Below are 54,441 nucleotides of genomic sequence, written 5' to 3'. Positions count from 1 at the left end.
CCTCCACCGGTCAGGTAGTACAAAGCGTTGGGGTCGGCGCGGAAATTGTTTTCCAGCAGATAGCCCGGTCGGGTGCGCAAAACAGTCGTGACCCCTGTGGCACTGTCGGCGTTCGCCACTTGCGACTGCGTGGTGATGGCCGCTAGGATCTGGTCCGTGCGATCCCCTCCGACTGCCCAGTTGTTGCCGTCGGCCAGACCTGACGCAGCACGTACCGGCGAGGTTGAGGCCTGCAAGTCAGCAGGGGAGACGCCGAGCATGCCGCCCAGTAAGGTCGAGGAGTTCAGGCCGTAGACTTCGCCGCTGCCGTTCAGATAGGTCGGGCCGGTGCGGTTGGTGAAGCGCAGCGTTGCACCGGTCGGGCCCCCAGCATCGGGAAACTGGCCGGCATCGGCAAGGCTGTCGCCGAAGACGATCATGGTCGAGTAGGGAGCGGCCGCCGCAGCCGTTGAGCAGACGAAAGAGAGCAGGCCAACCGCGAACGGCCAGCACAGAGTTGCTTTGCGCATGGAGAGATCCTTTCTTGTTTTGTATTGCCGTAGCAGAAGGTAGCAGCCTCGATACAGGTCGGCATGTCACGGATCAATTGACTGCGCCATTCTGTACCGGTCTGGCGCAGTCGATCTGCACCTTGTCACCCACCCAATGCCGCGAAATACCCTTGGACAGCGGTCACCCAGGCACTACGATATTGCGCCACATGCGGCGGTACGCTACTGTGCGGCAACGTATGAACGAGACCTTCCCTGTGTCGATTGTCAGCAGCTTCTTGATGCGTGTTATCAAGGCTCACGCCCGTTGGCGTTGGCGCGCCTGACTATTTCCCTGCCGGCCATGCCGGACCTGTATTGATATGCCTTCTCAAGCCTCGGTTTAGCGCCGTCTCGCCGGACTCCCTCCTGCGACACATCGGCGCAACCGTGGGCATGAAACGGAAGGCCACCTTAGAAGCGGTAATTCAAAAGGTTAAGCACAAAATGCTGCTGATGATCGATAACTACGATCATTGTCCGGCATCGTCTCCGTCTGTCCGATTGGCCCTGTAAATACTGACTTAGACAGTTACATACGTCCGCCATTGTCCTTCGTCGAGCGAAGACAGCCGAGAAAAATGCGGGTATGGTTGCGGGTATCGATCCCCTCATCCCCGTATACCCTCATGCCGTTAACCGATGTCAAAATCCGCCAATCGAAACCTGGTCCCGTTACTGTCAAGCTTACCGATGGTGGCGGTCTTTACTTGGAGATCACGCCTGGTGGCAACAAGTTGTGGCGCTATCGCTTCCGCCTCGGCGGCAAGGAGAACACATATGCGGTCGGTGCCTATCCTAACCTGTCTCTGAGCGCGGCGCGTTCCGAACGGGATGCAGCACGGGAACTGGTTAAAGCCGGGCGCAATCCTGCCCATGTTCGTCAGACCGTTAAAGCTCAGCAGCTCACCGAGAACACAAATACATTCAAGGTGGTGGCCGAGGAATGGATTGAGAAGCGCCTAGCAAAGCGCACGGAGAAATACCGAGATCAGATCAGGCGGGCTTTCACGAATGACGTCTACCCCAAGATTGGGCGTCTACCGCTCAGGGAGATCACCGCTGCGCAAGTTTTGTCGATCATGACGCAGATGGACAAACGAGATGCGAGAACGCTGGCATTGATGGTGCGACAGTGGATCTCGTCTGTTTTTTGCTATGGCGTCGTGACGCTGCGGGCTGATGCGGACCCCGCTGCCGCGGTTCGTGGTGCAGTCGTCCGGGGAGATATTAACCACAGTCGGCCTATGAGCTTTGAAGAGCTTTCTGTATATTTGGCCGCGGTTGCTAAGTACGGTGGGCATCGGGTAACCGTAATCGCGCTCTACCTGCTACCCATTTTATTTGTCCGTACAGTCGAATTGCGGCTAGCGAGATGGTCAGAGTTCGATTTGGACGAGGGCTTGTGGCTGGTACCTGCAGAGAGGATGAAAAAACGGCGTCCTCACTTGGTGCCTCTACCTTCGCAAGCGCTCGTCCTGCTGCGCGAGCTGCGACGGATAACACCTGGTGATTTGCTGTTCCCCGGACTCAAGCGGCCTGATCAGCCCCTATCGCCGACAACGCTTAATCGAGCGCTTGAATACATGGACCTAAAGGGCTGGCACTGTCACGACTTTCGCGCAACAGCGTCGACGCACCTGTATGAGGCTCAGCGTTGGTCAGAGGAGGTTATAGAATTTCAGCTTGCGCACGTCGAGAAGAAGAAGAGTAAAGCAGCATATAATCATGCCCAATATCTAGATTGTCGCCGTACATTAATGCAATGGTGGGCAGATAAAATTTCAGGAAATGGATCTTATGTCTAAGGTTGTTTTGGGGCTTATTGAATATTCAGGAAAAGTTGCAGCAGCCTCTTTGGTCTTTGCTGCAATGGCATGTTGTGCTGGTTATTTTCAGGTGAAATCTTATCTGATTGAGCTTGGTGCTTTTTGGTTTTCGTCGAGTTACCCGCTGGTGGAACTTGGGATTCGTGGTACGGTTTATGCTGCTGCAGTATTGCTGGTGGCGGTAATTATTATGACAGTTAATCATTACCGGATGATAAAGGTTGGTCATATAAGGTACGTTGGATTATCGATTATGCTTGTCATGGCAATATATTTCTCTTGGAAATTATGGAAGGGGGAACTTTATCAGGACGGAGAGCTGAAAATTATGTCGAATGGCTGGGAGGTTACCCTATCTATAGTTCTTTATACTACCATGGCTCTACGTATTTTTCAGTCAGTCAACATAGATAACGTCGATAGAATTTCTGTACTTAGCATCGTGCCAATTTTGGTGTGCATTGGTCTGATAGTCGTTCCAGTAAACGTTGGAAAACAGCGTGCGGTGGCAGATAGGGCTGATGGTTTTCCCCACCAGCCACTGGTTCGCAAAAATGAAGGTAACCAGTCTTATCATCTGATTGCCTCTGCTGGTGGGAAGTTTTTGCTGTTGCAGAATGTCGTTAAGGGTGCGGCATTTTTGACCGTTGAACTAGATGAGAATTGGTTGGTAGAACCATCCTTTTGATGGTGAAAGTTGTTATGCAGCCTGTCGCGTCGATTTCTGCAAAGTAATCCATGCCTGAACCTCTAGCTGTGACCACCTTGAATACCGACCCAGCTTCGCTGGCATTGGAAAGTTTCCGGCAGCGATCATTTCGTACACGGTTGATTTGCTAAATCCTACCTGGCGACAAACCTCTGGCAGCTTTATAAGGATATCGATTTGCTCGCTCATGCTGCCTCCTGCAAGCGTTCAGCTTGGCGCCATGGATCGTTAGCTCGTGCCAGCGCAGCCATGGGCGGCGGGCTGACGCTATTGCCGCACATGTGGACTTGCTCAGTCTTCGTAAATAGCTTGCCGTCAGCACCGTGCGTTATGATGTAGTCCAACGGGAAGCCCTGAGCCCTGTACAGCTCTGCCGGTTGCAGCATCCGCAGGCGGATATCGACGATCACATAAGGCGTGCCCTTGACCATGACCGTTACCAAGCCCAGCCGATCTTTCGTGGTAATCGTTGGCGCTGGTTGATCGCAACTGCTCATGTTCTCCGTGCCGTAGTAGCTGATCATGAACGCTGCGACGCGCAGGGCGCCTTCTTCATGTTCTGGCGAAAGTTCGAAACTAACCAACGAGCTCTTGCCGCCGCCACCCGCTGTGATGGTTGGCGCCGGGCCAGTCAGTTCCTGGCCCACGCTGGCGCCGAACTGCCGCTCCATGAATGCCGTCATCAAACCGTGATGTGTGCCACCCGCACTCACAGTGTGCAGCGGATCATCCACCGCTCGGGCGTCACAGTTGCTACGCAAATGAAGCAGGCTTGCGGTCACCAGTTGTTGCTGACTGCCGGTGTTTGTCACCGTGGTCATCGGAGCATTGAGGCTCTTGGCGTCCGTGGTGTTGAATCCGCCATTCATCTGCGCCATGAACGCTGTAGCGATGCCCAAGGCGTGCGCGGCACCTGCCGGACGCTGGTAGTTGCCGCCGCTGGTGATGGTGGGCAGCGGCTCGTCGAGCGCCTTGCCTTCATCATCGAAACGAAACTTGACCAAATGCGCCGCGGCGAGTGCGTGCTTAACGCCGCCGGCGACCACTGTACCGAGTGGCTGATCAATGCCGGGCACTCTTGGTTGTTGACCTGTTCGCTCGCCGTAGCCGGACTGGACAAGCGTAGGGCTGACAACCGAGAACGACCCGCCTTTCGGATACGACGTCACGGTACGCAGCGGCTCGTTCATCGACTGTACCGTTTCGGTGGACCAGTTCGCGATCGGCACAATGAAAGGCGCCGGGTTGTTGATAACGAACTTCTTCATGCCCTTGGCGATACGGCGCTTGGTGGCGTCGGCCAGTTCATCCTTCCGCCCGAAGATGCTGTTGCCCAAGTCGCTGAAGTCGATGCACTCGGCTGCGGTGCGGTATTTCTGCTGGCCCTTGCCGGGCTTTTTGGCGTGGGTAGGCTCCGGCCACACAATCGGCTGACCGTCACAGCGAGCAATCATGAACAGGCGCTCGCGGCTGGTCGGTGCCCCGAAGTCGCACGCCTTGATGACGCGCCATTCAACCGCATAGCCCATACCTTCCAGCAGCTGTACGAACCGCCGCCAGGTGGTGCCCCGGCGTTTCGGGTCTGGTACCAGAAACTGCTCCCCGACCGGCACGATTTCACCAGGTGCGGCGACCACCTTCTCGATGACTTCCTTCCCTTTGGCGTTCAGCACGGCAACCAGCTTGATGGCGCGCCCGGTGTCCTTGTCGCGTTTGGCGATCAGCGGGCCCCACTGCAGAATCTGCTTCACGTTCTCCAGGCTGATGACGCGAGGCTTCTTCTTGCCTGCCCACTTCAAGCCGATCCATGACAGGTTGCGGATCTCGCGCTTGCGTGGCTGACCGCCTGCTGCCTGGCTGTGGTGCGTACAGTCTGGCGACATATGAAACCAGCCGACCGGTTTGCCGCCGCACTCCGTATCTGGATCACCGTCGAACACGTCGGTTGTGAAGTGCTTGGCGCCCGGGTGATTGATGGTGTGCATGCTGATCGCCTTGGCGCTGTGGTTCTTCGCCACGTTCACCTTGCGGCCGAGGCCCATTTCCAACCCGGTACCCGCGCCGCCACCGCCGCAGAAGAAGTCCACGACGATCTCATCGTCTTGCGGATCGAAGCCAAGGCCGTACTGCGTTTTGAAGTCGAAGGGAGGTTTTTTCAGAGAGGTCATGCCGCTCTCTCCTGTTCTGCCATTGCATCGGATCTTCCTTTGTCCTGCTGCTGTATGCGAGTAGCTATCCGGTTCAACGCCTGCAGATGCTCAACCACACGGCGGCGATATGGTTCGGTGCCAGTGATAGGCGACCAGAACTTGTGCGCCACATGCAACGTGGTCGAGACGTCGATGAGTGTCTGCAGGTCGGCTTGCTGCAGCGCGTTGTGTTCGCTCAACTTCTCTGACTGGCCTTCAATGCGCCCAGCAGCTTTGCCTTGGGCGAATTGAAAGCGACGGTTCTTGGCGAGAGCTTTGGTCGCGATGCGGAACAGGCCGAATGCGAGTGCGACGCCGAGTGCCAGAATCAAAAGGTGTATAGGTTGCATGTGCTGTGCGTCCTGTATGGGGGCCACCGCCGTGTTTGTATGGTGAGAGGACGGCGGTGGGCTTATGAATGGTCAGATGCGGCAGATAAGCGTTGCGGTGTACGTTGCTTTCATGTGCTGTGCTCTTCTGTTGCTGTGGTGAGAATCAGGCTGCTTTGCTTCTCTGCGTGTCGAGGTAGGTGGCCAGGTCATGCAGATAAACGACTGGCTGACCTTTGCTGGACCCACCCAGGCGCGTCACCTTGAGCTGAATTGCACCGGCGTTGATTTTGCGCAGCAGGTAGCGGTCGCTCGCGATGTGCGAGAAATAGCGCTCGCGTACTGCGGCCAGCGTTGGGCAAGGCGTTGCAAACTCGGCACGCAGTTGGATCAAGGTGTCAGTCACGCAACATGCTCCCCGGCCCCTCCGATGGGGGCAGCAGCTGCAGGCGGATCAACTCTGCGAGCCCCCGAGGTGTGCTGCCTGTCGCGGTCGCGAGCAGCCTGCCTTCGCTGTTAGCCACCACCGCACCGAAAGGCCGCTCGGGGCTATTGGTCGGGGTCACATAGGCCACCTGGCCCTCATGCACCTCCGCATCGACGAGGCGAAAGACTTCGGCCAGTTCGCTAGTTACCGGTGATAGGCCTTCCAACATGTCGAGTGCTTCCGAAGTTGCGCCGATCAGGGTGGCCCGACTGATGATCGTCTGGTGATTCAAAAACATCGGCACCAATTTCAGTGCGCCAACCGCATGGGAAATCGCTGTTTGGTTCATGCTGCTGAGTCCTTCTGCTGACGGGTGATGGTGATATTCAACTGCTTGGCAAGCCACTCGACACCTGCTTCCTTAACCATCACCACGGCGTAGTGACGGTACTGCTGGATTCTCGGGTTCCAGTGGCTGCGCGGGTCGGAGAACAGGTAGCCACGGTCGCGGTGCGGGCTTGCGAGGTCGCCGTCTCGAGTCAGGACGCGCAGGTCTCGCAAACGAGCGCGGAATGCGCGTGGCTTGAGCCCCAAAATCGCTGCTGTTTCGTCGAGGGTTCTGTTCATGGGCAGTTGCTCAGGCCGCTGACCTGGCTCGGTTTGCCCGAACAGAATCCAGCAGGCCCTCGATCTGGCCGAACAAGCTCGGTAAGTCCCCGTTATTCACGAGAACCAGGTCGTGCTTGTGCAGGCTTACACCCGTTTCGCTTGCGTGCGCATTGACCTTCGGAGCGTCGAAGCGCTGCAGGTGAACAATCACGCCGCCTCGTTTGCGGATGAAGTCCGCTTCGTTTTCAAAGCGCACATCGCTGATAACGAAAGGAGGGGTAGCCCACGACGCATTAGCGATAGCGTCGAGGTGCTGCTCTGCGAGGTCGACCCAAAGATTCGCGCTGATCATGTGGCGGCCCCACTCAGTTCCAAGGAGCTGCATCAGTTGCCGAGGCGAGCGACCAAGCCAGCCGATGGGCTCTTCCTTTGCAGCGCCTTCGAAGTCTTCCGGCTCAAGCTGAAAGAGGGCCATGAGGGCATCACGCATAGGATCCGCGAAAGCGTAGGACTGAAAGCCATGCTCAAGCATCAGGTGATGAGCAGTGGTGCTTTTGCCGGTGCGCGCTGGGCCGGTGAGGCCGATCAGAAGCTGACTCATGCTGCGTCACCTCCCCACGGACTTTCATCAGGCCACGTGACGTCACTCAGCGTGCCGATGGGCTCACGCTTGGTATTGAGAATGACCAGCAGGCCGGTCTTGCGTTGGATGGCTTCGACTGAAGCTTGGGACTTGGCCGCTGTCGGGTGCAGGTACACCCGGCAGCGGTTGCTGTGCTGTGTGTTTGGCATCGTACATACCCAGTGGTGAGAGACTTACGATGCAAAAATTAGCAACAGCTAAATAATTATGCAATAGCAATTGCTAATTTATTTGGTTTTAGCCTGCCCTGGAACCTCCCATGACAAGCGCAAAGCTGAATTTTCATGGTGCACGATGTGTACTCCGTCCGTTTCTGCAATCGCTTCAACAATGCTTTCCCAGTCCTCTTGCCGCTCGTCCGGAGCTTTGCAAATGAACGCGGATTGAGCTTTCTGTGAGGCTGGTGAGTTGATGATTTTCTGAAGGCGAGCACTAAGTGTTTCGAGTGAAGTTGGCAGGGCGGGAAATTTTGGTTGCTTTAATGCCATGGGTTTTCCTCCTTTTTTGCTGTATGCGCATACAGTAAATGGAGTGAAATTATCTAGCAACAAAAGAGTACATATGTACTCTTTTGGTCTGTGGGCATGAAAAAACCCGCGCTCGGCGGGCTTGACTCGTGGAGCTGCTTCAAAGCTTGCGTGCGTTCCAGACCATTAAGACTCGGGCGTGGATGTGAATTTTTTCGAGGTCCGTACCTTCTATTACGATTGCGGGATAAACAGGGTTGTCCGAGATCATCCTCAGAGATCCACCCGTCATTCGCTGTAAACGCTTTATGAAAAGATCACCATCAAGCGTAAACACATAGATGGCATCTGTGCGAATTACCGTGATCCCCTTGTCTACTAACAACGCGTCGCCATCGCGGAAGGTGGGGTCCATGCTGTCCCCGTCGCCGGTGATAACGGCAAGGTTCTCCAGGGCCGAATATCCTAGACCTTGAGTTTTGAGCCAATCGGAGTGAACGGTCAGATCGCGAATCACCTCGACTTGATGAGCCGGTGTATAGCCGGAGCCCATCGAGGCTGCCACGTTGAGATGGGGGATTGTGACAAAGCCGAGAGCTGCCATTACCCGCTTTTTGGGAATAGGTACTGCGTGTGCGGTGAGCGTTTCTGCTACCGCGTCATGCGCCGGGCTTACTAACGTGCTAGGGGGCAGACCGATTTTTGCCTCTAGATTCGCCGCCGCCTTTTCACCGAGTTTGCGATGCCCGTTCAAAAGTTGAGACAAATAGGAAGCATCCAGCCCGTGAAGGTCGGAAAAATCCTTCTGACTAACGTCTCCCATGACTCTACGCAGAGCCGCAATTCGTTGTGTGCTTATGTCCATCACGCAATCATCCCTGCGCGTTAGCAAACAGTAAATTACGGGTTGCTATTGCTTTGCTAATTAGCAGTTGCTAATCTCGGCTTTCGATAGGAGGTGCACATGACTCTGCACGAATATTTAAAGGGTTTGGATAAGGCTGCTCTTGAGGCTTTTGCACATCGGTGTGAGACGAGTGTGGGGCAACTGAAACAAGTGTCCTACAACAACCGCCGCGCCGGTGCCGCACTGGCTGTCAGCATTGAGCGGGAATCAAAAGGCTCAGTGATTTGCGAACAGCTTCGCCCCGATATTGACTGGGCTTTTCTCAGACGCTCACTTGCCGCGTAGAACTACCGGGTCGGGGATCCTCTCACCACAAGTATCACCCCGACCCAGCAAGGCCAGCGCATAGCGCTGGAGATCCGCCGACCAGGTCCTCTCACCACAAGATTCGCCTGGTCGGCTCGAACGACATGCGTGCCGCACAGCACGTTTAGCACAGCACATCGGTCGTGGTCGTAGGATAGGGCGTGCCCGTTTCTATGGCTACACCGTAAAAGAGGTTTTTACGGTTATGAGTCGCTCTGATCTTTTACCGGACGCTGGTCCGGTTCTTTCTTTGCGCCAAGCGCTTTACCGCGCCGGGCGTGACTACAAGGGCGGTGTCACTGCCCTGGCCTTCGAAATGGTGATCGAGAACGACGCCCTGCAGAAGAAACTCAAACTGGATGAAGAGCGCCGCTGGCTGACGCCCGATGAACTTGAAGAGGTCATCAGGTTGACGGCGGATCCACGGTTGCTCGACGCACTGGTTCGACCAGCGGGTGCAGTGTGGTATCGGCCAGTGCCTGTGGACGCGACGAAGGAAGCGCTCCTGGCGGTGGGCAAGCTGCTGGGGGAGACCGGCGAGTTCGTTGAGAAGATGCACGACGGTGCGGCGGACAACATCTGGGAGTTGCATGAGGTAATTGACCTCGAAAAACACGGGGCTGATGTTATCCGCGAGGTGCTGGGCATCATGGCCGGTGCGCGCAAAGCGATGGAGGATCGGCACAATGGCTGACGTCGCTGATATCGCAAACGATCAGGCGCAATACCTGTTAGATGTCGCGCTACAACGTCGGGCAGCGGTGGTAGTACGTGCCAGTGCTGAGTTCTGTGAAGACTGCGATGACCCCATCCCGCTCCTGCGGCAGCAAAAGGTGCCGGGTTGCCAGACGTGTGTCAGCTGCCAGACGGTGCGGGAGCGCCGGAGATGACCGAGCGTTCGAACCCAAGCAGTACCGCAACATGGGCTCGTCGTTACATCGAAACCTTCAACCTTGCTTTGGTTTCTATCGAACCGGGAGAAAAGGCGCCCAAGGGGCTTGGCTGGAACAAGCCGGGTGGGTACATCACCGACCCGGCGCAAGCCGAGGCGTTCTGGAGTTCTCACCCCGAGCACAATATGGGGGTCGTGCTCGGGCCGAGTCGTGTCTGCTCGTTGGACGTCGATGATGTCGAGTATTCGCGTCAAATCTTCGCTGACTTGCTTGGCATGGACCTGGACGCAATCGCCGAGGCGTATCCGACTGTGGTCGGTAACCCTGCACGTTTCCGGGTTCTGTTCGCGGTCCCTGACGGCCTCGACCTGACACGTCATTCGCTGGCTTGGCCTAACCCGAACGACCCCGATGGGTCGAAGCACAAGTCGCTCATTATGAAAGCGAACACTGCCAAGGATGCCGGTGATACTGCGCGGGAGAAGCTGTACCGCGTCGAAGCCCAGCAGTATGCGCGTGTCACTGTGTTCGAATTGCGCGCAGGCTTGGTGCAGGATGTGCTGCCGCCTTCGATTCATCCCGGTACTGGCAAGCCCTATACCTGGCGCACGCCGCCTTCTGCCGAAGGTCTCCCGGTGTTGACGGATGACCTGCTGAATATCTGGCGTGGTTGGGACATCTTCAAGCGCGATGCAGAGGCCGCATGTCCATGGGCGCCTAAAGCCCCAACGCCGAAAGCAAAGGCTCCCGCACGCTCGCCATCCGTTTCCGGTAAACAGCCATCGGTGATCGACGAGTTCAACCGCTGCCATGACGTCGAGGAACTGCTGGGCGCTCATGGGTATATCAAGCGCGGTAGCAAATGGCTGTATGCACAAAGCAGCACCGGGCTTCCAGGTATCACCCTTACCGATGGAAAGGTGTACTCGCACCACGGCGCTGACCCTCTCGCAAACGGTCATCAGAACGATGCGTTCGAGGTTTACTGCCTGCTTGAGCATGGCGGCGATCAGTCGCGCGCGGTCAAAGAAGCTGCCCGCATGTTGGGCATGCAGACTGCGCGTTCGGTTACGCCAGATCTTCCCCCGGCCCCATCCTCCGCCCAGGCCGAGCCAACGCCGGTGCCAGAGGCGGCTCCTACTCCAGACGGGGGGCCGGGGGAGGGGCTTACTCTTGATCAGATGCACCGGCGGTTTGCGCTGGTTGAAGGGACCACCCACGTTTGGGATACGGACAAGTCGCGGGCGATGAAAAAGTCCGCTTTCGAGGCGCTGGTAGGTAAGGCGTTGGCAAAGGAATGGCTCGACTTCACCGGCAAGAAGCTGATTGCGGATGATCAGGTTCGGGAAATCGAGCAAGCTCGAAAGATGGCGGGTAAGAAGGGCGGTGTGATGGGGATGCCCCCCGTCGAACGTTACGTCTACATCGATGGCACCAAAGACGTTTGGGATCGGGAGAAGAAACGCCGAGTTCCGGAAGGCGCGGTCAAGATGGCTTTAGGCGATGCATACGCGCTCTGGCTGAACAGCGCAGATCGTCGGGTGGTCGACGTGGACCACATCGTGTTCGATCCGACCATGACCAAAGACCCGAGTGTTTACATCAACACGTTCGAGGGGTTACCGCTTGAACCTGTCAGCGACGATTCCGCCTGCGCAAACCTGCGTTGGCTGATCTCGTTTCTTTGCAACCATGACGAAGGCGCAACCGAATGGCTAACGCGCTGGCTGGCTTACCCACTCCAGCATTTGGGTGCGAAGATGGATACCGCCGTGCTGATGCACTCAACCATGGAGGGCTCGGGCAAGAGTCTGCTTTTTGCCGATACCTTCGGCGCTCTGTACGGCCAGTACGCTGCAACGGTCGGGCAGACCCAGCTGGAAAGCAACTTCAACGCCTGGCAAAGCCGCAAGCTGTGGGCTGTGTTCGAAGAGGTGGTCAGCCGTGATCAGCGGTACAACCAGGTCGGGAAGATCAAGCATCTGGTTACCGGCAAGACGGTGCGTATGGAGTCGAAGTTCATCAATGGCTGGGAAGAATCCAACCACATGAATGCCGTGTTCCTGAGTAACGAAATCCTGCCTTGGCCGATCAGTGAAAGCGACCGGCGGATGTTGGTCATGTGGCCCATGGATACGCTGCCGGTCGCCAGACAGAAAGCCATAGGCCTTGAGCTGGAAAACGGTGGGGTCGCAGCGTTGTACGCGTGGCTGCTACGCGTTGACCTCGGTGACTTCAACCAGCGCACTCGACCTCCGAGCACAACGGCACGTGAGCGATTGGTCGCTCTCAGTCGGGCCGGATGGCAAACGTTCCTGCAGCTGTGGAAGCTGAACGAACTGGGGCGGGGTCTGTGGGGTGTGTGCCTCACCAGCGACCTGTACGCGCTGTTCATCGAATGGTGTCAGCGCAACAAGGAGCATGCGATGAGCCAGACGAAGTTTTCGCTGTTCCTGAGTTCCGAAGTTGAAAAGTCCCGATCTTTGCCCTGGACAGAGCGCAATGACCGCAAGTTCGGCGCCTTCTTCTTTCCTGATGACCCGGATGCTTCCCTCGCCCCATCGCTCAAAGCAGCCGACCTGGGCAAGACCGTCGACGCCTGGCGGGCCAGTGCGAGGCTCGCAGGGTGGAACGTGGATGCGTGGGACCACGTCAAGGCGGTGGCCGCATGAGAACCCTCGAAAGTGTGTTGGGTGTGTCAGGTGTGTGTTGGGTCGGTTTTCGTAACTCGACACAGGTTGGACGCCCTGAAACCGTGGCCTGTAGACAAGTGTGTTGGGTGTGTTGGGTTTACGCGCGCGCGGGCGTGTGTGCGCAGATTATTTTCAGCAATTCACGGGAGCTAAATTTTTCCCATGCGAGACCTGAAAAAGCCGACAAACCCAACACACTCAACACAACATCGTTCAATAGACTGAATTTAAAAGACTTTTTGTGTGTTGGGTTTGTGTTGGGTTGCTTGTTTTCTGTGTTGGGTTTGGTTTGCAGGGGGATTTGGGGATGATTAAGGAAATCGACGAGCTGATGGTGCATTGGGGAGAGCAGCATCGGCAGCACGGCCTCGGCGCCGGTATTGGCAGCCAGATGGGTTCGATTATGCAATGGAAGGGCTGCGCGCCGCGTGGCGTTCCAGGCTCCCGCATCATTTCCGGTGGGGCTGGGATGGACCACGCGTCCAGCGAAATCGACGCGGCTGTCGCCAAGCTGGATCGTGATGGTAAGAAAGGGCAAGCGTTGGCGAAGCTGGCTCGATACAGGTACGTGCATCAAGTGGCGGTTCGCGAACAGATGCGCGAGATCGGTATTGCTGAAGGTGCAGATCGAACCTACCGCAACTGGGTGGCGCGCCTTCATCAGCAGGTGCTGTTGATCCTCACCATGCGCAGCGGTAGCAATCGGGGCTATCCCCCCGCAAAACAGCAGAACACACACCTGCGCGTAGCAAGCACCCGGATAGGCGCTGAATGACCGTTCGTCCGGGCATGTTGTCGCATTGTGGTCGTATCGTGGTCGCATTCTGGTCACATTTGGTCGTACCGAAAAAAGGCTCTTTTCGGTCTTTCCGGAGCAGCGTAAAAAGTCACCACGATATGCGAGAACCGCTTAGGTTGATCGCCCATTGAGCACAGTGCTGTGCAGCGTTACCCGGCCAACCCCAGGCCGTCATCAACCCCGCTTCGGCGGGGTTTTCTTTTTCCGCCCGGTTGGGTAGCTGCATTGGAGTACGACTATGGCCGAGCCAGCGAGCACGACCGCTTCTGTCGTAGTGGCCGGTGCAGCTGGTGCCGGTTTGGCCGGTGTTGTGACGGGGGTCGATACCCTTGCTGCCGTTGGGGCGCTAGCGGGCGCTTTGGTGTTCTTTACGACCACCGAGGAGTTGCCTGTCTGGAAGCGCGGGGTCTTCTTTCTGGTGTCCTTCGTTATGGGCTATCTGTTCGCGCCTGCCCTGGTGGACTTCGAGATATGGGGCATTCGGCCTTTCAAGTATTCGGGGCCTGCAGCGTTCGGGGCGGCGGTGCTGGTGGTGACCGTTGCACTCGCTGCGATCAAGCGCCGGGGCAAGCTCGGCGCCGAACAGCCTGGAGGTCAGGATGGATAATCCGTTGATTCCCGCAATCCTCACTCAGGCCACGTTCTGGCTGTGCCTTGGTCTGTTCATGCGGCTGTTTACGTTTCGCCGCAAAGGCACGCGCTTTCGGCGCAATATTAGTTGCCTCGCGTGGTTGGTCATGGTGAATGCAGGCGCTGCAATGATGTTCATCACCAAAGGGCTGCTGGTGATGCCAGCCCAGTCCTGGCCGCTGGTGGCAATACTCGCCGTGTTCGTTGGCTCTGTTTACCAGAGCGGCGGCAACCTGGCTCGGGTCTGGAAGATCAGTTGATGACAAGTCCAGATCGAACCAGCAGTGCCGCGCGCGGTTATGGCTATCGCTGGCAGAAGTCCCGCGATGCGTTTCTTCGGGAACATCCCCTCTGCTGCATGTGCTCGACCGACCTACGTCCAGTTGCGGCAGTCATCGTTGACCACAAGGTTGCGCCCCGATTGAAAGACGCCAAGGCGAGCGGCGATGCCTTACGCATCAAGACAGCGTGGAAATTGTTCTGGAATGAGAGCAATTGGCAGCCGCTCTGCAAGCTGTGCCATGACTCTACCAAGCAGCGGCTGGAGAAATCCGGGCGAATGGTTGGCTGCAATGAGTCTGGGCGACCTCTGGACCCGAACCATCACTGGAATCGGGGCTGAGCTAGGAAATTCGCGCCTCCTGCACCGATTTGGTGCGATAGCAAACAGCTATGGGGAGGGGGGCAAAAAAGTTTCTACCTATCCAACACTAGACCGCCTCTCGCCCTTCGTTCGCAAAATGCGGGAAAAATGGGAGGGGGGGGGTATCGAATTTATGAGGTGAGACATGGCGGGAAATGGAAATTCCGGGCGCGCTGGCAAGCCCGCGTCAGTGCATATCTTGCAGGGCAACCGTAGCAAGAAGAGCTTCGATGAACTGATCAACGAAGTGAAGGCACCGGCTGTTCCAGTGGCGGCGCCGCCGATGCCCGATGTGCTCAGCGACGACGCGGTCGCGGAATGGGAACGTCTGGTTCCAGACCTCACGGCGCTGGGGTTGATTTCCACTCTGGACCAGATGGCACTGGCGACGTATTGCCAGGCTTACGCGGACTGGCTCCGTTATCAGCGGCTGATCGCAAAGCGCAACGCGGATTCCGCTGACGATCTCGGCGGCGATATCCAGACCTTCAAGACTGGCGCGCAGCAAATGCACGTCCTGCGGCAGTTGGCGAACGACGCCGAAAAACGCGCGAACGCCGCTGGCGCGCAGTTCGGGTTTTCGCCCATGGCCCGCCGCAATCTGAAAACGGCCCCGGCGCCACAAGGTGAGCTTTTCCCCAATGAGCAACGAGACGCCGCAGCTCGATACTTCAGTTGACCGGGTGGCGGCCTTCGCCCATGCCGTCCTGGCGGGTGAAATCGTTGCAGGCCCGGATGTTCGTAATGCATGCGCCCGACACCTGCGCGACATCGAGCACGGCCCGGAACGTGGGTTGATCTGGGTTCAGGAAGCCGCTGATCGGGCGATAGGATTTTTCGAGGAAGTGCTTTGCCTCAATGGCGGCGAATATGAGGGGATGCCGTTTTTCCTCGCGCCGTGGCAAGCCTTCGTTGTGGGCTGCCTCTTCGGCTGGATGACGGAAGACGGCTATCGCCGCTTCCGGCTGGCCTATATCGAAACAGGCAAAGGGTCGGGGAAAAGCCCACTTGTGGCTGGCATCGGTCTGTACGGTCTGGCGGCAGACGATGAAAACCGCGCCGAAATCTACGCTGCCGCGACGAAGCACGATCAGGCCATGATCCTGTTCCGCGATGCAGTCAGCATGGTGAACATGTCGCCTCACATGGCGAGCCGCGTCGTGCAGTCGGGTCGAAACGAGAAGGTCTGGAACCTCTACTACCCGAACACAAAATCGTTCTTCAAGCCGATCAGTGCTGACGAAGGCCAGTCCGGCCCACGTCCGCACATCGGTCTGCTGGACGAGCTGCACGAACACAAGAACGCGACCACCGTGAACATGATGCGGGCCGGTACCAAGAACCGGCGCAAGGCGATGGTGGTGATGATCACCAACAGCGGATCGGACAAGAAGACCGTCTGCGGTCAGTACCACGAATTGGGTGTTCGCATCTGCTCGGGCCAGGAGCATGATGACAGCTTTTTCGCGTTCATCTGCTCCCTGGATGAAGGCGACGATCCGCTCAAGGATGAAAGCTGCTGGCCCAAGGTGAACCCGTCGCTCGACTTCATTGCAGAAGGGCAAACCGACGGAATCCCTGGCCGCAAGTATCTGCGCGAACAGGTCCAGTCGGCACGCGGTCTGCCAGCGCAGGAGTCGGTGATTCGTCGCCTGAACTTTTGTCAGTGGACGCAGGCCGAGTCGCCTTGGATTTCGTGGGAGGTCTGGAGCCAGGCAGAAGATAAGGTGCGCATGCGACTGCTGCGTGACCGACCCTGTGTGGCGGGTCTCGACCTGTCCAGCACCACCGACCTGACGTCGTTCGTGCTGCTGTTCTACCCCACGGTAGCGGACCCGCACTGGCGCCTGCTGCCCTACTTTTGGATTCCTGACCACGACCTGGCAGAACGCGAAAAACGCGACAAGGTGCCGTATGCGCTGTGGATCAAGAACGGCGATCTGGAAACCACGCCCGGTCGGGCCATCAGCAAGCTGCACGTACTGCGACGGCTGCAGACCATCTGCGCGTACTTCGACGTACGCAAGATCGGGTACGACCGTTGGCGGATCGAAGACCTTAAGCAACTGATGATCGAGCATGACATTGAGTTGCCGGAGATGGTGCCGTTCGGTCAGGGCTTCAAGGAGATGGGGCCAGCGGTGGATGAGTTCGAACGCAGGCTGCTCGGGCTGCCAGCGCGGGCCGCTGAGCCGGACCAGGGCGAATTTACCGAACTGAGCTCTGACGACTTTGAGGTCATCAGCGAGATCCCGGATGTCGAGACACTGCGCCACGATGGCAACCCGGTGATGACCTGGTGCGCGGGCAACGCTGTGATCGTCTGCGACCCGGCCAACAACCGCAAAGCCGATAAGGCCAAGGCGACCGGACGCATTGACGGCATCGTTGCGGCGTTGATGGCGACCGGGATCAGCGGCACGGCCATCGAAGGCAGCAGCAAATCAATCTACGACGAAGGTGCAGGCATATGAAATTTCTCGAACTGTTAGCCTGGTTCGCCGGGCTGGCGGGCTTCGGCCTGCTTGTTACCGGCGTGGCGATGCTCAGCGTGCCAACGGCGTTCATTGTGGCCGGTGTCAGCTTGCTGCTGTGGTCCTACCTTGCGGACAAGGCAGCAGCCGGTCCAGCCCCTGCGCATGACGGGGGTGGTTGATGTTCTTCAGCAAACAACGCGGCTCAACCCAGACTGCCGTATCAAATCCCGGCGGCGGCGTCTGGCGCAGCATCATCGGATCCGGACGAAATAGCACCGGTTCGCCGGTCACGGCAGAATCAGCGTTAGCCGTGCCGATCATTCAGAACTGCGTCACGCTGCTGGCCGAGAGCATCGCGCAGTTGCCGCTTGAGCTGTACCGCCGTACCGGTAACGGTCAGCGGGACGCGGCGATCAACCATCCGCTGTATGACGTGCTGCGCTATCAGCCGAACGCTTTCCAGACGCCTTACGAGCATCGCGAAGGCAGCCAGATGGCGGCGGGTCTGCGGGGCAACAGCTACAGCTTTATTGATCGACGCGACGACGGCAACGTGGCTGCGCTCTGGCCGATCCATAACGACAAGGTAACGATCTACAAGGGCGGCGATATGCTGCCGTATTACCAGGTCGGCACATTCGAAGATCGCTTGCCCATGCGGCTGGTCCACCATGTGCGTTGGCAGTCCCACAATTTCTACGAAGGGCTGTCGCCGATCATGCTGCACGCTGAAGCGGTCGGCCTGGCCCAGGCAGTGCGGCAGTACACCGGCAAGTCGTTTGCCAACGGCGTGACCGTATCGGGTGTGATCGAGCGCCCGCGTGAAGCGCCGTCGATCAAGGACCAAGGATCGATTGATCGCGTCCTGGACCAGTGGGGTAACAAGTTCGGCGGCATGGACAACGCCAAGAAGGTCGCCATGCTGCAGGAGGGCATGACCTTCAAACCGGTATCAATGACCAACGTAGACGCCGAGATCGTCGACATCCTCAAGCTGTCGGGTGTCGACTGCGCGCGGATTTACAAGATCCCGCTGCCGATGGTCAACGACCTCGACAAGGCCAACTACAACACGATCGAACAGTTGCTGATTCAGTTCGTGGTGTTCGGCCTGCTGCCTTGGGTCAAGCGTCATGAGCAATCGATGATGCGCGACTTCCTGCTGGAGCAGGACCGGCGCGATTACTTCATCGAATTCAACATGGCCGGCCTGCTGCGCGGCGACCAGAAAAGCCGGTACGAGTCTTACGCCATTGGCCGGCAATGGGGCTGGCTGTCGGTCAACGACATCCGGCGGCTGGAGAACATGCCCCCGGTTGTCGCCGGCGATGTTTACCTGCAGCCGCTGAACATGGTCGGCGCGGGCAAGGGACAGCCCGACCTCAACGATCCAAAAGTGCGGGCGCAGCTGGAGCTGCAACAGCGCGATATCGAAAGGATGCTTGCACAATGAAACATCACCTCCGGGCGTCCGGGCTGCTGTTCAATCAACCATTGCTGCTGACCCCTGACATGCTCGATCTGGGCGTGCGCTGGGCGAACCAGGCAATGAACCTCAACATCATCAACCTGGCTCCTTCCGGCGCCGCGAACCTTGGGTTCTATGACGGCGAGGCGGATGATCGGGCCAACATGCAGGCCGAGCGCGAGCGCGCTGCACTCGAATCTACCGGCGTGCAAGTGCTGCCCGTGCACGGCTTTCTGGTCAGCCGCGGTGCTCACATCAATGCCTGCGAAACCATGACCAGTTACGAAGGCTTGCGGCAGCAGCTGCGCCAGGCGGTCGCTGACCCAATGGTCGAGCGCGTGGTACTGGACATTGATACGCCGGGCGGTTCTGCGGTGGGGGCTTTTGAACTCGCGGCAGACATTCGGGCCATGGCACAGATCAAGCCCATCACCGGCATCGTCAACTTCATGGCCTACAGCGGTGGCTACCTGATCGGCTCAGCCTGCAGCGAACTGGTGGTCAGTCAGACCAGCGGGGTGGGTTCCATCGGGGTGATTGCCAGCCACATGGACCGCTCCAAACAGCAGGAAAACGCCGGGGTGAAAGTCACCACGGTTTACGCCGGTGCGCATAAAAACGACCTCAGTCCTAACGAGCCACTGACGGAGCAGTCAATGCGCTTTCTTGAGGAGCTGGTGCAGGAAAGCTATCAGCTGTTTACCAGCGCAGTGGCCGACTATCGCGGGCTGAGCATCGAGGCCGTCCGGGCAACCGAGGCCGGGTTGTATCGCGGCAAGGCTGGCATTGCAGCGGGCCTGGCTGATCGCCTTCAAAGCCCGCAAGACGCGGTGGATGATCTGTCTCGCGCTGTGGCGCAGAGCCGGATGCAGCGACAGGGCAGCCGGATCGGCCTTCGGGCATCGGCCATGAACATTCAAGCACGACTCTGACCGCGTTCGCGGCAGTTACCAACAACCCGCTTCGGCGGGTTTTTTTATGCCCAGGAGGCAACATGTCCCTTGTAACTCAATTGCGAAGCGAACGCGCCGCGCTGAACGCCTCGATTCAGGCGCTGGCGAAGATCGAGACGGGCGGCGGCGCACTGACTGCCGAACAGCTAACCCAGTTCGCAGATCTGGAAGCCCAGTTCAACGCGCTGACAGATCGGCTCGCCCGTGCCGAAACCGCCGAACGTCTGGCAGCAGCGACAGCGGTCCCGCTCAATGAAAGTGCCCAGGGTATTACCAGCCCACCTGCCGGACGCATTGAAGGCCCATACAGCGCCAAGCCGGTTGCAGGCGCGAAGATGGCCCAGATGGTCCGGCTGCTGGCGGCTGCCCAAGGCAATCAGCACCAAGCCGCACAACTGGCAAAGTCCGGTGGCTATGGCGGCGATATCGAAATGGCGCTGTCCACCGTCACGCCAGGCGCGGGCGGCGTGCTGGTCCCGGAGAATTTCGCCTCCGAAGTGATCGAGGCGCTGCGTCCGACTTCGATCATGCGCAGCATGGGTGTGACCAGCCTACCACTGAACAACGGCAATCTCACGATGCCGCGTATCACCGGCAACACGGTGGTGACCTACATCGGTACCGAGCAAGACATCCCGCTGACCGGCATGACGTTCGGCGATACCAAGCTGTCGGCAAAAAAGGCCGCTGCTCTGGTGCCGGTGTCGAACGACCTGCTGCGGATGTCGGGCGTCAACCAGCGCGTGGATCAGTTGGTCGCCAATGATCTGACCGTCAGCATGGGTCTTTCCGAAGACCTGCATTTTATCCGCTCGGACGGTGATAACGGCTTGGCGCCCAAGGGCGCACGTTACTGGGCTCTGGCTCAGAATCTGGTCACTGCCCCTGATGTTGCCAACCTCACGCTGGAAAAGATCGATCTGTTCCTCGGCGGCATGATGCTGCGCGTCGAAACGGCCAACGTGCAGATGAAGTCCTGCGGCTGGCTGATGGCGCCGCGCACCATTCGCTGGTTGCAATCGCTGCGTGACGGCAACGGCAACAAGGCGTACCCGGAGATCGAGCAGGGCATGCTCAAAGGCTACAAGGTCGGCCTGAGTAACCAGATCCCGGTCAACCTGGGCGAAAACGGCGACGAGTCGGAAATCTATTTCGTCAACTTCGCTGACTGCATGATTGGCGAGGACATGGATCTGGTCATCGATTTCAGCAAAGAGGCCTCCTACAAGGATGCCAGCGGCAACATGATCAGCACCTTCCAGCGTGACCAGACACTCGTGCGGGTGATTGCCAAGCATGACTTTGGCCCGCGTCACGTCGAAAGCATCGTGGTCGGCATCAAGGTGAAGTGGGGCGCAGGCATGTAATTACCGGCCTCGAATCACGGGGCCGGTCTTTGAGGAAACAACCATGAGCAAACCAACTATCGTCACGTTCCTGAAGTCGTGGCGCGGCTACGGCGTGGGTGAAACGGCGGGATTTGAAGCTGAGCGAGCTGAAGACCTGATCAAGTCGGACGTTGCGGAGGCGTACAAGAAGGGCAAGAAATCCGGTACCGGCACCAAATCGGATACGTCGGCAACCGACAAGGGGCTTGGCACTTCGCCTGTCAAAGACGTGGACGAGAGCAAGAGCACCGACTCGGACACTGACACCAAAGACGAGAAGCCGTAAGCATGGCCCGGCGCATTGCGTACATCGGTGAGCCGGTACTGAAGCTGGAACAGGTGGCCTATCAGTGCCGCCTGGATCCGGAGGACACGGTACCGGAGCTGATCGAGGGTCTGATCATTCCCGGCGTCACCGCGCAGGCTGAAGAGCGCACCGGCGCCGGTATCCAACTGGCCGAATACGAAGAAGAGTGGCCCGCGCACTACGGTTCGGGACATGCGCTCGATGTCGGCCAGGCCACGGCCATCGTTTCCATCGGCCGCATTCGGGACGACGGTGCCGTCGACCCACTGGACGTTGCGCATCACCTGCGCAATCGGGGCCGGGAAAGCTTCCTGTACTTCCCCGACGGGCGTCCGGGCGGTGACTTGCTGATTCGCTACCAGGCCGGTACCGACCTCGGCGTCTACCCGTCGGTGCGCACTTGGTTGCTGATGCAGGCGGCCACGGCGCATGAAAACCGGGAGACGTTGGTGGTCGGCACCATCCTCGCTGAACTGCCGTCGTCGATGCTCGACACATTGTTGGCCCCGATCACCGTGCCACCGAGGTTCTGATATGCGAGTAGGTCCGCTGGATCGTCGTTGTTCGCTACTGAAGTCGGAAACGGTGAAGCGTCCAGGCGGTGGCTCTTCCGTCACCTGGACAGACGTCGGCAAGGTGTGGGCCGAAATCACCATCCCTACAGGGCGCATAGCAGCGGTGGCCGATCAGCTGACGGCGGTGGTCACCGCTGAAATCCGCGTGCGTTTCCGTAAAACCATCGTGGCCGGTATGCGCATAAGGTGCGGCGACACCACGTACCTGATCGAAGCAGCTCTGCCCGATGCCGGCCGCGTGATGCTCCGGCTGCTTTGCTCCAATGTTCCAAACCCATAACGAAGGAAACAACCCATGAAATTACGTGCATTGGCGAACCTCTCCGGGCCGAGCCTCAAGGTCGAAAAGGGCGAAGATTTCGAGGTGCCAGACGAAAAGGCTCAGGAGCTGATCGAGCGTAAGGTCGCTGAGCAAGTGGATGGCAAACCTGCAGCGAAGCGTAAGCCCGCTGAAGGTGAATAATCGTGGGCCGGCGCTCTCGTCTGTCCGGTGACTTCAAGTTGCGCAAGACCCTGCGCAACATCCATCAGAACATCGATAACGAGCTTCGTCCTGCGATGCAAAAGGCGGCTGACACAGTGCTGGCAACCATGCAGGAGCTGATTCCCAAAGACACAGGGGAGGGTGCTGCGGCGCTGACGGCCTTCGTCGCCAAAAGCGGTCTGGACGCTCAGATCGGCCTGCGCGGCAAGAAGGCGAACAAGCGTTACTTTTACCTGCGCTTTATCGAGTACGGCACCAAAGCGTACACCGAGGGCAAGCGCTCGGGCGGGCGTACGAAGCGGGTCACCAATAAATCGGATGGCTCGAACTTCTTCGGCAAATACCCCGACATCCCGGCACGTCCCGCACACCCTTGGTTGCGCCCCGCGTACGACGTCAACCGGGAGATCATCCTGGCGCACATTCGGGCGGCGGTCAGCAACACGCTCAGGCGCGCAAGCGAAGGGGTGACCGATGGCTGATCCCTCCTTCGCGCTGCAGGTTGCGCTGTTTGCCCGGCTTGAAGCTGAGTTGACCTGTCCTGTGTTTGACGGCGCGCCCATGGACCAGGCAAAGCCGTATGTGTCGCTTGATTCAGAGATTTCCATCCCGAGCGACATCCTGGCTAAACGCCGTGACACGCGGTTGTTTTACCTGACCGTCTGGAGCGACTTCAAAGGTCAGGAGCAGGTCAAGCGGATCTTGGGCGAGATCGACGCAGCGCTTCATCAGCGCGACCTTCCGCTTGAAATGGGCCGGGTGGTCTCCATCCGCGTCGAGCGCAAGCAAGCCCAGCGGGATTCTGATGGCGTGACGTATCAGGGCAGCGTCACGCTGCGCGTCCTGACCGAACATTAAACCCAATACCTTCGCCGCAGCGCGGCTTATTCACCTGTCCCCAGGAGGACTCCCCATGTCTATCAATACTGGCGCCGAGACGCGGATCTACATCGGTCCGCGCCTGACTGCCGACCTTCCAAAAGATCATGCCGCTGCGCTGACGCTGCTGGCCGGCCTGACGTATGTCGAAGTCGGCGAAGTCGATGGCATCGGCGATTACGGCGACACCATTGGCGATGTCAGCTTCTCGCCGCTCGCGTCGGGTCGAGCCAAGCACCTCAAAGGTCTCGCCGATGCAGGGTCGTGTGAGGTCAGCATCGGTTTCGACTCCGGCGACGCCGGTCAGCTAAAGCTCGTCGAGGCCTTCCTCGATCGCTCGCGTTATGACTACCCGATCAAGGTCGTGTATGTCGACGGCGAGACCGACTATTTCGCAGCCAAGGTCATGAGCAACAAGAAGTCCGGCATCACGGTCGCGGGTGTGCTGATGCGCAAGGTAACCCTGGGCATCAACTCGGATATCTACGAAGCCCTGCCTGGCGCGTAATCGTCACCCAACCCCGCTTATACGCCCCGCTTAAGGGGCGTTTTTGTATCCCTTGAATCGAGAGAGCATCCATGTCCAAGACCAATCACGGCACCATCGAAGTCACCACAGGTTCCACCACCTACACGCTGAAACCGTCGCTGCGTGCCGTGCGCGCAATCGAAAACCGTTTCGGCGGCTTGCTGCCCGCCATGAGCGCGGTCGGCTCCGCTCATCTGGGCGGCATCGCCTTCGTCATCGCTGCAGGTTCGAGCATCGATACCAACAAGCGCAAAGAACTCGAGGCGGTTGAAGAGGCCGTTTACGAAGGTGGGGTCGATGCAGTGGGCACTCAGGTGATCCCTTTCCTTAAGGCGCTGCTCAACCCAGCCGGCAAAACCGAAGCCGAACTGGAAGCCGAGGCTGAATCGGGAAACGTGTAGCCCGCGAAGGCAACGGCAGCTACGTCGACGACCTTTTCAAGATGGCGACCGGCTGGCTCGGCTGGACGGCGACTGAAGCCTGGAACACACCAGTCATTGAGATCCTGATCGCGTGGGAAACCAGGCGGCAGTTCCTGATCGACACCAACCCCTTTGGCAAACCTTCGGAAAAGCCAGAGGCTGGCCGCGTTGCCAAGGAAGTGAAGATGGGGTTTCGAGTCGCCGCAATGAGCCGCAAAGGCTCGTCTCTGTAGTTGCCTGTCACACCCGCTTCGGCGGGTTTTTTTACGCCTGGAGGAAGGGAAATGGCTGACGCCGACGTTCAGGGCATGCTGGTCCGAATCGAGGCCACCACTGCCCAGTTACGGCAGGAGATCGCGCGCGGGGAGTCTTCGGTGGCTCAGGCTGCTGACAAAATCGACTCCAGCCTGGGGCGGGTAGACAAGGCGTTTGACCGAACCGAAGCCAATGCCAGTGTGCTGCAGAAAGCCGTCAGTAGCGCTTTTACGGGCATTGGGATCGCGGCGGCGGCGTCGGTTGCGGGGTTGGTCGCGATCACGGTCAAGACCTCTGAGTATGCCCAGGAGATCAAGAACCTCGCGGCTTTGTCGAACACCTCCGTATCGACTTTTCAGCGCCTTGCAGCCGGCGCAAAGACAGTCGGCATTGAGCAAGACAAGCTGTCCGACATCTTCAAAGACACCAACGACCGGGTGGGTGAGTTCATCCAGCGCGGCGGCGGCGAGATGTCGGATTTCTTCAAAGAGATCGCGCCGCGCGTTGGAGTCACTGCCCAGCAGTTTGCCAAGCTCTCTGGTCCAGAGGCCTTGCAGCTGTATTACAACTCGCTTGAAAAAGCAGGTTTGACCCAGCAGCAGATGACCACCTACATGGAGGCCATGGCTGATGAGGCTACCGGCCTGATACCGCTGTTGAAAAATAACGGTGCCGGGTTTCAGCAGTTCGGTGATCAGGCAGAACGGACAGGACGGATCCTGAGTGACTTTCAGGTTGATCGCCTGGTGCAGTCCAATGTCGCGTTCAAGAATCTGGAAGGATCATTCGACGGTGCTGCTCGCCAGTTGGTCGTCGGCTTGCTGCCGAGCATTGAAAGCGTCACGCAGCGGCTGACGGCCATGTCTGATGACGGTGCCCTGGAAACCATCGGCTCTGCCGTGGGCTTTCTGGTCGAGCACTTCAATGTGCTGGCCGTGGTCATGGGCGGTAAAGTCGCCGCATCGTTCGCTGGCTATTTGAGCAGTCTCGCGAGCAGCACGGCGGCAAGCGTTACGGCGAGAACGGCCAACATCGCTCAAGCAGCGAGCGCAGTTGAAGTCGCGTTGGCGAACCAGCAAGCCGCGCAGACAGCGGTGGTCCTTGCGGAGAAGGAAGCCGTATCCGCACGCGGTACCGCAGTGCAGACCCAACTGTCGCTGCAATTGGCCGAGGCCCGGATGGCCGAGCGTAACGCAACCGCACAGGTGGCGGTTGCTCAGGCTGGGCTGAAGGCTGCGTCGGGTGAGGTTCTTGCGCTGCTGGGCGGTCCTGCCGGGCTTGCGGCGTTGGCTGTCGGCGCCGGTATCGCCTTTCTCACGATGGGCGGCAATGCCAAGGATGCCGGTGCCAGCCTTGAAGATCTCAAGCGTCCAATTGCCGAGCTGCGCAAAGAGTTCCAGGCGCTGACCAAGGATCAGCAGCAAGCGACGATCGTCACTGCGCTGCGGCAGCAGGAACAGGCGGCAGGCGAGGCGGGGGACGCTTACAGCGACTTCCTCAAAACTACCCGTCAGGTACTGGGCAGTACGGTGGGTACCCGGATCGCCGGCGAGTTCGAAACAGCTCGCAACTCGGGTAAGGGCTTCTCGGATACGCTGGATGACATCCAGAAGCGCTTTCATGTTCCTGAGGAGGGCATGCGCAGCCTGCGTGAGGCGGCGGGGCAAGTCAGCACGCTCGACGTCAAGACCGGGCAACTGAAGGATCGAGTGTCGGCCTACCGGCAGGAGATGGGCGCGACCGTAAAGCCAACGCAAGACAAGGCTGATGCTGACCAGGTTGCCAACGAGGCGGCGAACAAATACCTCGGTACGCTGGACCAGCAGCTTACAAAGCTTCAGGACAAAACGGCGGTAGAGCAAGCCAACACCTTTATCACCGAGAACAAAATCCCGGTAGAAAGCGCTCTTTCGGCGAAAATCCGCGACCGCGCCAAGGCCATCGACGCTCAGAAAGAAGCTGAGAAAAAGGCCACCGAGGCAACTAACGCCGCAACGGCCGCAACCAAAAAAGCAGCCTCGGAAGAGGATGCACGCAAGAAGGCACTGGCGGATCTCAAGGCGCAGGCTGATATCGCCATCCAGTCGGCGACTGGCTTGGCGGCAGCTTATCTGGCGGGCGTCGATAAGACCCGCGAATTCACCCTGCAGCAAAAGGTCGAAGAAGCGCTGCTCAAAACGGGCGCAGGCGCTCGGGCCGAAGTGACGTCGAAGATCAAGGCGCAGATGGACGCGCAGGATCAGTTGGCAGTCAGCAAGGCGGCGTACGACCTCGGCAAGGAAACCAGTGATCTGCTTGCCCAGGCCAAGGCGACGTTGGAAGGTACCGCTGCGCTCGAACAGTACAACGTGCAGAAGGCAATGCAGGTCGCGCTGGCTGGCCGGAATATCGAAGTCGGCAGCCAGGAGTATCAGCAGCTGCTGGATGCCACCCAGGCGCAGCAGGAAGCGATAAAGGTCGCCAAGCAGGCGTCTGATGCTGGCAGCATCATTGATCGCCTGTATCCCTCCAGCAAGCTGCTGCGGGACTACACGCAAGACCAGGACGCGCTTACCAAAGCCATGGAGCTGTACCCGGAACGTGCGGACGCCTACCGGGACGCACTGCAGCGTCTTGGATTGGAGTATCAGCACAATCAGGCATCTGCCACCGCATGGGGCCAGTTCACCGAAGGCGCTGTGGATCGCGTGGACAGTGCTTTCGCGGACATGTGGAAGTCGATTCTGAGCAAGTCCGGCAACTTCATGACCACGCTCAAGGACAGTTTCCGGCAGTTCCTGGCCGAGATGCTGCACATGGCAATTACCAAGCCCATCATCGTGCAGTTTGCGAGCGCACTTGGTATCGGTGGTGCCGCTGCGCAATCCACCGGCCTTTTTGGAGATGCGGGCTCGGCAGGAGGCGGTGGGATCAGTTCCCTGCTCAACAATGCCAGCAGCGTCGTTTCAGTTGCCGGCAGTAAATTCGGTCAGGCGGTCATGTCGGGCTGGTCGGGTAGCGACGGTATTCTTGGCGGCATCCAGGGTGCGTTCAGTAACGGCGCGGACTATCTGGGTGCGACCATTACCAGCGCGTTTACCACCGGATCGGCAACCGCAAGCAATGCGGCGGCAAGTCTCGCGGCGGGCGCGTCGCAGGCAGGGTACACCGGCGCCCAGTTTGGCAGTTGGGTGTCGTCTGCCAACGCGTCATCGAGCTTGTCTGCGCTCAGCAGTACGTTGAGCTATGTCGGGGCGGTTTATTCGGTCATCAGCTCCTTTCAGCAGTACGGCCTCAAAGGCGGCGCAACTACCGCAGGATTTGCTGCAGCGGGGGCTGCTATCGGCTCCGTTGTGCCCGTGATCGGCACTGCCATTGGCGCAGCAATCGGCGCCGTCGTTGGGTCGTTTGCGTCGAGCAAGCTGTTTGGCAGCGGCGAGAAATACCCGGACCTCAGCACGTCAGGGCAGGGCACCTATTCAAACGGGTCTTACAGCTCAGCCGGCATCGTCCAGGGGTGGCAGACCAAGGCGCCTAAATACGGTGCGAGTATCGATGCACAGATGGACGCAACCGTTGCGAAATTCACCAGCACGCTCGGAATGCTTTACGACGCGCTGGGCAACGGTGCAGATGTTTATGCATACGACATGATGCAGGTGCGCAAAACGTCCGGGAAGTACTCCACCACCTTCGGTGCAACCATCGACGGCGGCGGCCTGGACGATCTGAACATTCATCAGCAATTCAATGCGGCCGATGCCGCCGAGGCCCTGCAGCACAACTACGATGACATCATGGGCACCTTCCTCGCGAAGGCGATCGTGAGTTCGAAGTCACTGCCTGATTATTTCAAGGCCCAGTTCACCGACTTTGCGAACAGTTGGGACACGACCGCCGACGAAGTCATCAAAGCGATCGAAGGCGTGTTCACTCGCTTTAATGGGGTCAACGATGCGCTGTCGCTGATCGGCGTCAACACCCTGAAACTCGACAACACCGGGTTAATGGCATCTGACTCGATATTGAGCATGATCGCAGCCATGTCCGACCTGGACACCACCACGGCGACCGCGAAGGATAAAGTTGATGCACTCAATACGGCGGTAGGGAATTACTACTCGAAGTTCTATACCGCTGATGAGCAATTCGCTGATCTGACGAAGAGCCTGAAAAACGCGTTTGCTGGTTTGGGGCTAAACCTGCCTGATACCCGGACTGCGTACCGAGACATGGTCAAGGACATTGACGTCACGACTGCTGCGGGTCAGGCGATGTTTGCCACCTTGGTGGGTCTGGCAACCAATGCCGATTCGTACTATTCGACGCTGGATCAGAAGGCTCAGCAGGCGCAGCAGGCGCAGCAAGCTTCGCTCGATGCTCAACAGGCAGCGGCCGATGCCGCCCAGAAGATTACGGATGCGTTGATGCTGGGTGCTAACAACGCCTTCAGCGCCTTGCAGCGTTCCATATCTGCTCAGCAGAAACTGGTGACTGAGGCTTACAACGCTCGGGTTACGTCGCTGAACGACATGCTCAGCACTGCCAATACCAAAGTCACCGACCTGACTGGTATCAGCAATGACCTGGGTGCGGCGCTCAAGGCGTTGCGTGGGGATTCCGACGAAGCAGTGAAGATGCTGCGCAGTCAGGCGCAGGCCACGCTGCAAAGCGCTCTGGCAACAGCGCGCGCCGGTGGTTCGCTGGCAAATTTCAGCGGCTTGGCCGATGCGTTGGATACTGTCGGGAGCAACAGCACCGACTTGTATTCGTCGCTTGAGGATTTCAACCGCGATCAACGTCGCACAGCCAATGTAGTGGCCGAACTGAACTTGCTCAACGGCCGGCAGCTCACCAATGCCGAAAAAACGGTAAAGGCGCTGCAGGATCAGCTCGATCTGGCGAAGAAAAACTACGACGCCCAGACCGCCCAGTTCGACGCACAGCTTGCATTTGCTCAGTCGCAACTGGATGCGCTGGATGGCGTGGGCAACTCCATTCTAGGGGTTACGGCCGCGATCAACGCGATGAACGCCTCGGTGGTGGCTGCCCTCGCGGGTATAGGCGGGAAAGCGACCGCCGCCAGTCCTACAACCAACGGCGCGCTGGTCGAGAGTGTTTATAACGACGTGCTCGGCAGGGCGTCGGATGCGCCCGGCAAAGCCTACTGGGTGGGGCAACTGGCGAGCGGCGCAATCACCTATGACCAGTTGGCTCAGGCGATCGCCAATGCGGCCAAAGGGGCAGGGCAGGCCGTCAAGGCCGGCTATGCAACCGGCGGACTCATCAGCGGACCAGGAACGGGCACAAGCGACAGCATTCTGGCCCGCCTTTCCAATGGCGAGTACGTGATGACAGCCGCTGCGGTTCAGGCGTATGGCACCGGTCTGCTCGATCAGATGAATGCGCTGCAGATCCCGGCGTTCGCAACGGGGGGGCCGGTGCTGGACTTCAGCGCGCCGAGTCAGGCGTATCGGTCCAGGTCATCGCTATCTGATACGTCTGGAGGCGATGCCGCTACGGTCTCTGAGCTGCGGGGTCTGCGCGATGAGATGAAAACCAACTTCGAATACATCAGCAAGTACATAAAGCTGACAGCTGATCACACCGACGATCTGGCAAATCGCGGGGTGCAAGTCATCGGCACCGTGGATTCAAAGGCGGTCCTGGCATGAATGATGAAAAAATGAGGGTGGTGCCGGGGATTGAAATAACCCCGGCACGTTTCGTTCTGAGTAACTTGCCCGATGCGGACTACGCAAGTTACGACCCGCTGGCAAAATACAAAGTCGGTAATCGGGTGACGATTGATCGGATCAACTACGAAGCTGTGGTGGATAACGATAATCGTCATCCGGTAACCGATACTGCATCACCGTCAGCGTGGCTGAATCTCGGCTGGGTGAACAAATACCGAATGTTTAACAAAAACATCGGTAGCACCTGGAAGATTGGAACCTTTACCTCTTACCCTGAAGTCATTGACTTGACGCTACGTCCGGGGAAGCGGGTAAATTCATTGGGCATGGTAGGCGTACGAGCCACTTCCGTTCGCATCGTCATGACGGTGCCAGGCACTGCGGCGCCGGTATACGACAAGACAATTGTCATGTCGCGCAAAGCAGGTGGAAGTTACTACCAGTATTACTTTGGCCCCTTCAAGACGAAAGACAATCTCGCTGAATTCGATCTCCCGCCGTTCAACAATGCTGATATTCGGGTAATCGTCAACGCTCCTGGGGGAATTGCTCAGGTGGGGATGATGATCGTCGGCTGGGCCAAAACTATCGGTACCGCCGTTTACGGCACCTCATTCGGCCGCAAGAAGTATTCAACCTTAAAGGATGAGTTCGACGGGAGTATCACGCTCACCAAACGGGGACGTCGCCGATCCATCGACTACCAGGTGATCCTGATCGGTGACGACGAGATAACCAATATGCAGCGCGTGTTGGATGACGTCGAAGACATCCCCTCGCTGTACGTGGGGTCGAGCGACCTCAGTTACACCGTCATTGTCGGGATATTCGACGACTTTGATACCGGTCTGCCGACTTATGACATCGGCCAATACACACTTAAAGTCAGGAGCCTCAGCTGATGGCAGATCCTCTGGTTTTTCCAACAATCGATCTACTCCCGCCGCCGGCATTGCCTACAGATCCAGAAGACGTGTTTGACGGCAAAGTCGGCGCATCGCTTCAGGCCGAACAGGCCATGGTGCCTCAAGTCAATTACGCGCTCACGTGGATCGGGCGGCAGGTTAATGCGGCTGATGGCTACCGTCAGGACGCCGCCCAGAGCGCTATGGACGCGCAGAAGGCGGCGAGTGCTGCAAACGACTCAAAGGTCGCGGCGGCCAAGTCTGCGGTCGCCGCCACGGAAAGCGGCCAGGCGCAGGTCGATCTTGCAAAGGCGCAGGTCGATTTGGCGAAGGCTCAGGTGACATTGGCTGCCGAGCAGGCACGCCTCGCTACAGCCAACGGCCAGGCACAGGTTCAGTTTGCAGCGGAGCAAGCTCAACTCGCCACCACTAACGGGCAAGCGCAGGTCGCCGCCGCTGGTCAGGTAAAGGAGCAGACTGCCGCAATCAGGGATCAAGCCCAGATCATCGCAGACGCCGCACGGGCCGCGGTGGGCATTGCGTCTTACACAAACAAGAAGGGTTACGTGTTCACCGTGAGCGATGACGGCACGTCGATTCAGTGGCGACCTCGTCATCGCGTCGGTGAGGTTTTACAGGCAGCAGGCTCTGTTGATGGCACGTTTCTGCCACTCACCGGTGGGTTGTACTTGCAGGCCGCCTACCCTGAGCTTTTCGCCAGGGTTGGGTTGCTTGGTGCAACTGCAGGTGACACATGGGCGGCGTACTCATCGACGGCCGCAGGCTTTGTACTTACCAAAATCAAAGTCGGAAAGGACGGCGTCATGCTTGGCAAAGGTGCAGGGACAAGCACCCTGTACCGAAGCACTGATGGCGGTCTGACGTGGACGGCCATCAGCCTGGCGGCCGCGCTCGGATCGTCCAGCCATAGCATGTATTCCTTCGACACCGATAAGCGAGGTGTCTGGATTGCCACGGCTTACACCAGCTCAACGGCAGGCATGACCTACGCCGCTCGCAGCACGGACAATGGATTGACCTGGACGCTCATCAACGTCGCGAATTTACCCTCAGCCCTCTACACAAGCATGGCTGCAGATGGCAACGGTGTCTGGATTGTGGGCACTTCAACCCAGTACCTGCGCCGTAGCGCCGATAATGGGGTGACCTGGACACAGGTGTACGCGGGCAACAGCTCTTCCTTTGATATCTCGGCATTGAGCACGGACCGTCAAGGTAGCTGGGTTGGAACATTCGGTACCAACATCATTCGAAGCACCGACAACGGCGTTAATTGGAGCATAGGAGGTGTCACCAAGGGAGGCACAATCGCCGACTTGATCACCGATGAAAAAGGGTTGTGGGTGGCGGTAGGGCAGATGCCTTCTGGCACAAATGTTCCTGGCATCAGCAAAAGCTACGACAAGGGGTTGACCTGGTCGCTGGCGACGGTAACGGCCCCTACCTCGGCCGTAAACGGGGATGCGGCCTACAGTGCCGCAACCGACGGGGTCGGAGCGTGGTACGTAGGTTTAGCGTCGGGCAAGGTTGTCCGAAGCACCGATAACACTCTCAGTTGGCAACAGCTTGGTGCTTCTCAAACCGGCTTCGCTTCTAACGCGTCAATCACCGGGCTGCTGATGCAAAACTCAGACCTCTTGGCGTTAAGCGGCGGGTTGGCTCGAAAATCCTCCTCGGTCACCCCTTACGACAGCTCAACGCTATTCAAGGTACCGGACCTGCCTGTCACAAAAGGGCTAACTAACTACATCAAAGCTAAGGAGGTAGCATGATTGCCTACGTCTGGGACGAAGCTGGCATCTACGTGCTCAATCAAGAAGTCGATGAGGGTGGGCCGTTTCCATTGCGCAGTACGCCGACGAAGCCGCCAAAGTTGACGGGCACTCAAGTCGCGCACTGGACGGGTTCGGGCTGGGAGAAGCTGGCCTCGGCGCCTGTACCTAATGCTGTTCAGGAGCCGGTTGATGCCGTTATCGCCCGCTATGAGTCGGCGGTTCAAACGGTGCTGGATGCGGCGGCTAGGCAGCGAGGCTATGACAACCTGTTCACCGCGATTTCCTACGCCGACGAACCGGCCGTGCCACGGTTCCAGGCAGACGGCCAGGCCTTTCGGCGGTGGCGCAGCCTGGTATGGGATTACGCGCACACCGATCTGAATGCGGTGCTGGCCGGGGAGAAGCCGCAGCCGGATCTCGACGCTTTCCTCTCCGGTCTGCCGGCGCTGGAGTTGCCGACATGAGCCGCTTCACGACCACTCTGAAGACCGAGCAGATCGGCAAGTGGACGCATGTCCTGCTCGCCGATCTGATGCTGGCCGATGAGGATCTGCGCGTCATCACCGTGCCTACCGGATTCACCACCGACTTTGCCAGCATCAAGGTGCTGCACAACGTCTTCCTGTTCGTGCTGTTCGCCCTGGTCTCCGGCTACGGCAACTATGCGGCGACCGTGCATGACTGGCTCTACACAACCGGCGAAGTCACGCGCAAGGAGGCCGACGCGGTGCTGTACCGCGCCCTGCGAGCAGAAGGCGTTGCACGATGGCGGGCCTGGCTCTTCTGGGCCGGCGTCCGAATAGGCGGCGCCAAGCACTACACCTCAACCCCGACCCGTTCGGGGTTTTTTACGCCCGGAGAAAAATGAATGGCTCGAATTTCCGAGACGGCCGCTGGTGGTCGCAACGTGCTCGCTTTTTTGGACATGCTCGCCTGGTCAGAACTTGGCGCTGATTATCTGGCCCGTTCCGATGACGGCTACAACGTGATCGTCACCGGTACCGATGGGGTACTGGAGCTGTTCAGCGATTACACCACGCACCCGTTTGCGAACGGGCGCAAGTCGAAGGTCTTCAGTAAGTCGGGTCAGACTTCGAACGCCTCCGGCAGGTACCAGTTCATGCTTAAGGATTACGTGCATTACCGCGCTCAGCTGCGGTTGCCCGACTTCTCGCCCGTCAGCCAGGACCGCTGGGCAATCCAGTTGATCAAAGAGCGCAGGGCGCTGGAGGACATCAAGAACGGCGCGATCGAATCGGCGGTGCAGAAGTGCCGAAATATTTGGGCGAGTCTGCCAGGTGCCGGTTACGGCCAGCGCGAGCACAGGTTCGAGGACCTGATCGCGCATTACATTGCCGCCGGCGGGGAGGTTGCGTGATCGCCGGTCTGAAGCGTGTACCTGCGTCCATCTACGTGGCCGTAGGCATGCTGACCGTTCTGGCAGCGGCGCTCTATGGGGCATACCACCATGGGGAGTCCGTTGCTGATGAGCGGTGGCAGGCGAAACAAGCGGACCAGCAAACACTTCAGGCGAAAGGCTTAGCTGCGGCGATCACCGCAAATCGAACCGAGGAGCAACGCCGTCAAGCAGCAATCAACCAGGTAGGAAGCGATGCGAAAGAACAGACGAAATCGGCAGTTGTTGATGGCGGCGGTGCTGATGCTGCTGGGCAACGGGTGCGCGAAACAGCAGGAAAACTGGCTGCCCGAACAAGCTGTACCACCGGTGATACCGGAGCTTCCTTCCGAAGCGCTTCAGCCAGCCGCGCCGCCATGGTGCTCTCCGACCTGTTCCAAAGGGCTGACAAGCGAGCGGGAGAGCTGGCAAAAGCTTATGACGCCGCTCGAATAGCTGGGCAGGCTTGTCAGCGTGCCTATAACTCTGTCAGGGGTGAGCCGAAGTAAACCTGCGGGACGTTGAACTGCCGCATCACGGCTTCGCGCTGGCTGAGGATGCCCTTCAGCGCCCCAATTGTTCTGCCACGTTCATACGCTTCATTGTTCATCCTAGAGATATGAGCGTTTGCTGCTGCCAGCTCCGCACGAAGCTTGTCACGTTCAACGCTCGCCTCAGCGTGCATGTCGATCAGCTTCGCCATGTTCTTGCGATAACGGCTCAACTCCTCATTGAACATCCGGCATTCCTCCTCGAGCAGATGCGCATGCTGCTCCAGCATTTCCTCGCGGGTGAATTCGTCGGGCCAATCGTCAATACCGTAGTCAGCTTCCACAGGCTCCATACCTCGGAGTCAATCATCATAAAAGGAGCGATCAGCCAAGGTGCGTCAACACCCTGACCGATCACCGAACCCGCAGCCCTTTACTGCAAGTCCAGCCAAGACTCCTGCCTTGTGCACAAAGCGAGGCGAGTCTAACAACTGTTCATCCGTACAGTAAAGGTCGTAATTCATGTCTAGTCCAATCATTCCTTGGATGGGCGGCAAGCGCCGTCTTGCCGACCGTCTAATCCCTCTGTTTCCGCCTCACGAATGCTACGTCGAAGTATTCGCCGGAGGCGCGGCCCTCTTTTTCATGCGGCCCCAGGCGGCGCCCGTTGAGGTTTTGAACGACATCAACGGCGACCTGGTGACACTGTATCGCGTCGTTCAAAATCACCTTGAAGAATTCATCCGCCAGTTCAAATGGGCACTCAGCTCCCGCCAGATCTTCGAATGGCAAAAGATGACCCGCCCGGAGACACTGACCGACATCCAGCGCGCTGCGCGGTTTTTCTACCTGCAGCAGCATGCGTTCGGCGGGAAGGTATCGGGGCAGACATTCGGTACGGCCACCACGGGGCCGGCTATTAACCTGCTGCGGATCGAGGAGAATCTATCAGCGGCGTGGCAGCGGCTTGCCGGTACGTACGTCGAAAACCTTCCTTGGCTTGATTGCGCCGAGCGTTATGACAGGCCGCACACCTTCCATTACATGGACCCGCCGTACTGGCAAACCGCTGGTTACGGTGTGGGCTTCGAACTCGAAAATTACGAGCGAATGGCAGACTTCATGCGACGATGTAAAGGGAAAGTAATGGTAAGCCTCAATGACCACCCGGATATTCGTCGCGTATTTGAAGGCTTCCATGTTCAGCAGCTCAGCGTACAGTATACAAACTCAAACCAGCGGTTAAGGGGGAATGAACTCAGTGAGGAGCTGTTAATCATGAACTGGCAGACTGGGGTCTTCGACGGACTGTTTAGATAAATACTTGAATTTTGATAACTTTCCTAGGGGCGGTTAATTTGAGTGGTTTAGTCCATGCGTGCACATATATCTGATCTTGTTAGTGGCGGTATACAAAACTGATGCGGATTTAACAAAGTGTTGTCTGAGTTGTGAGACGTCGTTTGACAATGAATATAGCTCAGACCGACGCACTTGTTCGGAGCTTTACATACCAAGTTGTCAGCTTACCTTAAGCTCTAGCCCGTGCTTGGCCTGACTTCATCCCCAAAGCTAGCCAAACTCACCTATCCTACGCTAGCATGTCTCACAAGCTGCTGCGTAGGCCTTTCTCAGTACATTCGCAGCCAAATTAGCTGCTTCTGACTAACACTCAAGGATTGACATGGGCAACTGGAGCGATTTGGAAAACAGTGTGCGGCAGTATGCGCAATATATCTGGAATAGGCCTGCCAGCGCGGACCGTATCGCCGGAGTCAATTTCGATTGTGTGATAAGAATTTCTGAAATTGAACTTGTTATTATAGAGATTACTAAGAACAAATCCTTGGAGAAGGTGAGAGAGGATGTAGGTAAAATTCAAACTGTCCGAATGGGGCTGATGATCAAGAATGTCATGGTCAGGCCTTTTATAATTTGTGACTTTGCACCTACTCAAGGTATGAAAGATGCTGGAAAAGAAAATTACATCGAGGTGATATCTTTTGAAGATTTTAGGAAAATGTTTTTCGATTTTCCGACTTACAATAATGTAAGATCTAACCGGCAGTTTGGGAGTGCGGTAGATCCAACGACGGGTGAAGATGACAAAACGGCATATACGCCTGTAGGGTATATGCTTCAAGATAGCAGTGAAATTAGCGTTTTTGATATTGCGCAGAAATTGGTCAATGGAGAAAAAATTGTTCTTCTCGGTGACTACGGTGCGGGTAAAAGTAGATGCTTTAAAGAAGTATTTCACATCCTGGCTCAAAGGGTTGATGATACGCTTCTCTATCCTATCGCGATTGATCTTAAAGAAACTTGGGGGCTTGAGAGCGCTGTCGAGATAATGCGTAGACATTTCAGGCACCTCGGGATTGGGGAAAATGATACGAACAGTGTTATAAAAGCCTATAATGGCAAGCGGCTCTGTTTTCTATTGGATGGGTTTGACGAGATTGGTTCTCGGCCTTGGAGTGAAAACAAAACGACACTTGAGAATCTGAGAAGGCACGCGCTGCAGGGTGTGAAAGACCTCCTATCCAAAGTCGGTGCAGGATGTCTGGTTTCTGGCAGGGATCATTACTTTAATAGCGATCAGGAAATGTTTTCTGCGTTGGGTCTGGCGGCCGAGAAGACACTTGTCGCTAGATGTAAAGATGAGTTTAGTTTCGAAGAATTTACAAAATATCTGGCTATTAATGAAGTTGGAGTGAGTCTGCCAGATTGGCTACCGAAAAAACCACTCGTTTTGAAAACTATTGCGAGTCTTAGCAATGATCAACTTGCCTATTTATTTCAATCCTCCAGCGGAGATGAAATAGGGTTTTGGTACGAATTTATTGATGCTATGTGCAAACGTGACTCAAAAATTCATGCTATTCTAGACCCTGATACCGTAAAAAAGGTTTTGATCAGGTTAGCTAGTCTTACTCGAACTAAGTCGCAAAATTTCGGCCCGTTGACAGAAAACGAAGTTGTAAAAGCTTTCCACGAAATTACGGGTACCTATCCGAACGAGCAGTCAACCGTCATGCTTCAAAGGCTGCCTGGGCTTGGGCGTGTTAGTGCTGAGACTAGTGATCGAAATTTTGTCGATACCTTTATCTTGGACGGACTGCGGGCGTTAGATCTTTCTGATAAAATTCACGGGGCAGACCCTAAAATTTCTGACTTGAAATGGATAAATCCACTTCAATATCTTGGTAGCTCGATATTGGGCTACGATATTAAAAAAGGTAAATCGGCTGGCGCATTTATAAATTACGTAAAGAATGCAATTCATAGAGAAAAAGCCAATAAGATCTCTATCTCGGATTGCATATCTGCGCTTAGCAAATCCGATATCGATGCATTGGACTTTCAAGGTGTTGTGTTCAATGAACCACATTTTGGCGATCTTGGTTTTGAGAATGATAATATAAGAAATATCGAATTTGTAGATGGAATTTTCGAATCAATAAAGCTTGGTAAAACCACTCCCGCAGGTGTTGTCATCCGCGACTGCCATATCGAGAGCATATTTGGGATTTCGTCTAACACTGGAGTTCCTAATTGGATTCAGAAGTGTAACATCAAAAACTTTGAATTAATTGATACGCTCACTGCAATAAAAAATTCTGGGCTCACAAAAGCTCAAACAATTCTTGTGTCAATTCTTATAAAGGTTTATCGCCAGGCAGGTAATGGGAGGCTTGAGCACACCCTAACTAAGGGACTCACTCATGTAGATAAGAAAAGTCTTGTGCAGGTTCTTCGCTACATGGTGAGTAATGGGTACTTGGATACTAGTAAGGATAAAGGTGAAACAATATACAAGCCTGTGCGTAAGCATCAAGGTAAGATTGAAAAAATTCTTGTAGAGTTGGATCGCTCGGATGACGAAATATGGAGCTATGTTAGCCAAATACCTGATAGCTATTGAGGTTATAATTTTCGGTGTCTGTTTTTAAATCGTGAATGCGAAGTCGGTTCAAACGCTCCGAGCTTCACCTTTTATGGATCCACGATCACCGGCTTGTCGCTTTTGGTTGTGGACCTGTTCCCCAAGATCCCCCAAATCTGAGGCTGCAGCTTGCCTACGATCATCTCTCGCGGGTAAAAGTGGTGTTACATTGACTGCGGAGGGAGCTATGCGTAAAGATTCTACGAGCGTTCCACTCAAAAAAATCGGTGAAACCCCCGAAGGTTATTCGGTCTACGAGCTGAGGGGGACGCTGGATTCTAGATCGACAATGAATATTCAAAACGGGGGCTATCGTCGGACGCCTCAGATTTTGTTGCGTGATGGCAGAATTCTTGACGTGGCGGACGTGCGAGTTCATTAGCTCCACCACTTAAGCTAAAAAGGCGAGAGAAGCCTTCAGCTTTCGACAGTTTCCGCTGCCTGAGAAGTCCGAAGTGTTATGATCACAGAAGGATCGCCAAGTCGTCATAAAATCTTAGGGCAAAACCGAGGCCGGTTAGCGCCGTATCTGACCTTGAAAAGGCGTTGAAAACTCTGATGAATGCTGTCCATGGCGGGCAGTGATGCGAGCCGGTCGGGTTCAAATCCCTATCAATCAGCTCCTTCAGTCAACCCCGCTGCCGGTCTAACGAGTCATGAAGTCTTACCCATGGGTATCTATCGCCTTGGCAAGGGCTAACGTGCTCGAACGCGACTTCGGGATTTCCGGCGATCTCGCTTTTCCCGCACGTCGTGCAGGTCAATTTTCCTTCCGCTACTGACCAATCCACCGTCCATGCGCATAGATCGTTCTCTGAGCGTGCCATCTCGTATGCTCCAGGTTTTGATGTTACTCACAGCATAGATGCCATTGAGCCGCTTTCCAGCGGTTGCACTATTGTTAAGCTTTTTGAGCGGTCAGCGACATGGCGTAAGTGCGTGATTTAAAGAGCGGGCAGGTCAGAGGTGAGCGGAGTAGCTGATGTGATGATGCTGAGAAGAGGTTTGCAGCGGGAAACAGCCGCCTCTGAGGGATGGCGGTAACTCAAACACCTGAGAATGCTGGAGCAGGTGAAGGGAATCGAACCCTCGTTATCAGCTGCTTGGGAAGCGGGTAACAAGGGTAGGGGTCATTTTTTTCTGTGCAGATTTTCAAGGACCATAACGACAGGTGGTTTTTTGGCCTCGGGATTTGGCTTCGGCCTATCGACAGGTTTGGTTGCGTTTGACGGCTCTTTACTTTCGGTCATTTGACTACTCCTATTGGCATGGCAGCGATCCAGAAATATACCCCAATTGAGGCACATAGTAGGTACGTGGAAAACCTAATCTCTTTGTAGGCACCCGTAAGGCAGGCAGTCTTTTTCTTAAGTTCGCCCCGCGCAGCTAGTGTCGCGGCCTGGCATGAGCCAGCTAAGGAATCGTACATCGTTATTAGGTCTTCTGTGGCCGCCAGGTGGATCGTCTCTTCATCTATATGGACACGGGGAGAGTCAGCCAGTTTGATGCTGCTGAAAATCCTTAGCCAGGCAGAGAAAAACGTCAGCAGGGTGAGCACTGCCAAAACTATAAAGGTCCATGCCGCCAGCCCGGCTGAGCTGATGGGGAGGATTTTAGGAGCTGCTGCATTGATCAACGCTGTAAAACCAACGATGCTGACGCTCAAGATACTGACGAATCGACTCGCTTTTTCGTCCAGCTTTTTGTATCGATCAAGTTCCTCGTCTAGCGCTTTCCGTGAGAGTTCGTACAAGAATTTGTAGTTTTCCATTAGGCTTCCAGCTGGGCGATCCTTGGTGAGTCGGGCGGTCGAGTTTTCCCCGCTGCCGTTCTGATACGCTTTCGTAGTGCCCCACTGACCGGATTTCATGGCGCTTTTCTATCGTACAATGATATTGCACGAGGTGGGCCTGTGCGTTAATGTCCCAAAACGTATAGATGAGACTCCCCCGTGACGATTGTCAGCAAACTCCTGATGCGCGTAATCAAGGCTCACGCCCGTTGGCGTTGGCGCGCCTGACTATTCCCCTGCCGGGCTGCCCGGCCTCGCAACACCTGTCTTCCGACCCGAGTACATGCCGCAGGCGAAGCGCTGTCCAGTGTTTCGAAAAGCGGGTATTGCAGCGGGTACCAAATCAGGAAGACTTGAATAAATGTCAGTAAATTCAAGAGGTTGTGTCAAAAATGCTGCTGATGATCGATAACTATGACTCTTTCACCTACAACGTCGTGCAGTACCTGGGCGAATTGGGCGCCGACGTCAAAGTGATTCGCAACGATGAGATGACCGTCGCCGAAATCGAGGCCCTGAAACCCGAGCGCATTGTGGTTTCCCCTGGCCCATGCACGCCGAACGAAGCCGGTGTGTCCATCGATGTGATCAAACATTTCGCTGGCAAGCTGCCGGTGCTGGGCGTGTGCCTGGGCCATCAGTCCATCGGCCAGGCATTCGGTGGCGATGTGGTACGCGCCCGCCAGGTGATGCACGGCAAGACCAGCGAGCTGATCCATGAAGACAAAGGCGTTTTCGAAGGGTTGAATCATCCATTGACGGTGACCCGCTATCACTCGCTGGTGGTCAAGCGCGAAACGTTGCCCGAATGCCTGGAAATGACCGCATGGACTCAGCTCGAAGACGGCTCGGTCGATGAAATAATGGGCCTGCGTCACAAGACGTTGAATGTCGAGGGCGTGCAATTTCACCCCGAGTCGATTCTCTCCGAGCAGGGCCACGAGCTGTTCGTCAACTTCCTCAAGCAGACCGGCGGCACTCGTCAGGGTTAAGGGCACTTCGATATGGCAATGGATATCAAGACGGCGCTGGGCCGGGTTGTAAATCAACTGGACCTGAGCACCGACGAAATGCGTGACGTCATGCGTGAAATCATGACCGGCCAATGCACGCAGGCGCAGATCGGCGCGTTCCTGATGGGCATGCGCATGAAGAGCGAGACGATCGACGAGATTGTCGGTGCTGTGTCGGTCATGCGCGAGCTGGCCGATCACGTCGAACTCAATACCCTGGATCGGGTTGTTGATATCGTCGGTACTGGCGGCGACGGCGCGAATATCTTCAACGTATCCACGGCGGCGTCGCTGGTCATTGCCGCAGCCGGCTGCACGGTGGCCAAACACGGCAACCGCGCGGTTTCGGGCAAAAGTGGCAGTGCCGATCTGCTCGAAGCGGCTGGGGTGTATCTGAACCTGACGCCGGTGCAGGTGGCGCGCTGCATCGACAGCGTTGGCATCGGCTTTATGTTTGCCCAAACCCACCATCAGGCGATGAAACACGCTGCAGGCCCGCGTAAGGATCTGGGACTGCGCACCCTGTTCAACATGCTCGGCCCGTTGACCAATCCGGCCGGCGTGAAGCATCAGGTGGTCGGCGTGTTCAATCAGGCCCTGTGCCGTCCGCTGGCTGAGGTTTTATTGCGTCTGGGCAGCAAACATGTATTGGTGGTTCATTCCCAGGACGGCCTGGACGAATTCAGCCTGGCCGCGCCAACCTTCGTCGCAGAACTGAAAAACGGCGAAGTCATCGAATACTGGGTACAGCCCGAAGATCTGGGCATGAAAAGCCAGAGCCTGTTCGGTCTGGTGGTCGACAGTCCGCAACAATCTCTTGATTTGATTCGCGACGCGCTGGGCCGCCGCAAGACCGAGAACGGTCAGAAAGCTGCCGAAATGATCGTGCTCAACGCCGGCGCGGCGCTCTATGCTGCAGACCACGCTTCAACGTTGAAGGAGGGTGTGGAACTGGCCCACGATGCACTGCATACCGGCCTGGCTCGCGAAAAACTGGAAGAGTTGGGCGCTTTTACAGCGGTATTCAAACAGGAGAATGAAGGATGAGTGTGCCGACGGTACTGGAAAAGATTCTGGCCCGTAAGGCCGAAGAGGTCGCTGCGCGCCGCGCCAGCGTCAGCTTGTCCGAACTGGAAGCCCTGGTTGCCGCCGCCGACGCGCCGCGCGGTTTTGCGCAGGCACTGATTAATCAGGCCAAGCGCAAGCAACCGGCGGTAATTGCCGAGATCAAGAAGGCTTCGCCGAGCAAAGGCGTGATCCGCGAAAACTTCCATCCTGCCGAAATTGCCAAGAGTTACGAGGCTGGCGGGGCGACCTGCCTTTCCGTGCTGACCGACATCGATTTCTTTCAGGGCGCCGACGCCTATCTGAAAGAAGCCCGTGGCGCCTGCAAGCTGCCGGTGATTCGCAAGGACTTCATGATCGATCCCTATCAGGTGGTCGAAGCGCGTGCATTAGGCGCCGACTGCATCCTGCTGATCGTATCGGCGCTGGACGACGTGCAGATGGCCGAACTGGCCGCCGTCGCGAAGGCCAATAAGCTTGATGTGCTGGTCGAAGTACACGATGGCGAAGAGCTGGAGCGCGCACTCAAAACCCTCGATACGCGACTGGTGGGCATCAATAATCGTAATTTGCACACCTTTGAAGTGAGTCTGGACACCACGCTAGACCTGCTGCCCCGTATTCCAGGCGATCGTCTGGTGATCACCGAAAGCGGCATCCTCAATCGTGCCGATGTCGAACTGATGGAAATCAGCGACGTGTATTCCTTTCTAGTCGGCGAAGCGTTTATGCGCGCCGAAAAACCGGGCGTGGAATTGCAGCGCCTGTTCTTCCCGGAGAAGGGGCCGGCGGCAATCAAATCCAGCACGCTGGATTAATCTTTGAGCCGCCACAGATGAATCGCCACAGGGATTGCGCGTGACCCATCAGCTGATCGACACATGCGTAAAAGAAGGCCTCAAGGCAGAACAGGATCTGTTGGCCGCGGTCTGCGCCGCCGAGGCTGATTACGGGTTGCTGTTCTGGCGACCCAACGACCATGCGCTGGTCATGCCGCGTCGCCTCAGTCGCCTTGAGGGCTTCACTGAAGCCAGTGAAACCCTGATCGATATGGGCTGGCCGGTGCTGCTGCGTGAAAGCGGCGGCGAGCCGGTTCCCCAATCACCCGCGACCGTCAATGTCGCGCTGGTTTATGTGCAACCCAAATCGGACCTGGATCGCGATCGCATTGAGAAGGCCTACATGCGTCTGTGTCAGCCGATGCTTGATGTATTGAACGAACTGGGCGGCGTTGCTTCGTTAGGTGAGGTCGAAGGGGCATTCTGCGACGGCCGCTTCAACGTCAATCTCAATGGCCGCAAGATGGTCGGTACTGCGCAACGCTGGCGCCAGAGTCAGGGTGGGCAGCGGCCGGTGGTGTTGGCCCATGGTGCAATGCTGCTGGATAACGAGCGAGTCGAGATGGTCAATGCGGTAAACCGCTTTAATCAGCTGTGCGAGCTTGATCAGCGTTGCCGCGCCGAGAGCCACATCGCCTTGCACGAACTATTCCCCGCAACGCAATTTCTCGAGCGATTGAGTGAGCGCTACGCTGAGATCTTCGCCCGGCTGTAGTTTTTTCAGCGCGTGCCAAACACCACCATCGTCTTACCGCGCACGTGTACCAGCTTCTGTTCTTCCAGCGACTTGAGCACACGGCCTACCATCTCCCGTGAGCAGCCCACGATTCGGCCGATTTCCTGCCGCGTGATCTTGATCTGCATACCGTCCGGGTGAGTCATTGCGTCGGGTTGTTTGCACAGGTCCAGCAGGCTGCGGGCCACCCGACCGGTCACATCCAGAAAGGCCAGATCGCCAACCTTGCGCGTGGTATTACGCAGGCGTTCGGCCATCTGGCCCCCCACTGCATACATAAGCTCAGGATCATGCAGGCTCAGTTCGCGGAATTTGGCATAGCTGATTTCGGCCACGTCGCACTCGGTTTTGGCGCGAACCCAGGCACTGCGCTCCGAGCTGATGCTCGCTTGCTGGAAGAGCCCCAGTTCGCCAAAGAAGTCGCCACTGTTGAGGTAGGCAACGATCATCTCACGGCCGTCGGTATCCTCGATCAGGATCGTGACCGATCCTTTGATGATCAGGTACAGCGATTCTGATTGTTCACCGGCGCAAATGATGTTGCTCTTGGCGGCGCAGCGTTTTCTTTGTGCGTGGGGAAGCAGTTTGTCGAGCAGTTTCGCTTTGTTCGGTGGGGTCATGGCAACCATGGGTGTATCCCGTTAAAAAACTGCGCCCTGGGGCATTCTCATAGGTATCGGCAGTATTTCCGATTTGTCGTCATTCGGCAGCGGGTATTCGCCATTTTTTCAGACATTTCCTACATTTCTGTCGTTTCCCGGCTATTTCGGTTCATTCAGCGACAGCTGGACCCTGTGCTAAGCTGGCCGCCTTTTTTCAAGCAGTGGAGTCCTGGGGATGAAAGCGCGTATTCAGTGGGCGGGTGAAGCCATGTTCCTCGGCGAGTCGGGCAGCGGTCACGTCGTTGTGATGGACGGCCCACCGGAGAGCGGCGGTCGCAACCTGGGTGTGCGCCCGATGGAAATGCTGCTGATTGGCCTTGGCGGTTGCAGTAACTTCGATGTCGTCAGCATTCTGAAGAAGGCTCGTCAGCCAATCGAAAGCTGCGAAGCTTTTGTTGAAGCCGAGCGCGCCGCCGAAGATCCCAAGGTGTTCACCAAGATCCATCTGCACTTCGTGGTCAAGGGGCGCGGTTTGAAAGAGACCCAGGTCAAACGCGCTATCGAGTTGTCGGCTGAAAAATACTGTTCGGCTTCGATCATGCTGGGCAATGCGGGTGTTGAGATTACCCACGATTACGAAATCATCGAGCTGGGCTGATCAACAGCCAGGTCTGGAAACAAGAAAGGCGCCTGTCGAGGCGCCTTTTTTGTGGGTGCAGATTCGCTTAGATCCGGTACGTGCTTTTGGTCATCACCTTGGCCAGCAGGCTCATGCCTAACTTGACCGGTGCGGGGAAGCGGAAGCCGCCTGCCTGAATGGCGCCTTCGGCGTGCTGTTCTTCGTCGCTGCGCATCTGCTCAAGGATTGCCCGGGACTTCTCATCCTCGATCGGCAACTGCACCAAATGCTCGTTCAAGTGTTTGCAGACCTGGTCTTCAGTGGCAGCGACAAAACCCAGGCTCACCTTGTCGCTGATCAGGCCGGCAACCGCACCAATACCGAACGACATGCCGTAGAACAGCGGGTTGAGCACACTGGTGTGACTGCCGAGTTGATGGATGCGTTGTTCGCACCACACCAGGTGATCGATTTCTTCTTCGGCGGCATGCTCCATGGCCTTGCGGACATGGGGCAGCTTGGCGGTCAAGGCCTGCCCCTGATACAGCGCCTGGGCACAGACTTCGCCGGTATGGTTGATGCGCATCAGACCTGCCACGTGCTTGGTGTCGGTCTCGCTCATCTTGGTGTCGGGTTGGACGATGGCAGGCGAAGGACGATGAGCGTGCGCGCTGACAGGCAGCAGCGTCTTCATTGCGGCATCGGCTTGCAGAAGAAAACGGTCGATAGGGGAGTAGTGACGTTCGGTAGCCATGGGCACCTCCGGATAAATCCACGGCAGCCAGTCTACCTCAATCGACGTGGCGAGGCTTGTCTTGCGTCAGCCCGCCGATGCCCGTGATAGACGCTCGGCGGGAAGGATTCGTTGAACGGTCAATCAGCCGGGCGGCCAAGTCATCTGACGGTTGCCCAGTACGTGCATGTGAATGTGATAGACGGTCTGCCCGCCTTTCTCATTGGTGTTCATGACCACGCGGAAGCCTTCATCGCAACCCAGTTCTTTGGCTAGACGTTGCGCGGTGAACAGAATATGACCCAGTAGGCCTTTGTCTTCCTCCGTTACATCGTTGAGAGTCGCGATCGGCTTTTTCGGGATGACCAAAAAGTGGATCGGCGCTTGAGGCGCAATATCGTGAAAAGCCAGCACTTGGTCATCTTCGTAGATGATCTTCGCCGGTATTTCCCGGTTGATGATCTTGGTGAACAGAGTCTCCACAGCCTTGTTGCTCCGTTTTCGAGGTGGGTAAGCCGAGTCTACCGAGCGTGTCGAGACACGCCCAGCCGTTTATCTTCCGGCAGCGTATCAGGCCGAGGTGCGTGCCTTGAGCATTGAGCCCCATATTTTGCGGGTCATCCAGCGTCCGGCAACGCGTGGCAGGCGCGACAGGAAGCGGTTTCGCCAGCCGGGGATGATGACTGCGCGGTTCCTCTCGAGTGCGCGCACGGTGTAAAGCGCGACCTCTTCTGCGGTCATGGTCTTTTCATCCGTAAACTTGTCGGCATTGAGCTGGGCGGTTCTGAAGAACGACGTGCGCGTGGGACCAGGGCACAGTACGGAAATCTTCACGCCGGTCTTTTTCAGTTCTTCGCGCAGCCCTTCGGAAAAGTGCAGCACGAACGCCTTGCTCGCTGCATAGGTGCTCATCCACGGGCCTGGTTGAAAACCCATGATCGAGGCCACGTTGAGGATTTGCCCACCGCCCTGCACAGCCATCAGGTTGCCAACGGTATGGCACAAACGGGTCAGCGCCAGCACGTTGAGGTCCAGCAAGTCCTGCTCCTGCGCCCATTCCTGCGCAAGAAACGGCCCACTGTTACCGATGCCGGCGCAGTTCACCAGCATGTCGATCTGTCGCTCGCCTTCCTCCAACTCCAGCAGGAAACCCGAAAGCCGCAGGGGCTCGCCCAGATCGCAAGCTCGGAACAGCACCTCGACGCCAAAACGTTGGGTAAATTCGATCGCGATACTTTCCAGCATGTCCCGGTGACGGGAAACCAGAATCAGATCGCGACCACGGCGGGCCAAGGCTTCGGCCATGGCCAGGCCAAGGCCGCTGGATGCGCCTGTGACCAGGGCGTAACGGGTCATGCACTTCTCCAATGAGCGGGTGTTGAGACAGCCTCCGTGCTGCCTGTGATTATTGGTCTTCGTCGTTGTCGGGTGGTTCCAGAGAGTCTGCAGGAATGTCCGGTTGCGCAGCGTCGTCAGAGTCGTCGTCATAGGGCAGGGTTTGCTCATAATCACCCGTCGTGGCTCGAACTTCTTCTTTTACCTTCTTCAGGCCGCCCATTAGTCCTGCGACGAGCAGCAGGGCAAGGAACACGACCCAGAGCGCTGCGAGTACCTTGACTGATCGGGTGTTCTTGGGCGGCGGTGCACCGTAGCGGTTCGGCCCCGCATTGCCGGGAATGACCATCATCAGCAGCGGGAAGAAACCGCCGACCACTGGCAGCAGATTCACAAGCAGCAGCCAGGCCGACCAGCCCGCATCATGCAGACGCTGCGCACTCATCTGGATGCTGACCACGATGAACGCTATGAGCATCACGGTACCGAGCAGGCCGCCCGCTATCAGCGACATGCTCAACACCCCGAAACACAGTGCTGCGAGCAGCATTCCCACAAAACTCAACACCATGGTCCAGGCCAGATAACGCAACCGACCGATACGGCCCTGAACCGTGAACACCTTGAGCGCTCCCTCGGCTGACCAGTCGCTGACCACCGAAGAACGGGGAGGGGCGTAAGGCGATGCTGCGGAATCGAACGCCGGCTTAGCGGGCGCAGGCTCCTCGATCTCCTCAAGGGTCCAGGCCACCGGTTGCTCGGGTTCTATGAACGCCTCGACACCTGCTTCGTGCAGGGCCTTCAAGTACCGCTGCGCGTCGTCTTGGAGCAGGCCGCGTTTGAGGGTGATGGGCTTGCCAGTGAACAGACGGTCTACGTCGGACACATCGCTTTTGAACAGTTGGGCCAGATTCAGGCGTGCAGTTTCCAGATCCACACCCGTTCGCAGTTGTCCCTCGAAAACGATCTTGAAGTGCTCTGCCATACTCGGCTTCCTTGTCTTGGTTAAATACGTCTCTTGTCACGCACATCAGAACGGTTTGACGACGACCAGAATGACGATCGCCAGCAGGATCAATACAGGGATTTCATTGAACCAGCGATAAAACACATGGCTGCGGCCATTTTCGCCACGAGCGAAGCGCTTAACCTGTGCGCCACACATATGGTGATAGCCGATCAGGATAACCACCAACAGCAACTTGGCGTGCAGCCAGCCTTGTTGCAGGTAGCCGGGGACGAGTGTAATCAGCCAGATTCCGAATACCAGTGTGGCGATCATGGCAGGCCCCATGATGGCTCGATAAAGCTTGCGCTCCATGGTGCAGAACCGCTCGCGGCTCACGGCGTCTTCGCTCAGGGAGTGATAGACAAACAGGCGGGGCAGGTAGAACAGGCCGGCGAACCAGCAGACCATCGAAACGATGTGCAGCGCTTTTATCCACAGCATTTTTAGTTTTTCCAGAATCACGGTGGCCCAAATAGTAGTGGCTTGTGGGCCCGTACGTCACGTTCACGGTTGTCCCGCAGGCGATGGGCTCCTATTATCAGCGGCTTTCCAGTGGTTTCGTTGAGGGGCAGGTTATGGTCAAGGTCGGTATCGTCGGTGGCACGGGTTACACCGGCGTCGAGTTGCTGCGTCTTCTGGCACAGCATCCAGAAGCTGAAGTGGTCGCGATTACTTCGCGCTCCGAGGCCGGTCTGCCAGTGGCCGACATGTATCCAAACCTGCGCGGCCACTACGACGGACTGGCGTTCAGCGTCCCGGATGTCCAAGTGCTCGGTGCCTGTGATGTGGTGTTCTTCGCCACGCCACATGGCGTCGCTCATGCCTTGGCCGGCGAGCTGTTGGCGGCAGGCACCAAGGTCATCGACTTGTCTGCCGACTTCCGCCTGCAAGACCCGGTGGAGTGGGCCAAATGGTACAACCAGCCGCACGGTGCACCGGAGCTGCTGGACGAGGCGGTTTACGGCCTGCCGGAAGTCAATCGCGAGAAAATCCGCGGCGCACGCTTGATTGCCGTACCCGGTTGCTACCCGACCGCGACACAGCTGGGTTTTCTGCCGCTGCTGGAAGCCGGGCTTGCCGATCCGACGCGTCTTATCGCTGACTGCAAATCAGGCATCAGCGGGGCGGGTCGTGGGGCAAGCGTTGGCTCGCTGTATGCCGAAACCAGTGAAAGCTTCAAGGCATACGCTGTCAAGGGTCACCGTCACCTGCCAGAAATCAGCCAGGGCCTGCGTCGTGCGGCTGGTGGCGACATCGGCCTGACGTTCGTGCCGCATTTGACGCCAATGATTCGCGGCATACATGCGACCCTTTACGCGACCGTGGTCGACACGTCGGTGGATCTGCAGGCGCTGTTCGAGAAGCGTTACGCCAACGAGCCCTTCGTCGACGTGATGCCGGCGGGCAGCCACCCCGAAACCCGCAGCGTGCGCGGCGCCAATGTCTGCCGCATTGCAGTCCACCGCCCGCAGGGCGGAGATCTGGTGGTGGTGTTATCGGTCATTGATAACCTGGTCAAAGGCGCGTCGGGCCAAGCCGTGCAGAACATGAACATAATGTTCGAACTGGACGAGCGTTTGGGCCTGGCCCACGCTGCCCTGCTTCCCTAAGCGCTATCAGCCTGACGCCAGTGCTCTCGTGTGCGGCGTGTCGCTTGCAGCTCACGCTGCCCTGCAAATAGTTGACCGATTTTCTAGGAGAAGAGGATAATGCCCGTCATTACGCATTATGACGGCTTATCGCCGGGAGATATTGAGCATGAGCGTTGAATCCTTCACTCCTACAGCTCTGGAATTCACCCCAGGTGCGGCGCACAAAGTGAAAACGCTGGTCGACGAAGAGGGCAATGATCGCCTGAAACTGCGGGTGTTTGTCACGGGCGGCGGCTGTTCCGGTTTCCAGTATGGTTTTACCTTCGATGAAGATGTGGCCGATGATGACACCATTGTCGAGCGCGAAGGCGTCAGCCTGGTTGTCGATCCGATGAGCTTCCAGTACCTGGCAGGCGCGGAGGTGGATTATCAGGAGGGACTTGAGGGTTCTCGTTTCGTCATCAAGAACCCGAATGCCGCCACTACTTGCGGTTGCGGTTCTTCATTTTCGATCTGAAGCGCTGATTTTAAACCTGTTCACAAGAAAAACGCCGCGCATATGCGCGGCGTTTTTCATTCTGGCAGGTATTACGCAGGGTAGATGGCCCCCAAGACACGCAAGCCAGCCGCACCCGTAACGCTCGGGCGATTGGCTGGAACGCCTTCCAGTGCACAGTGGGCGAGCCAGGCGAAAGCCATGGCCTCGACCCAGTCGGGGTCGACGCCGAACTCGGCAGTGCTTGACACCTTGGTGTTCGGTAGCAATGTCGCCAGACGAGCCATAAGCGCCTTGTTGTGGACACCTCCGCCGCACACCAATAGATCCTTCGTCTGCGCTTGGGCCGATTGCAACGACTCGGTAATGCTCAATGCGGTAACTTCCAGCAGCGTCGCCTGCACATCTTCAGGCTTCAACGTCGGCAGCTGGAACAAGTGGTGATGCACCCAGCCAAGGTTGAAGATCTCGCGACCCGTACTTTTCGGGCCTTTGGTCTGGAAGAACTGATCGCTGAGCATGGATTTGAGCAGTTCAGCGTTCACCGTACCGCTCTCGCCCCAAACGCCATCCTTGTCGTAGCTCAGGCCACGTTGGGCCTGAATCCAGGCATCAAGCAGGACATTGCCTGGGCCAGAGTCGAACCCGGATACCGGCTTGTCGATCTCTATCAGGCTGAGATTACTGAACCCACCGATGTTGAGGACTGCACGATAGTCTTTGTTATCGTCAAACAGCGCCTGGTGAAAGGCAGGTACCAGCGGAGCGCCCTGACCCCCGGCAGCGATATCTCGCTTGCGGAAGTCGCTCACCACGGTGATCCCGGTCAACTCCGCCAGTAGTGCCGGATTGCCGATTTGTATGGTAAAGCCGCGAGCGGGCTCATGGCGGATCGTCTGGCCATGGCTGCCGATGGCGCGAATCTCACCATGCTGCACATTTTGCTGATCCAGCAGGGTTTTTACACCCTGCGCAGCAAGACGCACCCATTTCTGTTCGGCGATGGCCGCGCGGGCCAGCTCGTCCTGGCCGCTAGAGCACAGGCCGAGCAGTTCTGCGCGAAGTTCATCGGGCATAGGGATGTAATAGGTGCCGAGCAGTCGTGGTCGGTGATCGTGTTCTACGAGTGCGAAGTCGAGCCCGTCCAGGCTGCTTCCAGACATAACACCTACATATAAAGTCATAGGTCAGCGCTTACTCGAGGCCAGCATGGTGGCCTTTTCCTGGTTCATGCGCGCCATAAGAGGTTGGCTTTCCTGCATGAACCGCTGTTTTTCGGACTTGGCGATCGGATCTGCCATCGGCAGCTTCTGACCTAGCGGGTCAACATGAACGCCGTTGACCTGGAACTCATAATGTACATGCGGACCTGTCGAAAGGCCCGTTGTTCCAATATAGCCGATCACCTGGCCTTGTTTGACACTGGAACCATCCTGGATGCCTTTGGCAAAGCCTTGCATGTGGCCATACAGAGTGCGGTAGGTCTCACCGTGCTGGATGATCACAGTATTGCCATAACCGCCACGACGGCCAGCCAGGATTACCTTGCCATCGCCAGTCGCCTTGATCGGGGTGCCGCGCGGTGCCGCGTAGTCGATGCCTTTATGAGCACGGATCTTGTTCAGGATCGGGTGTTTACGTCCCATCGAAAACAACGAACTGATGCGGGCGTATTCCACCGGGGTGCGGATGAACGCTTTACGCATGCTGTTGCCGTCTGCGGTGTAGTAATTAGTGTTGCCTTGCTTGTTGGTGTAGCGAACTGCGGTATAGGTCTTGCCACGGTTGGTGAAGCGGGCGGACAGGATGTTACCGGTGCCGACGGTCTTGCCGTTTACCACTTTCTGCTCGTAGATCACGTCGAATTCGTCACCCTTGCGGATGTCCTGAGCGAAGTCCACGTCATAGCCGAAGATATTGGCCATGTCCATGGTCATGCTGTGGCTCAGCCCTGCGCGCTGGGCAGACTGCGACAGGGAATTGCTGATCACCCCGTGGATGTAGGCGGTGCGTACGTTCGGTTTGCTGACGTCGCGTGTAAAGGTGTAGCCCTTGTCGGTCCTGGAAAGGCTGATGCTTTCCAGTTCGGTGAGCTTGCTGTGCAGTTGCTTGAGCTTGCCCTCAGGAGAAAGCTCGAACTGGAGAATCTGACCATTTTTCAGGTGACTGAATTGCTTGGCTTGCTTGTCGCTGGCAATGACTTCATGGACGGCGGCAGCAGGAAGACCAACCTTTTCGAACAGAGTAGAGAGGGTGTCGCCCTTGGAGACTACGACCTCTCGGTGCGTCGAGCCTTTCGCAGTGCTTGCCACTTCTTTTTTTGCCACCGCGGCCGGCTCGGTCTTGGCGGTGTCTTCAGGTTCGTCAGTGCTGTTGTCGATCTGTGCGAATGGAGAATCCGTGGAGGATTCTGTGGCCTCAGACTGTTCTTGAGCGTCTTCTTGTTGCTTGAGCTGATCGACTGGCGTTTCCAGTTCAAGACTCAGGTTAGTTTTCTTGGCTTCGACATCACTGGATGGAAAAACCAGAAGGGCCAGGCTCAAAAGGGCTGCGATACCGCTTGCAGCGAGCAGATGGCTCTTCGGATAAAGCGGAGGCGCTTTAGGCGGAGTGTCGTTCATAGGTAGTTTTGACTTTGAAAAAGATGAAATGGAAAAGATGAATGACATGATGAAGATGAAATAACTGTATAAAATATAACCAAATCCCGCCTGAGGCAAGTTCGCGTTCGGATCGTTCCCTGATTCGTGGACCTTCTGTTGTCAGAACTTGTATTTGGGCGGCGATCTTGTATGGTTGTTTCCCTTTGAGATAAGGCATTGCGGGGCTGAAATGAAGTCGGTTGAAGAGCAGCTGGCGCTGATCAAGCGCGGCGCAGATGAACTCCTGGTCGAGTCGGAGCTGGTTGCGAAGCTTAAGCGTGGTCAACCCCTACGTATCAAGGCCGGTTTCGACCCAACCGCGCCTGATCTGCACCTGGGGCATACGGTGCTTATTAATAAGCTGCGTCAATTTCAGGAGCTGGGCCACCAGGTCATCTTCCTGATTGGCGACTTCACCGGCATGATCGGGGACCCGAGCGGTAAAAGCGCCACTCGCCCGCCGCTGACCCGCGAGCAGGTCCTTGATTACGCCGAGACCTATAAGGCTCAGGTATTCAAGATTCTCGATCCTGCCAGGACCGAGGTAGCGTTCAACTCTACCTGGATGGATCAGCTGAGCCCGGCCGACTTCATTCGCCTTTCCTCCCAGTACACCGTTGCGCGGATGCTCGAGCGCGATGATTTCGACAAGCGCTACAAGTCGAATCAATCCATTGCCATCCATGAGTTCCTCTATCCGCTGGTGCAGGGTTACGACTCGGTTGCACTGCGAGCGGATGTCGAGCTGGGTGGTACTGACCAGAAATTCAACCTGCTGATGGGGCGAGAGTTGCAGCGCGCCTATGGTCAGGAAGCGCAGTGCGTGCTGACCATGCCGTTGCTCGAAGGTCTGGACGGCGTGAAAAAGATGTCCAAGTCGCTGGGCAACTATGTCGGTATTCAAGAAGCGCCGGGCATCATGTATAGCAAGCTGGTCTCTATTCCTGATGCGCTAATGTGGCGCTACTTCGAGTTGCTGAGCTTCCGCTCGATGGAAGAGATCGCAGGTTTCAAGGCTGAGTGCGAAGCGGGAGCGAACCCGCGGGATATCAAGATCAAGCTGGCTGAAGAAATCGTTGCGCGTTTCCATGGCCAAGAGGCTGCAGCGAACGCGCATCGTTCTGCGGGCAATCGTATGAAGGAAGGCGAACTGCCAGAGGATCTGCCGGAGATATCCGTATCAGGTACGGAGGATATGCCTATCGCTGCTGTCCTTAATAAGGCGGGTCTGGTCAAGAACTCCGCAATCGCCCGTGACCTGTTGGCTTCCGGCGGTGTGCGTATAGATGGTGAAGTGGTTGATCGAGGCTTCATCTTCAAGGTAGGCGTGACTCATGTTTGTCAGGCCGGCAAGAAGGCTTTTGGGCGTATTACATTGAATTCCGAATAAAGTTCAAATAAGTGCTTGACGCCCCT

At 57.1% G+C, this 54,441-nt stretch carries 63 protein-coding genes (1 of these 63 only partly in view); 42 read left to right on the top strand and 21 right to left on the bottom strand.

The window, feature by feature from the left end:
* On the bottom strand, positions 1-509 hold the 5' end (the start) of the coding sequence (gene estP / locus B3I26_RS14435; RefSeq protein WP_296258504.1) for an esterase EstP. Its footprint begins 1,429 nt before the window's first position; 509 of the gene's 1,938 nt are visible here — the first part of the coding sequence; it begins with the start codon at positions 507-509; the stop codon falls past the left edge of the window.
* 650 nt (positions 510-1,159) lie between these two features.
* Here estP and B3I26_RS14430 point away from each other — a divergent pair.
* The gene (locus B3I26_RS14430) at positions 1,160-2,338 is read left to right on the top strand and encodes a tyrosine-type recombinase/integrase (RefSeq protein ID WP_296258503.1); all 1,179 of its coding nucleotides are present in this window, start codon (positions 1,160-1,162) and stop codon (positions 2,336-2,338) included.
* Positions 2,331-3,047: a hypothetical protein gene (locus tag B3I26_RS14425; protein WP_296258501.1), complete on the top strand. Its 717-nt coding sequence runs from the start codon at positions 2,331-2,333 to the stop codon at positions 3,045-3,047. Before B3I26_RS14430 ends, B3I26_RS14425 begins: the two co-directional genes overlap by 8 nt.
* A 12-nt stretch (positions 3,048-3,059) precedes the next feature.
* Here the strand turns inward: B3I26_RS14425 and B3I26_RS14420 are convergent, their stop codons facing one another.
* From B3I26_RS14420 to B3I26_RS14375, 10 genes are all read right to left on the bottom strand, one after another.
* The gene (locus B3I26_RS14420; RefSeq protein WP_296258500.1) at positions 3,060-3,257 is read right to left on the bottom strand and encodes a helix-turn-helix transcriptional regulator; all 198 of its coding nucleotides are present in this window, start codon (positions 3,255-3,257) and stop codon (positions 3,060-3,062) included.
* Positions 3,254-5,236, bottom strand: a complete 1,983-nt coding sequence (locus tag B3I26_RS14415) for a DNA cytosine methyltransferase (protein WP_296258498.1) — start codon at positions 5,234-5,236, stop codon at positions 3,254-3,256. Before B3I26_RS14415 ends, B3I26_RS14420 begins: the two co-directional genes overlap by 4 nt.
* Positions 5,233-5,607 carry a hypothetical protein gene (locus tag B3I26_RS14410; protein WP_296258496.1) on the bottom strand — a complete coding sequence of 125 codons (375 nt, stop codon included), beginning with the start codon at positions 5,605-5,607 and terminating at the stop codon, positions 5,233-5,235. The genes B3I26_RS14415 and B3I26_RS14410 overlap by 4 nt, the downstream gene beginning before the upstream one ends.
* A 145-nt stretch (positions 5,608-5,752) precedes the next feature.
* Complete coding sequence (locus tag B3I26_RS14405; RefSeq protein ID WP_296258494.1) at positions 5,753-5,992, bottom strand: pyocin activator PrtN family protein; 240 nt, start codon at positions 5,990-5,992, stop codon at positions 5,753-5,755.
* Positions 5,985-6,362 (bottom strand): hypothetical protein, encoded by a 378-nt coding sequence (locus B3I26_RS14400; RefSeq protein WP_296258493.1) that lies wholly within the window; start codon positions 6,360-6,362, stop codon positions 5,985-5,987. The genes B3I26_RS14405 and B3I26_RS14400 overlap by 8 nt, the downstream gene beginning before the upstream one ends.
* On the bottom strand, positions 6,359-6,640 hold the full coding sequence (locus B3I26_RS14395) for a hypothetical protein (protein ID WP_296258491.1): 282 nt from the start codon (positions 6,638-6,640) through the stop codon (positions 6,359-6,361). The genes B3I26_RS14400 and B3I26_RS14395 overlap by 4 nt, the downstream gene beginning before the upstream one ends.
* Before the next feature lie 10 nt (positions 6,641-6,650).
* A complete protein-coding gene (locus tag B3I26_RS14390) occupies positions 6,651-7,223 on the bottom strand; it encodes a deoxynucleotide monophosphate kinase (protein WP_296258490.1) in 573 nt (190 codons plus the stop codon).
* Positions 7,220-7,414, bottom strand: a complete 195-nt coding sequence (locus tag B3I26_RS14385) for a hypothetical protein (protein ID WP_296258489.1) — start codon at positions 7,412-7,414, stop codon at positions 7,220-7,222. The genes B3I26_RS14390 and B3I26_RS14385 overlap by 4 nt, the downstream gene beginning before the upstream one ends.
* A gap of 78 nt (positions 7,415-7,492) precedes the next feature.
* The gene (locus B3I26_RS14380; RefSeq protein WP_296258488.1) at positions 7,493-7,753 is read right to left on the bottom strand and encodes a DUF1654 domain-containing protein; all 261 of its coding nucleotides are present in this window, start codon (positions 7,751-7,753) and stop codon (positions 7,493-7,495) included.
* Between the two features lie 139 nt (positions 7,754-7,892).
* Positions 7,893-8,597 (bottom strand): XRE family transcriptional regulator, encoded by a 705-nt coding sequence (locus B3I26_RS14375; RefSeq protein WP_296258487.1) that lies wholly within the window; start codon positions 8,595-8,597, stop codon positions 7,893-7,895.
* 99 nt (positions 8,598-8,696) lie between these two features.
* Here B3I26_RS14375 and B3I26_RS14370 point away from each other — a divergent pair, with 99 nt between their 5' ends.
* The 30 genes from B3I26_RS14370 (at position 8,697) to B3I26_RS14225 (ending at position 34,624) form a co-directional block, all read left to right on the top strand.
* Entirely contained in the window at positions 8,697-8,924 is a 228-nt protein-coding gene (locus B3I26_RS14370) for a YdaS family helix-turn-helix protein (RefSeq protein ID WP_296258485.1), read from the top strand.
* Positions 8,925-9,150: 226 nt separating this feature from the next.
* Positions 9,151-9,639 carry a phage regulatory CII family protein gene (locus B3I26_RS14365; RefSeq protein WP_296258483.1) on the top strand — a complete coding sequence of 163 codons (489 nt, stop codon included), beginning with the start codon at positions 9,151-9,153 and terminating at the stop codon, positions 9,637-9,639.
* On the top strand, positions 9,632-9,835 hold the full coding sequence (locus B3I26_RS14360) for a TraR/DksA C4-type zinc finger protein (protein ID WP_296258481.1): 204 nt from the start codon (positions 9,632-9,634) through the stop codon (positions 9,833-9,835). Before B3I26_RS14365 ends, B3I26_RS14360 begins: the two co-directional genes overlap by 8 nt.
* Positions 9,832-12,510 (top strand): bifunctional DNA primase/polymerase, encoded by a 2,679-nt coding sequence (locus B3I26_RS14355; protein WP_296258479.1) that lies wholly within the window; start codon positions 9,832-9,834, stop codon positions 12,508-12,510. Before B3I26_RS14360 ends, B3I26_RS14355 begins: the two co-directional genes overlap by 4 nt.
* Before the next feature lie 328 nt (positions 12,511-12,838).
* A complete protein-coding gene (locus B3I26_RS14350) occupies positions 12,839-13,306 on the top strand; it encodes a hypothetical protein (protein WP_296258646.1) in 468 nt (155 codons plus the stop codon).
* Positions 13,307-13,568: 262 nt separating this feature from the next.
* Positions 13,569-13,937, top strand: a complete 369-nt coding sequence (locus B3I26_RS14345) for a putative holin (RefSeq protein ID WP_296258478.1) — start codon at positions 13,569-13,571, stop codon at positions 13,935-13,937.
* Positions 13,930-14,220 (top strand): phage holin family protein, encoded by a 291-nt coding sequence (locus B3I26_RS14340; RefSeq protein ID WP_296258477.1) that lies wholly within the window; start codon positions 13,930-13,932, stop codon positions 14,218-14,220. Before B3I26_RS14345 ends, B3I26_RS14340 begins: the two co-directional genes overlap by 8 nt.
* Complete coding sequence (locus B3I26_RS14335) at positions 14,220-14,582, top strand: HNH endonuclease (protein WP_296258475.1); 363 nt, start codon at positions 14,220-14,222, stop codon at positions 14,580-14,582. The genes B3I26_RS14340 and B3I26_RS14335 overlap by 1 nt, the downstream gene beginning before the upstream one ends.
* Before the next feature lie 166 nt (positions 14,583-14,748).
* Positions 14,749-15,282 (top strand): phage terminase small subunit P27 family, encoded by a 534-nt coding sequence (locus B3I26_RS14330; protein ID WP_296258473.1) that lies wholly within the window; start codon positions 14,749-14,751, stop codon positions 15,280-15,282.
* Positions 15,245-17,077 (top strand): terminase large subunit, encoded by a 1,833-nt coding sequence (locus B3I26_RS14325; protein ID WP_296258472.1) that lies wholly within the window; start codon positions 15,245-15,247, stop codon positions 17,075-17,077. Before B3I26_RS14330 ends, B3I26_RS14325 begins: the two co-directional genes overlap by 38 nt.
* Complete coding sequence (locus B3I26_RS14320) at positions 17,074-17,259, top strand: hypothetical protein (RefSeq protein ID WP_296258471.1); 186 nt, start codon at positions 17,074-17,076, stop codon at positions 17,257-17,259. Before B3I26_RS14325 ends, B3I26_RS14320 begins: the two co-directional genes overlap by 4 nt.
* Positions 17,259-18,533, top strand: a complete 1,275-nt coding sequence (locus B3I26_RS14315) for a phage portal protein (RefSeq protein ID WP_296258470.1) — start codon at positions 17,259-17,261, stop codon at positions 18,531-18,533. Before B3I26_RS14320 ends, B3I26_RS14315 begins: the two co-directional genes overlap by 1 nt.
* Positions 18,530-19,480 carry a S49 family peptidase gene (locus tag B3I26_RS14310; protein WP_296258469.1) on the top strand — a complete coding sequence of 317 codons (951 nt, stop codon included), beginning with the start codon at positions 18,530-18,532 and terminating at the stop codon, positions 19,478-19,480. Before B3I26_RS14315 ends, B3I26_RS14310 begins: the two co-directional genes overlap by 4 nt.
* A gap of 62 nt (positions 19,481-19,542) precedes the next feature.
* Positions 19,543-20,868, top strand: coding sequence for a phage major capsid protein (locus B3I26_RS14305; RefSeq protein ID WP_296258468.1), 1,326 nt, complete (start codon positions 19,543-19,545; stop codon positions 20,866-20,868).
* 43 nt (positions 20,869-20,911) lie between these two features.
* The gene (locus B3I26_RS14300; protein ID WP_296258467.1) at positions 20,912-21,175 is read left to right on the top strand and encodes a hypothetical protein; all 264 of its coding nucleotides are present in this window, start codon (positions 20,912-20,914) and stop codon (positions 21,173-21,175) included.
* Positions 21,176-21,177: 2 nt separating this feature from the next.
* Entirely contained in the window at positions 21,178-21,729 is a 552-nt protein-coding gene (locus B3I26_RS14295) for a hypothetical protein (protein WP_296258466.1), read from the top strand.
* 1 nt (position 21,730) lies between these two features.
* Positions 21,731-22,051 (top strand): phage head closure protein, encoded by a 321-nt coding sequence (locus B3I26_RS14290; protein ID WP_296258465.1) that lies wholly within the window; start codon positions 21,731-21,733, stop codon positions 22,049-22,051.
* A 15-nt stretch (positions 22,052-22,066) separates the two neighbouring features.
* Complete coding sequence (locus B3I26_RS14285) at positions 22,067-22,234, top strand: hypothetical protein (RefSeq protein ID WP_296258463.1); 168 nt, start codon at positions 22,067-22,069, stop codon at positions 22,232-22,234.
* 2 nt (positions 22,235-22,236) lie between these two features.
* Complete coding sequence (locus tag B3I26_RS14280; RefSeq protein WP_296258462.1) at positions 22,237-22,737, top strand: HK97-gp10 family putative phage morphogenesis protein; 501 nt, start codon at positions 22,237-22,239, stop codon at positions 22,735-22,737.
* Positions 22,730-23,113, top strand: coding sequence for a DUF3168 domain-containing protein (locus B3I26_RS14275; protein WP_296258461.1), 384 nt, complete (start codon positions 22,730-22,732; stop codon positions 23,111-23,113). Before B3I26_RS14280 ends, B3I26_RS14275 begins: the two co-directional genes overlap by 8 nt.
* A gap of 55 nt (positions 23,114-23,168) precedes the next feature.
* Entirely contained in the window at positions 23,169-23,642 is a 474-nt protein-coding gene (locus tag B3I26_RS14270) for a hypothetical protein (RefSeq protein WP_296258460.1), read from the top strand.
* A gap of 71 nt (positions 23,643-23,713) precedes the next feature.
* Positions 23,714-24,064: a hypothetical protein gene (locus tag B3I26_RS14265; protein ID WP_296258459.1), complete on the top strand. Its 351-nt coding sequence runs from the start codon at positions 23,714-23,716 to the stop codon at positions 24,062-24,064.
* 41 nt (positions 24,065-24,105) lie between these two features.
* Entirely contained in the window at positions 24,106-24,318 is a 213-nt protein-coding gene (locus B3I26_RS14260) for a hypothetical protein (RefSeq protein WP_296258458.1), read from the top strand.
* 51 nt (positions 24,319-24,369) lie between these two features.
* The gene (locus B3I26_RS14255) at positions 24,370-29,994 is read left to right on the top strand and encodes a DUF4214 domain-containing protein (RefSeq protein ID WP_296258457.1); all 5,625 of its coding nucleotides are present in this window, start codon (positions 24,370-24,372) and stop codon (positions 29,992-29,994) included.
* Positions 29,991-30,920 (top strand): hypothetical protein, encoded by a 930-nt coding sequence (locus B3I26_RS14250; protein WP_296258456.1) that lies wholly within the window; start codon positions 29,991-29,993, stop codon positions 30,918-30,920. Before B3I26_RS14255 ends, B3I26_RS14250 begins: the two co-directional genes overlap by 4 nt.
* The gene (locus tag B3I26_RS14245) at positions 30,920-32,716 is read left to right on the top strand and encodes a hypothetical protein (RefSeq protein WP_296258455.1); all 1,797 of its coding nucleotides are present in this window, start codon (positions 30,920-30,922) and stop codon (positions 32,714-32,716) included. The genes B3I26_RS14250 and B3I26_RS14245 overlap by 1 nt, the downstream gene beginning before the upstream one ends.
* Positions 32,713-33,183: a hypothetical protein gene (locus tag B3I26_RS14240; protein ID WP_296258454.1), complete on the top strand. Its 471-nt coding sequence runs from the start codon at positions 32,713-32,715 to the stop codon at positions 33,181-33,183. Before B3I26_RS14245 ends, B3I26_RS14240 begins: the two co-directional genes overlap by 4 nt.
* The gene (locus tag B3I26_RS14235; protein WP_296258452.1) at positions 33,180-33,587 is read left to right on the top strand and encodes a DUF1353 domain-containing protein; all 408 of its coding nucleotides are present in this window, start codon (positions 33,180-33,182) and stop codon (positions 33,585-33,587) included. Before B3I26_RS14240 ends, B3I26_RS14235 begins: the two co-directional genes overlap by 4 nt.
* Entirely contained in the window at positions 33,588-34,097 is a 510-nt protein-coding gene (locus B3I26_RS14230) for a glycoside hydrolase family 104 protein (protein WP_296258451.1), read from the top strand.
* 8 nt (positions 34,098-34,105) lie between these two features.
* Positions 34,106-34,624: a DUF2514 domain-containing protein gene (locus tag B3I26_RS14225; RefSeq protein WP_409522034.1), complete on the top strand. Its 519-nt coding sequence runs from the start codon at positions 34,106-34,108 to the stop codon at positions 34,622-34,624.
* Here the strand turns inward: B3I26_RS14225 and B3I26_RS14220 are convergent.
* The gene (locus B3I26_RS14220) at positions 34,594-34,950 is read right to left on the bottom strand and encodes a hypothetical protein (RefSeq protein WP_296258449.1); all 357 of its coding nucleotides are present in this window, start codon (positions 34,948-34,950) and stop codon (positions 34,594-34,596) included. The two genes, B3I26_RS14225 and B3I26_RS14220, sit on opposite strands and share 31 nt — an antisense overlap.
* A 178-nt stretch (positions 34,951-35,128) precedes the next feature.
* On the opposite strand from B3I26_RS14220, the gene B3I26_RS14215 reads away from it, so the two are divergent.
* Together B3I26_RS14215 and B3I26_RS14210 are read left to right on the top strand one after the other, a co-directional pair.
* Positions 35,129-35,926, top strand: coding sequence for a DNA adenine methylase (locus B3I26_RS14215; protein WP_296258448.1), 798 nt, complete (start codon positions 35,129-35,131; stop codon positions 35,924-35,926).
* 364 nt (positions 35,927-36,290) lie between these two features.
* A complete protein-coding gene (locus tag B3I26_RS14210; RefSeq protein WP_296258446.1) occupies positions 36,291-38,531 on the top strand; it encodes a hypothetical protein in 2,241 nt (746 codons plus the stop codon).
* A gap of 1,267 nt (positions 38,532-39,798) precedes the next feature.
* Here the strand turns inward: B3I26_RS14210 and B3I26_RS14205 are convergent.
* The gene (locus B3I26_RS14205) at positions 39,799-40,323 is read right to left on the bottom strand and encodes a hypothetical protein (RefSeq protein WP_296258445.1); all 525 of its coding nucleotides are present in this window, start codon (positions 40,321-40,323) and stop codon (positions 39,799-39,801) included.
* A gap of 413 nt (positions 40,324-40,736) precedes the next feature.
* On the opposite strand from B3I26_RS14205, the gene B3I26_RS14200 reads away from it, so the two are divergent.
* Genes B3I26_RS14200 through B3I26_RS14185 form a run of 4 tightly spaced genes read left to right on the top strand, consistent with a single transcriptional unit; the run spans position 40,737 to position 43,976 of the window.
* On the top strand, positions 40,737-41,336 hold the full coding sequence (locus B3I26_RS14200; RefSeq protein ID WP_296258443.1) for an aminodeoxychorismate/anthranilate synthase component II: 600 nt from the start codon (positions 40,737-40,739) through the stop codon (positions 41,334-41,336).
* 18 nt (positions 41,337-41,354) lie between these two features.
* On the top strand, positions 41,355-42,404 hold the full coding sequence (trpD, locus tag B3I26_RS14195; RefSeq protein ID WP_296258441.1) for an anthranilate phosphoribosyltransferase: 1,050 nt from the start codon (positions 41,355-41,357) through the stop codon (positions 42,402-42,404).
* Positions 42,401-43,240 carry an indole-3-glycerol phosphate synthase TrpC gene (gene trpC / locus B3I26_RS14190; RefSeq protein ID WP_296258439.1) on the top strand — a complete coding sequence of 280 codons (840 nt, stop codon included), beginning with the start codon at positions 42,401-42,403 and terminating at the stop codon, positions 43,238-43,240. Before trpD ends, trpC begins: the two co-directional genes overlap by 4 nt.
* A 40-nt stretch (positions 43,241-43,280) precedes the next feature.
* A complete protein-coding gene (locus tag B3I26_RS14185) occupies positions 43,281-43,976 on the top strand; it encodes a lipoyl protein ligase domain-containing protein (protein ID WP_296258437.1) in 696 nt (231 codons plus the stop codon).
* 5 nt (positions 43,977-43,981) lie between these two features.
* Here the strand turns inward: B3I26_RS14185 and crp are convergent, their stop codons facing one another.
* The gene (gene crp, locus B3I26_RS14180; protein WP_296258436.1) at positions 43,982-44,626 is read right to left on the bottom strand and encodes a cAMP-activated global transcriptional regulator CRP; all 645 of its coding nucleotides are present in this window, start codon (positions 44,624-44,626) and stop codon (positions 43,982-43,984) included.
* A 208-nt stretch (positions 44,627-44,834) separates the two neighbouring features.
* Between crp and B3I26_RS14175 the strand changes: the two genes are divergently transcribed.
* Positions 44,835-45,257 (top strand): OsmC family protein, encoded by a 423-nt coding sequence (locus B3I26_RS14175; RefSeq protein WP_296258435.1) that lies wholly within the window; start codon positions 44,835-44,837, stop codon positions 45,255-45,257.
* Between the two features lie 67 nt (positions 45,258-45,324).
* Here B3I26_RS14175 and coq7 read toward each other — a convergent pair whose 3' ends face one another.
* The 5 genes from coq7 to hemJ all read right to left on the bottom strand — a co-directional run bounded on the left by coq7 (position 45,325) and on the right by hemJ (position 48,736).
* Positions 45,325-45,972 carry a 2-polyprenyl-3-methyl-6-methoxy-1,4-benzoquinone monooxygenase gene (gene coq7 / locus B3I26_RS14170; RefSeq protein ID WP_296258434.1) on the bottom strand — a complete coding sequence of 216 codons (648 nt, stop codon included), beginning with the start codon at positions 45,970-45,972 and terminating at the stop codon, positions 45,325-45,327.
* Positions 45,973-46,095: 123 nt separating this feature from the next.
* Complete coding sequence (locus B3I26_RS14165; RefSeq protein ID WP_296258432.1) at positions 46,096-46,434, bottom strand: histidine triad nucleotide-binding protein; 339 nt, start codon at positions 46,432-46,434, stop codon at positions 46,096-46,098.
* An 87-nt stretch (positions 46,435-46,521) separates the two neighbouring features.
* Positions 46,522-47,307, bottom strand: coding sequence for an SDR family NAD(P)-dependent oxidoreductase (locus tag B3I26_RS14160; protein WP_296258430.1), 786 nt, complete (start codon positions 47,305-47,307; stop codon positions 46,522-46,524).
* Between the two features lie 49 nt (positions 47,308-47,356).
* The gene (locus B3I26_RS14155) at positions 47,357-48,271 is read right to left on the bottom strand and encodes a DUF805 domain-containing protein (protein ID WP_296258429.1); all 915 of its coding nucleotides are present in this window, start codon (positions 48,269-48,271) and stop codon (positions 47,357-47,359) included.
* A 45-nt stretch (positions 48,272-48,316) separates the two neighbouring features.
* The gene (gene hemJ, locus B3I26_RS14150) at positions 48,317-48,736 is read right to left on the bottom strand and encodes a protoporphyrinogen oxidase HemJ (RefSeq protein WP_296258427.1); all 420 of its coding nucleotides are present in this window, start codon (positions 48,734-48,736) and stop codon (positions 48,317-48,319) included.
* 134 nt (positions 48,737-48,870) lie between these two features.
* Here hemJ and argC point away from each other — a divergent pair, with 134 nt between their 5' ends.
* Both argC and erpA read left to right on the top strand, forming a co-directional pair.
* Positions 48,871-49,905, top strand: a complete 1,035-nt coding sequence (gene argC / locus B3I26_RS14145; RefSeq protein WP_296258425.1) for an N-acetyl-gamma-glutamyl-phosphate reductase — start codon at positions 48,871-48,873, stop codon at positions 49,903-49,905.
* A gap of 148 nt (positions 49,906-50,053) precedes the next feature.
* Positions 50,054-50,404 carry an iron-sulfur cluster insertion protein ErpA gene (gene erpA, locus B3I26_RS14140; protein WP_110951636.1) on the top strand — a complete coding sequence of 117 codons (351 nt, stop codon included), beginning with the start codon at positions 50,054-50,056 and terminating at the stop codon, positions 50,402-50,404.
* Between the two features lie 71 nt (positions 50,405-50,475).
* Here erpA and B3I26_RS14135 read toward each other — a convergent pair whose 3' ends face one another.
* Both B3I26_RS14135 and B3I26_RS14130 read right to left on the bottom strand, forming a co-directional pair.
* Positions 50,476-51,567, bottom strand: a complete 1,092-nt coding sequence (locus B3I26_RS14135; protein ID WP_296258423.1) for an anhydro-N-acetylmuramic acid kinase — start codon at positions 51,565-51,567, stop codon at positions 50,476-50,478.
* A gap of 3 nt (positions 51,568-51,570) precedes the next feature.
* Positions 51,571-53,004: a peptidoglycan DD-metalloendopeptidase family protein gene (locus B3I26_RS14130; protein WP_296258643.1), complete on the bottom strand. Its 1,434-nt coding sequence runs from the start codon at positions 53,002-53,004 to the stop codon at positions 51,571-51,573.
* 211 nt (positions 53,005-53,215) lie between these two features.
* Between B3I26_RS14130 and tyrS the strand changes: the two genes are divergently transcribed.
* The gene (tyrS, locus tag B3I26_RS14125; protein WP_296258421.1) at positions 53,216-54,415 is read left to right on the top strand and encodes a tyrosine--tRNA ligase; all 1,200 of its coding nucleotides are present in this window, start codon (positions 53,216-53,218) and stop codon (positions 54,413-54,415) included.
* Positions 54,416-54,441 lie beyond the last annotated feature (26 nt).

Origin of the sequence: Pseudomonas sp. UBA5706 (genome assembly GCF_002419965.1) — a bacterium.
Classification (GTDB): domain Bacteria; phylum Pseudomonadota; class Gammaproteobacteria; order Pseudomonadales; family Pseudomonadaceae; genus Aquipseudomonas.
The sequence above is the reverse complement of the archived record's forward strand: the minus strand, read 5'-3'. Positions and strand labels throughout refer to the sequence as shown.

Excerpts from the sequence above, each read along its gene's own strand:
- B3I26_RS14430 (WP_296258503.1), top strand. The coding sequence starts at position 1,160 with ATGCCGTTAACCGATGTCAAAATCCGCCAATCGAAACCTGGTCCCGTT.
- B3I26_RS14425 (WP_296258501.1), top strand. The coding sequence starts at position 2,331 with ATGTCTAAGGTTGTTTTGGGGCTTATTGAATATTCAGGAAAAGTTGCA.
- B3I26_RS14420 (WP_296258500.1), bottom strand. The coding sequence starts at position 3,257 with ATGAGCGAGCAAATCGATATCCTTATAAAGCTGCCAGAGGTTTGTCGC.
- B3I26_RS14415 (WP_296258498.1), bottom strand. The coding sequence starts at position 5,236 with ATGACCTCTCTGAAAAAACCTCCCTTCGACTTCAAAACGCAGTACGGC.
- B3I26_RS14410 (WP_296258496.1), bottom strand. The coding sequence starts at position 5,607 with ATGCAACCTATACACCTTTTGATTCTGGCACTCGGCGTCGCACTCGCA.
- B3I26_RS14400 (WP_296258493.1), bottom strand. The coding sequence starts at position 6,362 with ATGAACCAAACAGCGATTTCCCATGCGGTTGGCGCACTGAAATTGGTG.
- B3I26_RS14395 (WP_296258491.1), bottom strand. The coding sequence starts at position 6,640 with ATGAACAGAACCCTCGACGAAACAGCAGCGATTTTGGGGCTCAAGCCA.
- B3I26_RS14390 (WP_296258490.1), bottom strand. The coding sequence starts at position 7,223 with ATGAGTCAGCTTCTGATCGGCCTCACCGGCCCAGCGCGCACCGGCAAA.
- B3I26_RS14385 (WP_296258489.1), bottom strand. The coding sequence starts at position 7,414 with ATGCCAAACACACAGCACAGCAACCGCTGCCGGGTGTACCTGCACCCG.
- B3I26_RS14380 (WP_296258488.1), bottom strand. The coding sequence starts at position 7,753 with ATGGCATTAAAGCAACCAAAATTTCCCGCCCTGCCAACTTCACTCGAA.
- B3I26_RS14375 (WP_296258487.1), bottom strand. The coding sequence starts at position 8,597 with ATGGACATAAGCACACAACGAATTGCGGCTCTGCGTAGAGTCATGGGA.
- B3I26_RS14370 (WP_296258485.1), top strand. The coding sequence starts at position 8,697 with ATGACTCTGCACGAATATTTAAAGGGTTTGGATAAGGCTGCTCTTGAG.
- B3I26_RS14365 (WP_296258483.1), top strand. The coding sequence starts at position 9,151 with ATGAGTCGCTCTGATCTTTTACCGGACGCTGGTCCGGTTCTTTCTTTG.
- B3I26_RS14360 (WP_296258481.1), top strand. The coding sequence starts at position 9,632 with ATGGCTGACGTCGCTGATATCGCAAACGATCAGGCGCAATACCTGTTA.
- B3I26_RS14355 (WP_296258479.1), top strand. The coding sequence starts at position 9,832 with ATGACCGAGCGTTCGAACCCAAGCAGTACCGCAACATGGGCTCGTCGT.
- B3I26_RS14350 (WP_296258646.1), top strand. The coding sequence starts at position 12,839 with ATGATTAAGGAAATCGACGAGCTGATGGTGCATTGGGGAGAGCAGCAT.
- B3I26_RS14345 (WP_296258478.1), top strand. The coding sequence starts at position 13,569 with ATGGCCGAGCCAGCGAGCACGACCGCTTCTGTCGTAGTGGCCGGTGCA.
- B3I26_RS14340 (WP_296258477.1), top strand. The coding sequence starts at position 13,930 with ATGGATAATCCGTTGATTCCCGCAATCCTCACTCAGGCCACGTTCTGG.
- B3I26_RS14335 (WP_296258475.1), top strand. The coding sequence starts at position 14,220 with ATGACAAGTCCAGATCGAACCAGCAGTGCCGCGCGCGGTTATGGCTAT.
- B3I26_RS14330 (WP_296258473.1), top strand. The coding sequence starts at position 14,749 with ATGGCGGGAAATGGAAATTCCGGGCGCGCTGGCAAGCCCGCGTCAGTG.
- B3I26_RS14325 (WP_296258472.1), top strand. The coding sequence starts at position 15,245 with ATGAGCAACGAGACGCCGCAGCTCGATACTTCAGTTGACCGGGTGGCG.
- B3I26_RS14320 (WP_296258471.1), top strand. The coding sequence starts at position 17,074 with ATGAAATTTCTCGAACTGTTAGCCTGGTTCGCCGGGCTGGCGGGCTTC.
- B3I26_RS14315 (WP_296258470.1), top strand. The coding sequence starts at position 17,259 with ATGTTCTTCAGCAAACAACGCGGCTCAACCCAGACTGCCGTATCAAAT.
- B3I26_RS14310 (WP_296258469.1), top strand. The coding sequence starts at position 18,530 with ATGAAACATCACCTCCGGGCGTCCGGGCTGCTGTTCAATCAACCATTG.
- B3I26_RS14305 (WP_296258468.1), top strand. The coding sequence starts at position 19,543 with ATGTCCCTTGTAACTCAATTGCGAAGCGAACGCGCCGCGCTGAACGCC.
- B3I26_RS14300 (WP_296258467.1), top strand. The coding sequence starts at position 20,912 with ATGAGCAAACCAACTATCGTCACGTTCCTGAAGTCGTGGCGCGGCTAC.
- B3I26_RS14295 (WP_296258466.1), top strand. The coding sequence starts at position 21,178 with ATGGCCCGGCGCATTGCGTACATCGGTGAGCCGGTACTGAAGCTGGAA.
- B3I26_RS14290 (WP_296258465.1), top strand. The coding sequence starts at position 21,731 with ATGCGAGTAGGTCCGCTGGATCGTCGTTGTTCGCTACTGAAGTCGGAA.
- B3I26_RS14285 (WP_296258463.1), top strand. The coding sequence starts at position 22,067 with ATGAAATTACGTGCATTGGCGAACCTCTCCGGGCCGAGCCTCAAGGTC.
- B3I26_RS14275 (WP_296258461.1), top strand. The coding sequence starts at position 22,730 with ATGGCTGATCCCTCCTTCGCGCTGCAGGTTGCGCTGTTTGCCCGGCTT.
- B3I26_RS14270 (WP_296258460.1), top strand. The coding sequence starts at position 23,169 with ATGTCTATCAATACTGGCGCCGAGACGCGGATCTACATCGGTCCGCGC.
- B3I26_RS14265 (WP_296258459.1), top strand. The coding sequence starts at position 23,714 with ATGTCCAAGACCAATCACGGCACCATCGAAGTCACCACAGGTTCCACC.
- B3I26_RS14260 (WP_296258458.1), top strand. The coding sequence starts at position 24,106 with ATGGCGACCGGCTGGCTCGGCTGGACGGCGACTGAAGCCTGGAACACA.
- B3I26_RS14255 (WP_296258457.1), top strand. The coding sequence starts at position 24,370 with ATGGCTGACGCCGACGTTCAGGGCATGCTGGTCCGAATCGAGGCCACC.
- B3I26_RS14250 (WP_296258456.1), top strand. The coding sequence starts at position 29,991 with ATGAATGATGAAAAAATGAGGGTGGTGCCGGGGATTGAAATAACCCCG.
- B3I26_RS14245 (WP_296258455.1), top strand. The coding sequence starts at position 30,920 with ATGGCAGATCCTCTGGTTTTTCCAACAATCGATCTACTCCCGCCGCCG.
- B3I26_RS14240 (WP_296258454.1), top strand. The coding sequence starts at position 32,713 with ATGATTGCCTACGTCTGGGACGAAGCTGGCATCTACGTGCTCAATCAA.
- B3I26_RS14235 (WP_296258452.1), top strand. The coding sequence starts at position 33,180 with ATGAGCCGCTTCACGACCACTCTGAAGACCGAGCAGATCGGCAAGTGG.
- B3I26_RS14230 (WP_296258451.1), top strand. The coding sequence starts at position 33,588 with ATGGCTCGAATTTCCGAGACGGCCGCTGGTGGTCGCAACGTGCTCGCT.
- B3I26_RS14215 (WP_296258448.1), top strand. The coding sequence starts at position 35,129 with ATGTCTAGTCCAATCATTCCTTGGATGGGCGGCAAGCGCCGTCTTGCC.
- B3I26_RS14210 (WP_296258446.1), top strand. The coding sequence starts at position 36,291 with ATGGGCAACTGGAGCGATTTGGAAAACAGTGTGCGGCAGTATGCGCAA.
- B3I26_RS14205 (WP_296258445.1), bottom strand. The coding sequence starts at position 40,323 with ATGGAAAACTACAAATTCTTGTACGAACTCTCACGGAAAGCGCTAGAC.
- B3I26_RS14200 (WP_296258443.1), top strand. The coding sequence starts at position 40,737 with ATGCTGCTGATGATCGATAACTATGACTCTTTCACCTACAACGTCGTG.
- trpD (WP_296258441.1), top strand. The coding sequence starts at position 41,355 with ATGGATATCAAGACGGCGCTGGGCCGGGTTGTAAATCAACTGGACCTG.
- trpC (WP_296258439.1), top strand. The coding sequence starts at position 42,401 with ATGAGTGTGCCGACGGTACTGGAAAAGATTCTGGCCCGTAAGGCCGAA.
- crp (WP_296258436.1), bottom strand. The coding sequence starts at position 44,626 with ATGGTTGCCATGACCCCACCGAACAAAGCGAAACTGCTCGACAAACTG.
- B3I26_RS14175 (WP_296258435.1), top strand. The coding sequence starts at position 44,835 with ATGAAAGCGCGTATTCAGTGGGCGGGTGAAGCCATGTTCCTCGGCGAG.
- coq7 (WP_296258434.1), bottom strand. The coding sequence starts at position 45,972 with ATGGCTACCGAACGTCACTACTCCCCTATCGACCGTTTTCTTCTGCAA.
- B3I26_RS14160 (WP_296258430.1), bottom strand. The coding sequence starts at position 47,307 with ATGACCCGTTACGCCCTGGTCACAGGCGCATCCAGCGGCCTTGGCCTG.
- B3I26_RS14155 (WP_296258429.1), bottom strand. The coding sequence starts at position 48,271 with ATGGCAGAGCACTTCAAGATCGTTTTCGAGGGACAACTGCGAACGGGT.
- hemJ (WP_296258427.1), bottom strand. The coding sequence starts at position 48,736 with ATGCTGTGGATAAAAGCGCTGCACATCGTTTCGATGGTCTGCTGGTTC.
- argC (WP_296258425.1), top strand. The coding sequence starts at position 48,871 with ATGGTCAAGGTCGGTATCGTCGGTGGCACGGGTTACACCGGCGTCGAG.
- erpA (WP_110951636.1), top strand. The coding sequence starts at position 50,054 with ATGAGCGTTGAATCCTTCACTCCTACAGCTCTGGAATTCACCCCAGGT.
- B3I26_RS14135 (WP_296258423.1), bottom strand. The coding sequence starts at position 51,567 with ATGACTTTATATGTAGGTGTTATGTCTGGAAGCAGCCTGGACGGGCTC.
- B3I26_RS14130 (WP_296258643.1), bottom strand. The coding sequence starts at position 53,004 with ATGAACGACACTCCGCCTAAAGCGCCTCCGCTTTATCCGAAGAGCCAT.
- tyrS (WP_296258421.1), top strand. The coding sequence starts at position 53,216 with ATGAAGTCGGTTGAAGAGCAGCTGGCGCTGATCAAGCGCGGCGCAGAT.